This window comes from Coleofasciculus sp. (assembly GCF_046565525.1).
Taxonomy (GTDB): domain Bacteria; phylum Cyanobacteriota; class Cyanobacteriia; order Cyanobacteriales; family Coleofasciculaceae; genus Coleofasciculus.
In genome coordinates this window covers 1-57,671 of the sequence record NZ_JBKHUP010000019.1, presented here as the reverse complement: position 1 = coordinate 57,671, position 57,671 = coordinate 1, and the positions used below count along the sequence as shown (strand labels likewise).

Below are 57,671 nucleotides of genomic sequence, written 5' to 3'. Positions count from 1 at the left end.
TTACCCAAAGCATAGTCCTGGGATTCTCAAAAATTTTCTCTCTTCCCTAAAATTTTACTTTTGATTGCGATAAAGCAACCACAGGAAATAGGGAGCGCCAATTAACGCCGTAACCAGTCCCGAAGGCATCTCTCTAGGTGCAAGGATAATCCTCCCTAGACTATCTGCTCTGAAGGGGTGACAGACATCAACTAGCTTTGGCGTGACACAGCTAAAAATTCGGAGTCTGTGGTAGCACGTCAGCGTACTGGAGGCGAAGATTGCCCGATTCAATCTCAACTATTACTATCAAATAGCTGGACGACGAATTCGGGTTTGTGCTTCATCCGCAACCACCAGGCAACCCGCCAAAGTCGTGAGTGGATATTCCCGCACAACCCGAGCCAAAACATCAAGCACCGCCTGACGACTTCCACGACGAGAACGCAACAGTAAAATTCCTGGATGAGTTCCTGGTGGAAAACGTCGGACGTCCGAAAAATCTAAGTCTAGAGTAATAAAAAAGCGTCCTTCAGCACAAGCTTGTTGCCATACAACCTCGTCATCTTCACCGGACAATCCTTCATCAGTAACTCGATCGCAATCGTAACCTTGATCTCGCAGAAACCTTGCATGGGTAATACTAAGATTTTCGTCTAATTTTACTAACATTATCCTTGTCGCAAAGGTAACAGCTCTTCTTCTCTCACCAATGCGGCAGCATAAGCGATCGCAGAGCGCACGTTTTCTACCGTCAACGGTGGATAGTCTTCAACAATCTCTGCCAATGTCAATCCTTCTGCCAGATTATCCAGGATGACTGAAACCATAATGCGGGTTCCTTTAATACAAGGTTTACCATGACAGACATTAGGGTTGATTTCAATTTGTTCTTGCCAATTATTCATTTTTCCTAAAAAAATATCTATTTCTGTACTGTAAATCTTCTTTAAGAGTTTACCTAGAAACAGACTGACTGGCAAATTTTTGGAGAATGCGTTGGCTAGGATGAGCAGAAAGGCTGACTAGCTTATTGACCAGTGCTACTGGGAAGAGAGCCGAATCATACATATCGCAACGTAAGGCTTCTACATTCTTAAGTATAACCTGCAAGTTAGGTAAATCAGCTTCAGTAGGATTCTTTTTTAGTTCACGCGCTGGAACTGAAACAACGTACATTTGTCCCTCTTTAGTCTTGAAAATAACCTTGTGTCCATAATTGCTAGTAGAAGCATAAGGTCGATTAGGATCTCCAGAACCAGGCAGGATGTAACGATAGATATAGTCATCAGTCAAAATTAGTGCTTGTCCGGGTTCCAGTTTTTTCTGAATCGCTTGAGCATGGTCAACAAAAGCTCCACTCTTTTCTAAACCTGCCAACAAGATATTATATTTGTCTAAAAGCCAATTCACTAGGTCTTTCATTGGGTCGTGAAGTAATGCCGTTTGTCCGAAGAATCCAGTTGAGCCATCTTTAATGAAGAAAACTTGCTTTAGTTTATCTGGTTGCACATTGATCAACTGTCGTATGATATGGATTATGATTAGATGCTCGACGGTATTAACTAAATATCCTAGTATTCCTGCTGCACCTGTTTCTTCATCAATGACTTCGTGAAGACGGAAGATATCAGTTAAATAAATCCTGCCTCCGGTTTCTGGACAAGGAAATGTGTAGTTACTATCCATATCTTGCTCTCGAAGAACAACATTCTTTCCTTCTAAAGTGAGGGGATTAGTCGCTAAATTCCAATGCTTTTGCTCTTCCGTCTTCTTATTCAACTTGTAACGTCTAAAAATGAACCAAGCTAGAGTATCTATGAGGCTTTGATTTTCATCTAGGGTGTTTTTACTAAAAAACTCAAAGATAGCTTTTAAAACACTTTCCTTTAACGTACTTGCATCCTTAAAACATACATTTCTAGTAGGTAGAGCAAGTTTTAACCTTTGAATCCTTTTCAGCTTAGACATATCCTCTGGTGCAATGAAAGCACTAGCATCTACTTCAGCAAGGTCTTCTAAGCTAAAACATAGTGCGCCAAATTGCAAAAAGTGTATAGTGCGTGAAGGAAAATCTTGATTAATTATAGCTTCTGTATATCCACCATCTACCGCAATAATTGCTTCTACTGGATTATAGGGATCGGAGTCAACATCTACACTCACATTTTCTATTGGAACATCTTCTGGACTTGGCGGTTCATGTATCCGCTTCATTAGAGCTTTTACCTCTGAATCGTTAATTATGTAACGATGTGAAGCTTTACTAGCAGATTCAAACGGACGACGATTATTTCGGCTTTGATATCCCATAACTAAAAGCTACTCCGGCAAACATTAATCTTCAGGAGGAAATCTATCTATTTGAACTGGAATTACAAAGGCATTACTATATGCTTTCATCCGGACAAAACCTTTATCTGTATCTTGGCTAAATCGAATTAAACCTTCTGTAAAGTCGCTAAAGTCGTAATATTTCCTTAGTTCTTTGATTTCGTCTTCATTATTTAAATGTGAAATAAACCAGTTTTGAGTTGCTTTAAGTATGTTACTACTAACAGAGCTTACTTCTTGAGTTGCATATACTAATCCTAAGTGTAATTTTGCTCCTTCTTTAGCTAGGCGATTATATATTTGTGACAAATCTTTGTCATCTTTCTTGGGAAAAAGGTTATGTGCTTCTTCAAAATAAAATTGAACAAAATTATTTGGTTTAGTGCTAGTAAAACGGTTTACTGCATCAGCAAAAATTCGCCTACAGATTCTTTCGCTGAACATAGCTTGAATTTTAGGATCGCCCAAAGATAAGTCCACAATGACAATCTTGCCTTGTCTGAGTCTCTCTAGGATGTCTTGATCATAAGGCAACTGAGAGGTGCTAGTATGTTGATCTATAACAGGCTTAAGCACTCTATAACCATTGTGCATGGCTCCTTTTGGAGTGCTTCTTCTGGTCAACATTGCTAGAAGAGACTTAAGATCGTCATCAGCCCATTCACGTCCATTGTTTTGCCTATAATTTTGGAAAACAGGATTCTCGTCATATATATGCCAAAGGTTTTCCCACCAATTTGCAGCATCTTCGAGAGTCATTCCTCTGCTTGGATCAACATTGGGTTGAACAGCACTACGAACATCACGATTAGCCGTAAACCTGACTCGAAAATCCTGTGAAGCTTTAAACCCTGCTTTGTGTAAACAACAAAGATAAACTGCCACCCGTCGATCATGCCGTGTAGATGCCGATCGGTTAGTTTGATAATCTTCAGGTTGACTTAAATCCACTGATTTAAAATTTGTTACAAATCGAGTATTGTCATCTTGGATCGTTGGATAAGATTTAATTAACTCAAAGCCACTCTCAATTTCCAAGAAAAAATTAACTTTCATTTCCAAGAAACCAGGCTTAGCAACGGTTGAGTATCGAACCGTTATTGCTTGATACAAGTCAAAAATTGCAGTCCCTCTATCTTGGAGGTTGGGATTAGCATACTCTCCATTGATATCAAATATTATTTGTCCAATAGGATATTTGGGATTGTTGTTGTCAGTCAAAGGTTTGAGAACTTCTTCTGAAGACTCGCGATCTTCATCAAGTTTCAGCGGAGCATTACTGCTCATTTCAGTACAAGCTTGAATGATTTTTTTAAGAGTATTAGATTTACCTGTCCGAGTCATTCCGAAAAGAGCAGTTCGCTTTCCAGCAAAATCAGGGGCTTGCACAAAAACTGAAACATCATCTTCTTCTTGCTGAAAGCGTCGGCTAGAACTGTAACGAACTTTGCCAATCTTGATGTCTCCAGTACCTCCAGGTGTACTGTTCTCTCGGTAATTGACAATGGCTTTTAAAATATCGGCAGAAGGTTTAATTACGGAATAGTTGTGTGCGCTGTAGAAGTTTTCTAAATCTGCACCAAAACGAGTCTGGCCATCTCTGTCAACATAAAAAGAACCTAGCACAGAACACTCTAACCCACTAAAAGAGAATTCGTATCGAGTATAGCTATCTAGCTGAGAACTTTTTATCTCTCCTGTCCGTGTGTCGATATCATCTTTGTAATACTCAACCATACTACTAATTACTTCTTGGTCGGTCGGTAATTTAGTCGGTTGAAGAACACGAAGTAGAATAGCTTCAGAATTAGCTGAAGCATCAAATTTATTGTCGTAGTAAGCAAGCAAAAAGCAACCTTGAGGAATACCTTTAGCTCTTTGCTTCCACGCATCCGCTACCAAGATTTCCGCCTTTGCATAGCTTAATCTGAATGGACGACCGACAAAGTGTCCAGTTTCCCATTCTTGACTCCTCTTATTTCTTTTGAATAAGTTTATCTGTGTTAGTTGTGTGCTAATACCCATAGTTTTATATTGTCTGTTTTAGAGCAGGGTCTTTAAAACGAATTCTCGATTGTTCTACATATTTTTCTTCTGCGTCTATTGCCAACCATCGACGATTAAGCCTTGCAGCAGCGTATCCAGTTGTATTACTTCCGGCGAATGGATCTAAAACTAAATCACTGGGTTCAGTAAGAAATTCAATAAAAAAAGCGGCTAGACCCATAGGCATCCGAGCCGGATGAGGGGTAATTCCTTTTTTCTTACAAGTTCGAGAGAAAAAATCATTAGAATTGCTATTTGAAAAAGAGAAAGCATTATAAATATTAGGTAAACGAACTTTTCGTTGAGCATCCATATCCTCAAGCTCAAATAAATTGTGAGCAATAGAACCACCACAGTCTTTAAGAAAGCTGGTTTCACCGATTTTATGCTCAGAGGGTCTTTTACCAGCATTATATCGTCCAGTAGATATTAAATACTTCATGCGATCGCTGTAGGGTCGCAGCACTTTAAAATTATCGGCTTTTGGCTCATCACTTTTAGCAATCCACCACAATCGCGTGTAGCTGTCTACAGCTCTGATACGTTTAACTGTAACCCATCTTGCTGGAGAGGGAAGACGAGATGGATTGTAACAAACGAACTCTTGGATAAGCCGAAGATTAGCTTCTTTATGAGATACGAAATTTAAAAGTGATTGCAGAGGTAGCAAAGATTGAACAGGGCGGGATGGCTCCCAACTATTACCTAGTTCGATCACAATCGAACCGTCATCTGCTAACATTTCAGCAAATAAGGGTGCTAAACAAGTAAACCACTCCAGATATTCATCTCCAAGCATATTGCCATAGCTTTTTTTGCTGTTAAGGGGAAAGGGAGGAGAAGTTAAAATTAAATTAACTTGTCCCCTTAGTTGTTGGAATGAAGGGTTGTTAAGTACCTTTTCCACTTTTCCAATATAGTATCGACCTGATTGAGTCCTTTGAGCTAATGGCACTACAGTTTTTTTACGGCTCTCCTAGATTGGTTATAGCAAATTAGGTAGTTTAAATGAGCTGCACGGCAAAGTCAATTGTAGCACGCTCTTTAAAACTTTGTATAGCAACCGCTAAAGCGGTTCGGACGTAGACTAACGGTATTATCGTCACCTGCTATCGTCTACTGTGCCATACCTAAACCCTACAGGCTAATCTGAGAGTTGGGTTACTCTACCCTTCGGGTTCTCCTACGGAGTACGAGAAGGCTTCGTCTACGTTCCAAGGGACTAACCTACAAAGGTGACATCCTCCCAGTCAAATCAGGGTCTCAAAAAAGGATAATTGTCAAACCCGCCCCTACACAATCAAAAAGCGCTAACCACGTTTTCAACCAGTACCTGGGCTGACAAAGGACTCCCAAATACCCAAGTATCTTCTCCTATGGGATACAGGCGATTCTCTTGCACAAACTGCAAGTTCTGCCAAACTGGATTTTTCTGTAACTGTTTAAAATGCGTATTTTTGGTTTCAGCAATATAGAGGAATTCGCTTTATCGACAGTCGGTAAAGCTTCCACCCATACTGTATTAAATCCAAAGCGATCAAATTCCCCAATCCAGGCATTTTGTAAACCAATTTGGCTTAAAATTTGCACCGCCATGGCATTATTCGTAAATAGGCGTAACTGGGGAACGCCGGGAACAAATTGCCCCAATATATAGCGGTACTAAGACAGGTTAGGACATTCTTTACTGTTCTCTGTTCCCTATTCCCTGTTCCCTCTTGGACTAACTGATGTCCTTTCCGTACCTCGTAGTGCTATATTGTGTCCACCTACTTACACCCAGCGACCCATTGGTACACACATCGGCGTCCCCGCTACCGGGTCAGGCACAATCCGACAGTCCAAACCAAACACTTCACGCACCATCGCCTCCGTCACAACTTGCATTGGCTCTCCTTGTGTATAAACTTGACCCTGCCGCACGGCAACCAGATGGTCGGCGTAGCGACACGCCTGATTCAGGTCATGCAGTACCATAACAATCGTCCGCCCTTCGCTCTGGTTCAACTCATACAGCAAATCCAATACCTCGACTTGATGCGCCAAGTCTAAGAACGTTGTTGGTTCATCCAATAGCAGAATCTCCGTATCCTGAGCGAGTGCCATAGCAATCCAAGCTCGTTGCCGTTGTCCACCAGAAAGCGTGTCCAGTACTCGGTCTGCTAGTGGGGTTATCCCTGTAATGAAAAGCGCCTTCTCCACCAGGATTTCATCGTCTTTTGACCATTGCTGCAACCAGTTTTGGTAAGGGTAACGACCCTGAGCGACCAAATCTCGAACCGTCAACCCCTCCGGAGCTACTGGACTTTGGGGGAGAATTCCCAGTCGCTTCGCTACAGCTTTTGTTGAACGCTGGAAAATATCAGTCCCGTCTAGGTAAACTGTACCTGCACTAGGCTTGAGCAACCTCGCCAGTCCCCGCAACAGTGTTGATTTGCCACAGCCGTTGGGTCCAACCAAAGCCGTAATCTTCCCGACAGGAATTGCCAGGTCGAGGTTCGTGATCACAGGTGTTCCATCATACGCCAGAGAAAGTCGGCGAGTTGACAATAAGCTCATTTTATGAATAGATAGGGTCATCGCTTGCGGTTGCGAACCAGCAGATAGAGAAAATAAGGGGCACCGACAGCGGCGGTAATCGCACCACAGGGCAACTCGATGGGCGCAAAGAGTACCCGTGCCAACCAATCAGCCAGCACAATAATTAGTCCACCCATCAGTGCTGCTGTTGGCATTAACCCTTCGTGGTTGGGTCCAACCAACTGACGCCCCAAGTGCGGTGCCATCAATCCCACAAAGCCAATCGTACCCGCCACAGCCACAGCCGCGCCCGCCATTGCCGCACTCATTAGCAATAGCAAACCCCGCTGCCATTCCACTCGCGCCCCCAGTCCTCTGGCAAGGTCATCTCCGAGGGAGAGGGTATTCAGTGGCATCGAAAGCGCCAACGACAGGGGTACAAACACCGCCAGCCAGGGGAATAATGCCCCGACATGCTGCCAACCCCGTCCGTAGACACTTCCCGCCAGCCAAACCAATGCCTGACTGGCACTATTAATTTCCCCCAATGTGACCATTAAATTCGTCAAAGCCCCTAGGATAGCGGCTATTCCGACACCGACGAGAATTAACCGGATGGGAGAACTGCCCTTATCCCAAGCCAGAAGGTAGATAAAGATGGCAACAACCAACGCCCCAGCAAAGGCAGACAAAGGTAGGGCAAACAGCGGCACATCTGGAAATAAAACGATTAAACTGACAGCAGCTAAACTCGCACCCGCATTCACCCCAATGATGCCGGGATCGGCTAAGGGATTGCGTGTCAGTCCTTGCAGAATCGTCCCAGAGATGGCTAATCCTACTCCCACCCCAAAGGCGACCAACGTTCTGGGCAACCGCAGCACATTTACAATAAAGGCATAGTCGGGGTTAGCCGTCGGCAACCCCACAATCGTTTTTAAAACAGCCAATGGTGGGATGGGATATTCCCCCTGTCCCACATTGATAACGATCGCCGCGAGAGTAACCAAAACCAATACGAGTAGTACGGTTGGCACTCGCCGTTCTATACGGAACGATATAGGCAATAGTCGGGGACGAATAATCAGCCAGCTTTTTCTCATCGTCTCACCTTGAACCGCGCTAGATAGATGAAGAACGGAGCGCCCACTAGAGCAGTCATGACACCCACGGGCAGTTCTTGAGGACTAATCAACACCCTGGCAGTGATATCGGCGACCAAGAGTAAGATGGCACCAAAAATGGCAGAATAAGGCAGAATCCAGCGATAATCAACGCCCACTAAGAAGCGGACGATGTGGGGAACAATCAGACCAATAAATCCAATCGGACCAGCCGCCGCGACAGCGCTCCCTGCCAGCAAAACCACACTCACGGCGGCGGTTAGTTTCACCCATGCGGTTTGTTGACCCAAGCTTTTAGCAACATCGTCACCAAGGGTTAGGGTGGTCATTTGTTTCCCTAAGGCAAACGCGATCGCTAATCCAATGCCGATGTAAGGCAGCACTTGTAAGAACAACGTGAAATCCCGACCCGCCACCGATCCAGCTAACCAGAAGCGGATTTCATCGAGGGTTTGTTGACTAAGGATGAGGATGGCAGTTGTGAGTGAGGACAGTAAGGCTGTCAATGCCGCACCCGCAATCGTCAGGTTGAGTGGAGTCAGTCCCCCTCGACCCAGAGATCCCAGAAAATAGACGGTGATTGCCGTAACACCTGCCCCCCCAAAGGCACACCAGGCATAGACACTCAGGGAAGACGAGCCGAAGAGGAAAACAGCAATGACAACTGCTATTGCCGCACCTGCATTAATGCCCAGGATTCCGGGGGACGCTAAAGGGTTGCGAGTTAATCCCTGCATCAGGGCACCTGCCACCGCAAGGGCTGCACCCACTAGCATGGCAATCAGCGATCGCGGCAATCTGACTGTGCGGATAATCAGGTGATCGGTAGAGCCATCAAAGTTGGTTAAAGCGGCATAAACAGTATCGAAGGAAATATCGGCGGCACCATAGGTAATGCTTGCCACCAAGCTGACTAGCAGAATCAACAGACTCAGTGACAAACCAACGGGGAGTAAAAGGCGCGATCGCACCCTACTTTTCCCTCTTACCGTAGCACTCTCACTTGCCAATCGCTTCTTCCTTCAATCAACAATTATTGCCATTTCAACTAGAAAGGGTTTAGATTTTAGGTTCTAAGTCTTAGAGAGTTTTAAGTTATGAATTATGAATTCATACCTTTCTATCACCTATTCCCCATTCCCCATTCCCTTAAAAAGAAAACTAATTTTGAATCTCCCCATTTTCCCACATTCCCTCCACACGGGTTCCGTCAGCAAAAATATAGACACCTTCCCCCTGCCTTTGTCCATTGCGGAATTCTCCTTCAAAGCTATCCCCACTGGCATAGTTACAGACAGCTTTGCCGTTTAACTGACCCTCACTGAACTGTCCTTCGCAGCGATCACCATTAGCAAACGTATAAATTCCAGTGCCGTTGAACTTACCGTTACTAAACTGTCCTTCGTAACGATTATCATTGGCGTCGGTGAAAACACCTTCGCCGTTAAATTGACCGTTACTGAATTGACCTTCGTAGCGGTTTCCATTAGCGAAAACGTACACCCCTTGACCCTCGGGTTTGCCGTTACTAAATTCCCCTTTGTAGCGATTGCCATTGGGATATTCCCGAACCCCTTTGCCATTGAACTGACCATTGCTAACAGTTCCTTCGTAGCGCCCCCCCTCAGAGAAGGTGTAAACTCCTTGACCATTCGCCTTACCATCACTCAGTTCACCTTCATAGCGATTGCCATTCGCATAGTCGCACACCCCCATCCCATTAAGACTACTGTCTTGAATTTCCCCTTCACAGCGATCGCCATTGGTTAAAATAAAGGCTCCCGTACCGCTGGGATTACCATCCGTAAACTGTCCCTCATAGCGACCGCCATCGGCGCTAATGTAGGTTCCCGTACCGTTAGGCTGACCATCCTTAAACTCCCCTTCGTAGCGATCGCCATTTTCGTACACCCGGACACCTTTGCCATTGGGTTGGTCGTTGCTAAACTCACCTTCATAACGACCGCCATCAGCAAAGGTGTAGATGCCTTGACCTTTCTTGTTACCATCTACAAAGTTTCCTTCATAGCGATCGCCATTCGCGTATTCACAGACGACTTCACCGTTGAGGTTACCGTTGCTCATTGCCCCTTCGCAGCGACCCCCATCGGGTAAGGTCACGACACCTGCTACTGCGATCGCGGGATTGATAACATGGCTGGCAATATCTACGCTTGAGGCAATGAGTAACGTTATTCCGAATCGCCCGATAGTACGAAGCATTAGACAAAGACCTCCTTTATTAAAATAGATTGGGCTAACTGTTGAGTTATTTTTAGGAATTGCCTCTGGCATTGGGTTACATTCTTACTCTTTAGGTTCGGGAGGAGGTACTTCTTCCATCTGTTCCTGGAGTTCCGGTTCGAGTTGCTCTTGAGGCTCTGGTTGTTGAGGTTCCTCTTCTAGCTGTTCTCTTTCTCGACGTTCCTCTTCTAGCTGTTCTCTTTCTCGACGTTCCTCTTCTAGCTGTTCTCGTTCTCGACGTTCCTCTTCTAGCTGTTCTCTTTCTCGACGTTCCTCTTCTAGCTGTTCTCGTTCTCGACGTTCCTCTTCTAGCTTTTCGGCGCGTTGATGGGCTTCCCGTTGAAAGTCAGTTCCCGGCTGAGCAAAACTAATTCCCATTCGTACTCGACGGCGGTTGCCTCGTGCTGGACAACTCACACTTGTTACAGTTTCAAGGGCAGCTTGATTAATAGCAGGATAAGAACTGGGTTCTACAAGCTTCGACTCGATTACCTTGCCCTTTTCATCGACGATTAATTCGACAACGGGTCTCGCTTCGATGCCTTGATTGGCTAGTGATGATGGAAATTCCGGCTTCCTTGTAGCCGTGCAACCTTCTGCTGAGGAAACAGGGAGTGACTCAGAGTTGCCTGGGGGTCGTGGGGGAGCTGAGGAATTCGTTGCCACTTCTCCTGGTACTCCAGGATTAGCTATTGAGTCGCCCTCACTTGATGAAGCTCGTTCGCCAGAACTGCCACCGCCCAAGCTTTCTCTGAATGGTTGGGAACCCGAAGAAGAACCTGAAAGCGGTTGGGAACTACTGCTTGGTCGTGTGGGGGCTGAGGGATTGGTCGCCACTGCTCCTGGTGAGCCAGGGTTAGCAATATCACTTAAAGAATCTGTCGATGGGGAAAAACTATCGCCCAAGCGCTCTCTAATGTTTTCGGTAATCTTTGACGCATCAGAAAGTATTCCAGAAACTCCTCTGGGTCGTGGGGGAGCTGAGGGATTGGTTGCCACTGCACCTGGGGATGTGGGGTTGGCTTCAGAGGCGTCATCATTGGGGGGCGCTGTTGATTCTGTCGTCGTTGGTTCGCTTAAGCGTTCTCTAAGTTTTTCTACGTCTGAGTCAGTCTGAAGCGGTTGAGAATTGTTCTCTGGGCGTGGCGGTGCTGAATTATTGATGGCTACGGGTTCAGGTGGTGATAGAGCCGGGTCTGAGGGTTCACGAATCGGTTCTGAGGGAGGTGTGACAACGGGTCTGCGTTCCCTTATGGGTTCAGTGGGTGGCTCTACTGAGGTGGGTGCAGATGGCGTTACGGCTCTTTGATGTGTTGCTGGTATAGCGGGTACGGGTTGCTTGACGGGTTTTTGAGGCAAAGCTTCCGCCCGTTGCTGCGGTTTAATTGGCTCTGGTATCTGCGTTTTTGTCGGTTGCGGTGGAGTTGGGGTTTCAACTGCCTTTGGTTTTGGCTTTGGCTTTGGAGTCTCTTTTAGAGGTTGTTCTTCTGCCTTAGGTACTTCGGGTTCCTCCACAAGTATGATTTCAATGGGGTCTTCGGCAAGTTCTGGTCTTGTTTCCCAAGCCAAGCTTATGCCAAGGGCTAGCACTATATGCAGTACCGCGCTCCCGGCGAAGCTATAGACGAGAAACTTTTTGAGAGTCTCTTGTTCCTTTTTGTGCTGCTCTATACAGAAGCTTGATATGCTCATACGCTACGCACCTTCCCTGATTACTCAAGCGCCTATCGTCTCAACCACTCCAGATTATTGCATATAAGTTGCATTAACGGTGAAACAATAAATGAACTTGGCAAGTATAACATGGCAAGCCTAGTCACGAATATCCACAAAAAATTTTTGAAAGTTATTTTCAACAAATTTGCTTAAATATAACAATTTACTCCCCCTGTCAAGTGGAAAGATTTCCGGTAATCGTAGAAGTTTGCTTTCCCCAAGAGTCGCGAAAAGCCCTATTCTCCGTGGTTTAGTCTGGGGAAGCGATCGCTAAACATCCTGGCGACTCTTGAGTAACGAAAAATATTTTGCTCAACTACTTGACAAGGAAACCGATTTAGCAATACATCTATTGAAAATAATTATCAGCTTGTACTCCCACGGTACGCCGGAAAGCTGGCTGAGCTTGTTGAATCATAATTGCAAGAGAGGCTATGCCCATTATTCCATTTTTCCAGGCAGGCGGAATCGTCGCTTGGCCCCTACTCCTATTTTCCCTGGCGGCAGTCGCCCTGATTGTAGAGCGATTGTTTTTTTGGTTTCGAGTCACTCGTCGGCAACGCCGAGTTGTGAAAGACGTTCTGAAGCTTTACCGAGAAAAGCCAGACGCGGCTATCAACTATCTACAGCAGAATGCTGATTTGCCGATTGCCAAGATTTTTCTCGAAGCGTTAGAACTCGATAACCCGAACCCAGAGGAATTCCGTCTGGCTTTAGAGAGTGCAGCTCAGGCAGAATTGCCAACGTTGAAGCGATTTAATACCGTGTTTGATACGATTGTTGGTATTTCTCCTCTCCTCGGTCTTTTGGGAACGATTTTGGGCTTGATAACAGCGTTTTCTTCCCTGAATATTGGTGATGTTGGGGGAACCCGCACGACGGGAGTCACGGGTGGAATTTCCGAAGCTTTGGTTTCAACCGTCATGGGGCTGGTTGTGGCAATTTTTACCCTCTTTTTCGCCAATATGTTCCGAGGACTTTATCAGCGACAACTGGCGTTGATTCAGGAATATGGCGGTCAGTTAGAACTGCTTTATCGTCGTCAATATGAGCAAAGGAGAGATGTTTATGCGGCTTCCAGATGAGTCAGAGAAGCCAGGGGAAATCAACATCGTGCCGATGATCGATGTGATTTTCTCGATTTTGGCATTTTTCATTATCTCGACGCTATACTTGACCCGTTCAGAAGGGTTGTCAGTGAATTTACCGAATGCTACAACTGCCCAAAATCAGCCGAGTACTGAAATTACGGTTACGATTCAGCCCGATGGAAAAATTGCACTGAATCGCCAGTCGATTGAATTAGAGGCGCTTGAAGAAGCCGTTCGCGCTTTAGTTGTGCCGAATAGTGAATCCCTTGTCATTGTCAATGCTGATGAAAAAGTCGATCATGGTCGGGTGGTGAGCGTGATGGATCGGTTGCGTCAAATTGAGGGAACCAAATTAGCGATCGCAGCTCAGAGACAGTAGAGGCGATCGCACGCTTTGTCAATGACAATTCTCGGCAAGAATTGGCAACAGCAACCTCTCGGCTGAATGCAAAAAGAAGTGATCTCCAGGCAACATACGCAATGAGAATGCAGCCCTGGTATGAATCCGCCACCCTTCCAAATCATTCCAGGTCGCTTCTGGATCATCTGAACCCCCAAAGGCGGAAATCGGACAATTCAGGGGTGACTTAGGGGTGTAAACATAGGTTTCAAGTACCGCAAAATCCGATCGCAGGATAGGCAGCACAAACTGCATCAGTTCGGCATTCTCTAGCACCGCTTGGGGTGTACCATTGAGACGGCGTAACTCTTCGAGGAATTCTGAATCAGGTATTGCCTTTTTACTCAATTGTATTGTCCTAACATCAATGCGTAGTGCTATATCACCGAGGAAAATTTTATGAATTGCCGAAACGTTGCCGAAAGTTCCGAATTGATTCTTCTGGCAGCGTATAGTCCCCACAATGCAAGTCAGCAGCCTGAAACCCTAACCTACTGAGAAATTCGTAGTGATCAACAGATGTTCTCCAATCCAATACTCCTACAGTTGGCTTAAGATCGAAGCAAGAAGAAAGTAGACTGGAAAAAACACAGCCCATTATGTTGAAGGGATTACCTTTAAAAAAATCCTCCATTTCGGCTGGACTCATAATTTTTTCCAGATATCGTGGTAAATACCTCAAACGAGTGATGGGATGTGGCGAGCGCAATACGCCTCCTTCGGTAAAGAGAATATCTTCCTGTGCCTGAAATCGCTCAATAGCAAGTTTTGATACAAAACAGTGGGGAGCTGAATCATCAACAATCAGAGTTCCAGGTTTAACCCGTGTGATATCTAGGACATCAGGTACGTTGGTCGCGCCAATTATTAAAGTTGCCTCGTAAAATTCATCTGGAACTTGTGTCTGTGATGCTACTATACGCACAACTCCTTTAAAACCTAAATCGCTGACGATTTCTTGCCGATTTTTTTCGAGGAAGCCGAGCTTTGTATAGACATCGCAAAGCGTTATTTCTTCTGGATGCGGCAAACAGTTCAACATGAGACGAAGAGAGCTAATCCCAACAGAACCTAAACCTATGAATCCAACTCGTTCTTGAGCAATGTTACGCCCACTTGCAGCGCAAATTTTCTTTACTGCTAGGACAACAGCAGAACTGGTTGTAGCATGACCCGTCGAAATCATCGGTAAATTCTGCCAATCCACAATTGCTTTGGTAATTGCACAACCATAATCGGTTGCTGAGGGGATAAGACCAGTTAAAGAAACAGTCCGAGCACCGAGTCGTCCAGCAATTTCCAAGGCTTCGACAATCAGATTGATTATATCCTCTCGGTTACTGTAAAGTTCAAAACTAAACCGAGGCAGCATTAAACTAGCAATGCGCCCCCAAGGGGTTTCAATGATACTAGTTATGACAGGAAGGTTGTCAAGACAGTTGTAAATAAGATCATCATGACTCAGACCTTTTTCTTCAAAGTAAGAGGCGTTGATGTTTAAATAACTTAGGGCAACTGCATCGACAGGGGCAATCTTCCCGGTGGCAAATAAGGAAAGCAAAGAGCGGCGTTCTACTTGGAAGAAAGGGGAAGCTTGTTGTAGGGGAAGATTTTCAAAAGATGCAGTCTGGACTGAATCAGAGACAGATTTTGAAGACCCTGGCTTGGGACATTCCTGCTTCTGGAGAAGATTCTCAAGTTCATCCGCTAGCTCAGCAATGGTAGGGTGCGAGAATAGAAGCTTAACAGACAAATTCAAGTGCATTGCTACTGATATCTTTGATACCAATTGTATGGTCTGCAAGGAATGTCCGCCCAATTCAAAAAAGTTGTCGTGGACACCGACCTGTTTAAGTCCCAAGACTTCCGCCCAAATCGCTGCCAGAACTTCTTCTGTGGAAGTACGGGGTGCGACAAAGCCCTTATCTAGTTCAGGGTGTGCCTGATATGGTGCAGGTAAGGCACGACGGTCTACCTTGCCGTTAGGGGTTATGGGGAGGGCTTTGAGTATCACAAAGGTAGAGGGAATCATATAATTGGGCAGCTTTTTCTTCAAGAAGCGGCGCAGTTTCTGAGTAGAGGAGGCTTGCTTCCCTTTAGGGACAAAATAGGCTACTAGACGCTGATTGCTGGGGTAGTCTTCTTGAACGATGACCACGGTCTGAAGTACCTCAGGGTGCCGACTCAGTACCCTTTCAATTTCTCCGAGTTCGATGCGAAAACCTCGGATTTTTACTTGATAGTCTACCCGTCCGAGAAATTCAATCGTACCATCGGGTAAGTAGCGTGCTTTATCCCCTGTTTTATACAGCCTTGGGGAGTGGATATTTTGTCCGCCTAGATTTTCTAGTGTAATAAATTTCTGTGCCGTTAGTTCGGGACGATTGAGATAACCCCTGGCTACCCCAGCACCGCCAATGTACAATTCGCCCGGTACGCCGATGGGTACAGGTTGCAATTGTTCGTCCAGGAGGTAAACTTGGGTATTAGCGATCGCACGACCGATGGGAACGGTTTTGGCGTGATAACGATTACCCTTGTTCTGAACCGGATAGGTGAGGACACCAACCGTCGTTTCTGTGGGACCATAGTGATTGATAATGCGACAGTTCGGTGCAGCTTCCTGGATTTTGCCAACTAATTCCCAGGTGGCTACTTCACCCCCCAGAACTAAACATTGACGCGGTAGGATGGACGCAGATGCAGAGGAGGCTAAGAGGGTAGCCAGGTGAGAGGGAACGATTTTGAGGCAGTCAATGGGATGATGTTGGACGTACTCGGCGAGTGCTTCCGGGTCAGAGGCTCGCTCTTGGGATAGGATATGTAAGCATCCTCCTGTACACAAGGCGGGGAAAATTGCCGTGTTGCCTAAATCAGCGGCAAAGGTGGAAACGGTAGCGAAGCTGACACCTGCTGGTACATCCAATTTTTCGGAAATAGCATACAAGTAATTCAGGATTTGCCGATGTTCAATAGCAACGCCTTTAGGTTCACCTGTAGAACCAGACGTGTAGAGGACATAGGCTAGGGTTTCCGGTGTCACTTCGCTGGTGGGATTGGTATCAGACTCTTGGGCGATTGTTTGCCAATCTGCATCCAGGTACACCACGGTAGGAACTTGAGTATCCTGGCGTTTGAGAAGTCTCTTTTGGGTTAAGAGGACGGGTACTTTAGCATCTTGCAACCGGAAGGCTAAAGGTTCTGACGGTAATGCTGAATCAAGAGGAAGGTAAGCTCCACCAGCTTTGAGAATACCCAGTATAGCAATGATACTATGGATTGACCGCTCGGCATAAATTCCCACTAATACTTCAGCACCAACACCCTGGCGTTGCAAATAATGGGCTAATTGATTGGTACGTTTGTTGAGTTCGGCATAGGTGAGTTGTTGGTTTTCAAAGACAAGGGCAATGTTGTCTGGTGTGCGTTCTACCTGCTGCTCAAATAGATGATGAATGCAGTGAGTTTGAGGATAGTGGGTTTGAGTATCGTTGAGTTGGACGAGTAGGTGATGGCGAGTGCGATCGCTGATATAATTTAACTCACTCACTACCATCTCTGGATTGGTGACAGCCTGTTCAACTCCTGTTTGAAATTGTTCGGCAAAGCATTGAATCACTTCTTGGTCAAATCGTTGCCTATCGTAGTGAAATTCAGCAATGATAGACTCTTGTTTGCGAACACAGCGAAGCTTTAATTTAAATCGCTCAAAGCAAACAGACTTCTGATCAATAGAAAACGAAACATCACCCCCATAATACTGATCAGACCAGTCATCGAACTCAAAACTAATCGGCAAGTTGGTGTTTTTATCAGCATCTGTACTCTCTTGTCCGGTAAAATAGTCCTGCCACTGGTCAATTTCACCCAACTTTTCACCCAAGTTTGACAAGAATTCGCTAAATTTTAAGTTGTTTTTTAACGAACAGTGGACAGGTAGCCATTTGGCAAGCAGTCCCATCACTTCATGCAATTCTTCATAACTTCTGCCACTGTAAACTGTATTGACCGTAATCTCTGATTGTTCTGTTAATTGCCAAAGTAAGGCATACCAACAGGCGAATAAGACTTCAGCAGGAGTAACCTTAGTTCTGTAAGCTAAGGCTTCAATGTTTGCCGCAACCCCTGGATTAATGTTTACCCGATAAACGTCAGGTTCAAAGGGTACAGCACTTAGAGATTCAGCCTCAAAAGGAAGTGTTATCGTTTGAACGTCTTGCTCACGCCAGTAAGCCTCTCCTGTGGCGGCATCCTCGTCCTCTAGAATTTCATTTTGCCATTCAGAAAATTGCAGGTATTGTACGGGTTCTGCTTCAGATACGTCTTCACCCTGCAAACAAGCCTTATAGGTTTGGCTAATTTCTTTAACCAAGTTTTTTAGCGTCCAACTATCTGCCCATAAAGCGGGTAATATTACCAACAGAATATGGTGATTCTCTGACAGTGTTAGCAGCGATGCAGATACTATAGATTCCAGTTGAGAGAGAAAATTCAAGTCTATTTTTTCTTGAAGTCGTTGCTGAATATGGGCGGATTGGTCTTGCAGACTTAATTCGTTGAGATTGACGTGAGTCCAGGATAGGGTTCCACTTGTTTCTATCACCTGAATTGGCAGTTTAATTCCGGGTTGTCGGTGAAAGCGGGTGCGGAAAATGTCATGTCGATTAACAATTCGTTCTAAGGCTTCTTTTAAATGATCAACATTCAGATTTCCTTGAATCTGGATCGCGCAAGAAGCCTGATAGACTCTACTACCTTGTTGTAATAACCAAAGCTGCTTTTGTTGAGGTGACAGCCGAAATCCTTCAATCGTTTGAGTTTGCATTTGTTACTCCTAAGTTTATGTCAGTGTGCTGAAGGAATGTCAAGCAGTTTAAAACCTTTTAAAATCAGGTTTTTAGCGGCACAAAATGAAGCATTATTGACATTATTATTGACAAATAAAGCCCACCTAATGAGATATATTCTAGCGTTGCGTTGTGCAGGGGGTATGGGGGAGGCACTCGTCCTATCCCCCTCCCGTCCCCCTTGTGAAGGGGGAAGCCAGATGTTGCTTCGCTTTTTTTCCACGGGGGGTCTGGGGGGCTAGTCCCCCAGAAAAAACTGCTATCTTTGACCCTATCTGTGACAAGAATAAAAGCAAGATAGCTCATGCTAGGGTAATCAAATCTGCCATGGCGACAACGATTTTGCGAGAACCGACATAAGGATTGCGACTGTGAGCCGTTAGCATATTATCTAACATCAACATATCTCCTTTCTGCCATGTAAAACTAATTTTACTGGCTTGATAAATTGCTTCAATTTCTTCCATAACTGACTCCTCAATCGGCGTTCCATCGCCGTAGTAAACATGACGCGGTAACTTATCTTCTCCAAATAGAGACAATAAAGATTGGCGAACGCCTGAGTCTAAGCAAGATATATGGTGCAACTGAAGCTGATTGAAAAATACCAACTCTCCAGTTTTAGGATGCTTGGCGACAGCGGGGCGGATTTTGCGCGTTTTCAAACCATTATTCTCTAGCCATTCAAACTCCATATCGGCTTGACGACAGTAGTGTTCCACCTCTGCTTTATTCGTGGTATGGAAGAAATCTTGCCAGCTTACATCTAATCCTTCCGTGTAGTTACGAACATACATTAATTGCTTTTGCTCAAATTTTTCTCGCAATTTAGGATTGAGTCGCTGATAAACTTGCCGACAGTCAAGAATGGGGGTTTCTCCACCCTGTTGGGCGGGTTGAATGCAGAAAAACCAAATTTTTAGCGGCAAACGATGCAAGTGAGAACTTTCATTATGAAATAGGATAGTTTTATCGGATGGATAAGGGGTGGAACCGTAAACTTTGCCGCTGACGCCTTCGCGGGGTAAATCCCCATAGTTTCCAAATAAATGCGGGTGTATGGCATTGGCAACCTTTTCAAAATCGGCAGCAGAATTAAGATTAAATCCCCGGAATAAAATGGCTCCGTGTTTGAGTAAGTTGGTTTCAAGGAATTCTCGGTGGCTAGTTGACCAGTCGGCTAGGTCTATTTCATCGCTATCGGGTTCGATGACTAACGGTAAGGATTGTCCAGGTTGAAGAGTACGGGTCTTAATTAATTGCCGTTGGGGTAAACTGACGGCTTTGGGTTTGATAGATTTAAATTTGCTAAATTTGACTTGTTTCCGCTGGGTTTGTTCTGTCATTTGTTTTTGTTTTTCAGCTTCACTAAGCAGTTCTAACGTATCAATTCTGGTGTCAGGGTTTTTGAGAATGCGACTGATCAGCGTTTCAAACTGATGGCAAAATTGGGTAATCCCCTTGGCTTCAAATCGATCAGTATTATATTTAAAAGTTCCAATAATTCCGGTATCAGTTTGTTCCATAAACAGAGCTAAATCGAATCGAGCAATTTCGGTATTTATTTCTACAGGTTTGACCGTTAATCCTGAAAGATCTAAGTCAGGTAAAGGAGCATTTTGCAGCACAAACAAGACTTGAAATAGGGGGGTATGACTCGAATTGCGATCAGGACGCAAAACTTCTACTAACTTGGCAAAGGGCAAATCTTGATGTTCGTAAGCGGCTAATGCTACGTCTCGTACTTGCTCAAGCAACTCCCGAAAGCTAGGATTACCGGATAAGTCAGTCCGCAGCACTAAGAGGTTGACAAAAAAGCCAATCAGTGGCTCAATATCCTGGCGATTACGATTGGCAACATCGGTGCCAACAACGATGTCTTTTTGATGACTGTAGCGATACAACAGGGTTTGAAATGCTGCCAGTAACGTCATGAACAGAGTGACTCCCTCTTGGCGACTGAGGGTTTGGAGTTGTTCGCTGGTGGCACTAGAGAGGTGGAATGACTGGTTAGCGCTGCCGAATGTAGGAATAGCGGGGGGCTGGCGTTGTATGGGTAAGCTTAAGGTTGCCGGGATACCCGCTAATTGTCGTTGCCAGTAAGACAGTTGGGCGTCTAATACCTCTCCCTGAAGCCACTGACGCTGCCAATTGGCAAAGTCGGCGTATTGGATTGGCAATTCTGGCAGAGGTGATGGTTTTCCGTTAACAAAGGCTTCGTATAACTGGGTGAATTCCCGAATCAATACCCCAAGTGACCAAGCATCACAGACAATGTGATGAATCGTAAACAGAAGAATGTGTTCCGATGCATTTAATTTTAGTAGCTTGATTCGTAATAGCGCTCCTTTGGCTAAATCAAAGGGAAACAGGGCTTCTCCTTTCGCCTGTCGCCGCACTTGAGCCTCTCGCTCAGTTTCCGACAACCCTTGCAAATCGACAACTGAAATAGTTAGGGTCAAAGTGGGAGCAATAACTTGAACGGGTTGTCCATCCACAACTGTAAAGTTGGTGCGTAAGACATGGTGACGCCGGACAATTTCGTTGAAACTATCCTCCAATGCTTGAATATCCAGCACACCTGTAAGACGCACGGCAGCATGCATATTATAGGTAGCAGTCGTTGGCTCTAACTGGTGGAGAAACCACAGCCGTTCTTGGGCAAAGGATAAAGGTAGGGGTTGCTCCGGTGAAACTGGATGTAGTGGGGGAAGGTGTAAATGGGAGTCCTGTATGGTTTGGATAGAATCTGCCAAACTAGCTACCGTGGGACTCTCAAAAAGAGTGCGTAGGGGCAGTTCTACTGGGAAAACATTTCGCACCCTAGAAATAACCTGGGTTGCTGAGAGAGAATGTCCTCCCAAGTCAAAGAAGTTATCCTCAACCCCCACTTGCTGAACACCAAGCACCTGAGTCCATATCCCGGCAATCACCTCTTCAATGGGTGTGCGAGGTGCAATGTAAGTCTGCTCTGGGTTGCGTTGTGACCAATCTGGTGCAGGTAAGGCGCGACGGTTAATTTTACCATTGGGCGTCAGGGGCAGTTTATCGAGTACCATCAATGCCGAGGGAATCATATAAGATGGCAGCTTCTGTGCTAAAAAGCGACGCACCTGAGAACTGGTGAGAGTCTGCTCTGGCTGCAAGACGACATAGGCGACTAAGCTAGGATTTTCCCGTTCATCCTGACGAAGTGCGATCGCAGTTTCTGCCACAGCCGGATGTTGGGTTAAAATCGTTTCGATTTCTCCGAGTTCGATGCGGAACCCCCGAACCTTAACCTGCTCGTCAATCCTGCCCAAATACTCTAGTATTCCATCGGCGCGGTAACGTACTAAGTCTCCTGTCTTGTATACCCTTGGGGGGAGAGCATCCTGTTTAGCCAAATGGTCTAGGGTGAAAAACTTCTCTGTCGTCAGTTCTGCCCGATGCCAATACCCACGGGCTAAACCGACACCGCCAATATACAATTCACCGGGAACGCCTATAGGAACGGGCTGCTGATGGGAGTCTAGAACGTAAAATTCAGTATTCGCAATGGGGCGACCGATGGCAACAATACCCTTATCCTCTTGAGGCTCAACTTTATAGACGGCTGACCAGACGGTCGTTTCTGTCGGACCATATAAGTTCCAGACTTCCGTACTCCGTTCTAGCAATTGATTGGCGAGTTCACGGGATAACGCCTCACCCCCGCAAAGAATTTTCAGGGGAGAAGACTGCTGCCATCCTGCCGCTAATAACAGCCGCCAGGTTGCAGGTGTGGCTTGCATAACAGTGGCTTGTGTCTGGGCTAATTGCTGGGATAACTGGATGCCGTTAGCAGCAATATCACGACGGAGAATGATGACGTTTGCCCCTAGGATTAAAGGGAGATAAAGTTCCAGCGCAGCAATATCAAAGGATAGTGTCGTTACCGATAAGAGACTATCGTTCTGACTCAACCCCAGCGTCTGACCCATGGCGGTGAGAAAATTAACTAAGGCACGGTGGGTAATTTCTACGCCTTTGGGTTTGCCCGTCGAGCCGGAGGTGTAGATGATATAGGCGAGGTTGTCAGGGGTTGCTCGGTTTGGGCAAGGCTGATCACTGCATTGACGAATGCCCTCCCAGTCGGCATCTAGACAGACAACCTGCGCGTGATGTTTCGGCAACGTGGCGATCAAGTTTTCCTGAGTGAGCCACACACAAATGTGGGAGTCTTCAAGCATGAAAGCTAGACGCTCTGGGGGATAGGCGGGATCGAAAGGAACATACGCTCCACCGGCTTTGAGGATGCCCAATAATCCAACAACCATCTCGATTGAGCGCTCAACACAAATCCCCACCAAGACTTCGGGTTTGACACCCAATGTTTTCAGGTAATGTGCCAGTTGATTGGCTTTTTGGTTGAGTTGTCGGTAAGTCAGTTGCTTGTCTGCAAAGACGACTGCCACAGCATCGGGGGTTTTTGAGGCTTGAGCTTCAAACAGTTGATGAAGACAGTGATTTTGGGGATAGTCCCGCTGCGTCTGATTCCACTCAACCCATAGCTTTGTCAGTTCGGCGTCTGTTAACAGGGGTAAGTCTTTGAGTGGGTGATAGGGATGGGCAACCATACCTTGAAGCAGGGTTTGTAGATGCCCCAGCATTCGGCTAATGGTATGCTGGTCAAAGCGATGGCGATTGTAAGAGAGGATGAATTCTAATTCAACACCGGGTATAGCGATCGCGGTTAAGGGATAGTTAGTTGCTTCAATACTCCTAACGTTGTGAATTTCTAAATCAATATTCCATTTCTCTCTCCCTCGCTCCACGGGGTAGTTCTCAAACACCACCAAACTCTCAAATAACGGCACACCTCGTGGTATTTCACTCCACCCTTGAACCTTGACCAGGGGGCTATATTCGTACTGGCGCATCTCCACCAGTTGAGTCTGAAGCTGTTGCAGCCAGGGGACTAAAGCCTGTTCGCTATCGATGGTAACCCGCACGGGCAAGGTATTAATAAACAGTCCCACCATCGCCTCGGCTCCCACCAAATCTACGGGACGACCCGATACCGTGTTACCGTAAATCACATCGCTTTCCCCACTGTAGCGACTGAGCAGTAACGCCCAAGCTCCCTGAACCAGGGTGTTCAGCGTGAGTTGATGCTGCCTTGCCAGGGATTGCAAGGCTGTTGTGGTTTCTGCCGATAGCTTGATGTGCTGTTCCTCGTAGTCTGGTTTTTGGTCAGGGGAGATATCACCCGTCAGACTGATTAGAGGGGTGGGGGCTTGTATTCCACCTAGCGCTTGCCGCCAGAACCTCTCGGCTTTGGCTAAATCTTGTTGCTGTAACCAGGCGATGTAATCTCCATAGGCTCCGCTCGCTGCTAAGGGCAAATCTTGACCTTGACAAAGGGCTTGGTACTGTTGAACAAAGTCTTTGAATACCAATGCGGTTGACCAGCCATCCAGAATCAGATGGTGTTTACTCCAGATAAATTGATAAGCATCCTCAGCAATGCGGATTAGCGTCAGGCGGATTAACGGAGCTTGAGCAAAACTGAAGCCGGAGGCGCGATCGCGTTTCAAAAATGTGTCTAACTGCTCTTGCTGCTCCTTTGCCGCCATTTCTCGCCAATCCTGTTGCTCGAACGGCAGTTTTACCTGCCGATTCACAACTTGTAGCGGTTTGTCAAGGTTTTCCCAATAAAAGCTAGTCCGCAAGACTGTGTGCCGCGCTACCACCCGTTGCCAAGCGTCCTCAAACGCTTCAGGATTGAGATAACCCCGCAAAGTACAGCACAGTTGGACGAAATACACCCCTGACTCTGGAGAGTACAAACTGTGGAAGAGAATACCCTGTTGGGCGGGGGAAAGTTCGTAGATATCTTGGATGTTGTCTGCTTTCATGAGTTTTCGTTCATCGCTGTTGTGCCAAGTATTGCGTCCCTACCGAATTTGTCCCAGCAAGCGATTCAGGTCTTTTTGGCTCACGTTTGCTTTCTGGAAGTCAGAGGGGGTATAGCCTCCAGCTTCGGCAGATTGGCAATGGGCAATCAGTGCTTGTAACGCCTCAACAAACCCTTGCGCTAACTGTTCAATCGTGGTTCGTTGATGGATTTGTTGGCTATAAGTCCACTCCAGTTGCAGTTGACCCCCAAGCACGAACCCGTTGACATCTATCAGATAGCGACGATTACCTTGGGGACTGCGACTTATACCAGGAGTTGGGTAAACCAGCTCAAATAACCGGGATTCGGATAGAATTTGGTCAAACTGACCCAAGTAGTTAAATCTCACCTCGGCTTGAGGAAGGCTTGACAATTTTTGGATGACTTCTGCATCCTCGCTCAGATAGCGCAGCACGCCATAGCCAATTCCTCGATTGGGAATACCGCGAAGCTGCTCTTTAATGGCTTTGAGCGCCTCCCCGGGCTGCGAAATCCCGGCTAACGTCAGCAGCACTGGGAAAATCGTGGTAAACCAGCCCACCGTCCGTGATACATCGATATCCTTGTCAATTGCTTCTCGTCCGTGTCCTTCTAAATCCAGCAGTAGGAAAGGCTCCTGTGTCCACTCGGCAAAGGTTTGTACCAACGCCGTGAGCAAAACATCGTTGATTTGAGTTTGATAGGCTAATGGCACCTCTTGCAATAAAGCACGAGTTTCTTCAACGTTGAGAGCAACGGATACAGTTTCAGCCAACCCCACTGTGTTCGCACCCTTGGGATAATCTATTGGTAAACCGGAGTAATCCGATGTTCTGAGCCAGTAGTTGCGTTCTTGCTGAAGCTGCTGTGAACGGGCATAATCCTGCAAAGACTCAGACCACTGCTGGAAAGAATAAGTTTTCGCAGGTCGTTGAACTGCTTCTCCCTGGCTGAGTTGCTGGTAAATCTGCTCCAAGTCTTCCAGTAAAATTCGCCAAGAAATGCCATCCACCGCCAAGTGATGAATCACGATGAGTAAGCGGTTCGACTGATTGTCCCCGAGGTGAAACAACGCCACCCGCAGGATTAACCCTTCTGCCAAGTTGAGGCTAGCTTGTAACTCAGAAGCGGTGGTTTCCAGGATGCTTTCCTGTTCGGCTGCTGGAATACCGGATAAATCAATCTCGGACAAAGGTACGGATTCAATCCCATCCAATCCAGCATTCACTTGTTGCCAACCCGATGCTGTGGAAGTAAACCGTAAGCGTAGGGCATCATGATGTTCCATCAAGTGCTGCACCGTTTGCTGGAGGAGTTCAGGACGAATGGATTGTCGTACCTCTAACAGTAATGCCTGGTTCCAGTGGTGCATATCATCAAGCTTCTGCTCAAAGAACCAATGCTGAATCGGCGTTAGGGGAATTTCACCCGTCACGGGTTCTTGTTGAGCTTGAATGGTTGCGGTTGTTCCCGCGACTGCGGCTAATCCGGCTATCGTCGGAGACTCAAAGAGTTGGGGGGGAGTGAGTTGTAAACCTGCTTGATTAGCTCTGGAGACAATCTGAATGCTCAGGATTGAATCGCCCCCCAACTCAAAGAAGTTATCATAAATGCTGATGCGATCGCGCCCTAGAACTTGCGCCCAAATCTCGGCGATGGTTTTCTCTACGGGGGTACGGGGGGGGACAAATCGCCCTTCTATCTCTGGTTTAACGCTATCGGGGTTGGGTAGCCCTTGACGGTTGACTTTACCGTTGGGGGTAAGAGGTAGGGCTTTCAAGGGTACGAATGCTGAGGGTATCATATAGTCCGGCAATTTCTGCTTCAGGACATCCCGAAGTTCACTAATCAGTACTGACTCCTGACTGGGAACAATATAAGCCACCAAGCGTTTGTGACTCAGTTCGTCTTCCTGTGCCAAGACAACGGCTTCCCGGATAGCAGGATGTTGGTTCAGCACTGACTCAATCTCTCCCAGTTCGATGCGGAAACCGTGAATCTTGACTTGGTGGTCGATACGTCCTAAAAACTCAATATTGCCATCAGGGAGATAACGAGCTAAATCTCCCGTTTTGTAAACTCTTTTGGGGGGGACATCCTCGCCGCCCAAATGTTCGATAGTAATAAACCTCTCAGCCGTCAGTTGCGGTTGGTTGACATAGCCTCGCGCCACATTATCCCCACCAATATATAGCTCTCCAGGCACTCCGATTGGTACGGGTTGCAAATAATGGTCGAGAATATAAATTTGAGTATTAGCGATCGCACGACCGATGGGTACTGTCTTAGATTTATCACTAATTCGCTGATGGACAGGATAAGTTAAGACGCCGACAGTCGTTTCCGTTGGTCCATAGTGGTTAAGGATTTGACAAGTGGGTGCGTACTGCTGGATTTTCTCAACCAACTGCAAACTCAGGACTTCACCGCCCAAAATCAGGTACTTTCGGGGCAAAATCTTCTCTGGGTGAGACGCTGTTAATAGAGCGTTTAAGTGAGACGGAACAATTTTTAGATAATCAATCGGATGGCTGTCACAATATTCTATGAATGCCTCTGGACTGGTTGCGCGTTCCTGGGAGATGATATGCAAACATCCACCCGTACACAAGGCTGAGAAAATCGCCGTGTTCCCCAAATCTGCCGCTAAAGTGGACACGGTGGCAAAGCTAGCCCCCTGGGGCACGTCCAATCTTGCCAAAATACCATGCAAATAGTTGACGAGTTGGCGATGCTCAACCGCGACGCCTTTAGGTTTGCCCGTTGAACCTGATGTGTAAATCACATAGACTAAATTCTCAGGCATTGCTGGACAAGGGGGAGTCTCTTCTGGCTGTTGGGCAATAGTCTGCCAGTCAGCATCGAGACATAGAAGCGTTGCGGTTTCTGCACAAAAATGTTCAACTAAATGCTGTTGGGTTAAGATGACTGATGCTTGGGCATCGTGTACCATGAACGTGATGCGATCGCGCGGAACAATCGGATCAATGGGAAGGTAAGCTCCACCTGCTTTGAGAATACCCAACACCCCAACGATCATATCCAGGGAACGCTCCACGCACAGAGCTACAACAGTTTCAGCACTAACCCCTAGTGATTGCAGGTGATGGGCGAGTTGATTAGCACGGGTATTGAGTTGGGCGTAAGTTAGTTGTTGATTTTCAATAGAAACGGCAATCCTATCAGGCGTTTCTCCTGCCTGTTGCTCGATGAATTGATGGATGCAAAGCTGTTTGGAATAATCAGTTTGGGTGTTATTGAACTCAACGAGCAGTTGATAGCGATCACTCGGACTTAAAAGTTCTAACTCACCAATAGTAACATCAGGCTTGGCGATGACACTGGTTAACAAGCTTTGAAAGTATCTTGCCAAGCGTTCAATATCTTCTCTGTGAAACACGTTTGCATCATAGTGGAATTCTGTAACTAAAGTGTCATTGCGCTTCCGGCAAGAAAGTTTTACTTTAAATGGCTCAATACAGGCATACTGTTGGTCAATGGAAAATGATACATCAGCCCCAATATATTGACCAAACTGTTCTCTAAATTCAAAACTATAGGAAAAAAAACAGGAACCCAACTTTTGTTCAGTCACACCTGCAACCTGTTCCCAATTAAACGCCTCTTGCCATTTCCAGGCATTATGTGTAGATTCATCAATTTGATTTAATACATCACTTAATAGGGTTGTATCGTCTAAATGACTATCAATCGGTAAATATTTAGCTAACAGTCCTAACGTTGGTTCTAGTTCTTCATAGTTTCGCCCATCAAAATAGGTGCCAATAATTACATTTGACCGTCCAGTCAGACGCCAGAGCAGAATAGCCCAACACGCCTGAAGCATTACAGAAATTGAGGTGTTGTAGTTTTGCGCGATCGTGTCTAGATTTGGTACGTTTTCCGAAATTAAACCAACAGAAATAAATTTAGGTTCAAATCCCCGTTTTTGTGCAGGCGTATTTTCCTGAGGAAGCTGCCAATTCGCCAAACCTGATAAGTCTTTTGTCTGCCAATACTTTTTACCGACTTCTACTTCTTCCCCAGCAAATAATTCATTTTGCCATTCGGCAATATCAACATACTGTAATGGCTGATCAACCCATTCCTGATTTTGCAGCTCTGCGGCATAAAAACAGCTAGTTTCACGGACAAAGTTCTCGATACTTACCGCATCCGAGTTCAGCGCTGGTAAGTTAACTAGCAATATCTGCTTATTAGGTGCAAGAATGACTAGAGAACTATCTAAAACATCCCCTTTATCGAAGTCAAAACATAGCTGATTTTTCTCATTAAACAGTGCCTCGATTTGAGAATGTTGTGTTTCCGTATCTAGATCAGTAAAGTCATGGTAGTGAAGAATTGGTAAGCGATTAGCAGTGATGACTTGCAGGGGAACATTCATCCCCGGTAACGCCTGAAAATTAGTCCGGAGAATCTCGTACTTCTCAACTGTTCTTTGTATGGATAACTCTAACTTTTCAGGATTGATAGTTCCATGAATTAGTACAGCGCATTGAATCCGATAAACTAGACGGTTTACGCCTTTTTGCAGAAACCATAAACGCTTTTGTTGAGGTGAAAGTCTAAATCCTTCTATCGATGTAGATTGCATAATTTTAACCCTCTTTTATTAAGACTATATTACTCATTTTTTTAACCGGATGGCTTACGACAGACAAAAACACCTTCACCTAATAAATCAGGTAATTCTAGATATCGGCATAAATCGTAAAATTTAATATCAGTAAAACCTATTTGCTTTAAGCCCGATTCAATATCTACATTGGAATAAATTTTTGACAATAACTGATAATCTAATCGTTGCCATTTTTCTTCTTTTAGTTCCATAACCGTAATATCTCTCCTGCCTATTTTCTCATCGAAATCATAGATTTGTTGCCAAATCCAAATATAGTCATCGTTGACACCACACCTTTGAATATTATTCCATTGACTTGACTGATACCGTTCTTCCATAGACAGGTTAAAGGCAAATAATCCATTGTCTAGGAGTGCTACAAACACGTTATTAAAGACGCTTTTCAGCTCGTCAAAATTCATAACATGATTTAGGCTATTTCCTGCCGAAATCACTCCATGAAAAGTCGGCGAAAATTCAAAGGAGCGAGCGTCACCAAGAATTAATCTACTCTCCGGTGCTTTTTCGCGAGCATAGTGTAGCATTGCCTCAGATCCATCAAGTCCAGTAACTTGATATCCCTTAAGCAACAAAGGTGGTATCAAGTTCCCATTCCCACAACATAGATCCAGAATCTGTGCTTGATTCGGGAGATGTTGTAAAAACAAGTTTTCTAAAATTTGTATAACTTGATCATCGTAGATCTGATTCCACCTTTCTTGATAAATCCGAGCTAATACATCATAGTCTGAATAAGGTTTTATTGAATCCATGAACGACACCTCAACTACTAGTGTAAACTTCCTTTATACTGTATCGACTATAGGTTATTAGCCTCAAAAGGATTAGCCATTCCGACCAAAACCTTTCGCGAACCAACAAATGGTAATCGTCCATGTGCAGCTAGCATATTGTCCAACATTAAAATGTCTCCGTTTTGCCAACTAAAGGTAATCGTTTCTTGCTGATAAGCTTGACGGATTTCATCCAACACAGAAATTTCTATCGGAGAACCATCCCCATAATAAGCATTTCGGGGTAAATCTTCTTCTTTAATCGCCCCAAGGAGCGATTGACGGATTTCTGGGTCTAGGTTTGATACATGAAAGAGATGAGCTTGATTGAACCAAACCTTTTCCCCTGTTGTAGGATGGGTGGCAATCCCTTGACAAACTTGACGAGTTCTTAATTGATTGCCGTCTTTCCACTCAAACTCAATTCCAGCTTTACGGCAATACTGTTCTACGTCTGCTTTGTTCTTTGTCTGAAATACATTCTCCCACGAAAGGTCAAATTTGTCACTATAATTTCGGACATACATCACCTTTTTTCGGCTAAATTTTTCTTTGATGTCTGGAGCAATGCGCTGAAAGACTTTACGACTGTCGGCAATCGGTGTTTCTCCACCTTGCTCAGCAGACTGTACACAGAAGAACCAAATCTTCAGGGGCCAGTTCAAGGAATACGCCATCTCATTGTGTAACGGAATCGATTGAGTGGCAGGATATTCAGTTGAAGTATAAATTTTGCCGCTTACCTGACGGCGGGGTGTTGAACGGTAGGAATAGTCAAGTAATGTGCCGGAAATACCCTGGATAAACTGCTCAAACTCAGTAGTATGCTTGACATTAAAGTTCCGAAACAGAATTCCACCATGCGGCAAAAGGTGGGTGTCAATCCACTCTTGATGACTTGCTGCCCACGTAATTAAATTGAGTTCCTCCATCGCAGGTTTAACCACTAAAGGCAGGAGCGTTTCAGGCTGAAGTAACTCAGGTTTAATCAGGTGAGTTTGGGATAAGCGAATAGGTTTGCGTTGGATAGATCCGAGTTTATTCATGAGGCAATTTCGAGTTTAATGTCTTGGGTGAGAGAGTTTTGATTCTCTAATGCTTATGAATCGCCCTGCGCTTAATCGTCCCTAACTTATGACTACGAGCCTGTTTGAATTCTTGTTCTTTGAGATGCTGTTGTTGCTTTTTGACTTCAGCTATTTTCTGGTTGAGGGTATTAAGCGTTACCTCAGGCTGTTCAACAATGGTGTGCAAGAGAACTTCAAATTGTTGTGCCATATCAGCAATCGTCGTTGCCTCAAACAAGTCGGTTTTGTACTCAAAGAATCCACTCAGACCTGTGGGCGTCTCGGAGAGATTAAGATTAAGATCGTGTCGCGCTGTACCCGGTGCGATCGCCAAGGGTTTCAACGTCAAGTCGGCTAACTCCAAAGCCGGGATTGGCACATTTTGCAGAACAAACCACACTTGGAACAATGAGTTATGGCTCAGACTCCGCTCAATTTGCAGCTCATTGACGAGTTGTTCAAAGGGGATATCTTGATGGGCATAAGCTGCCAACGCCACTTCGCGCACTCGTTGTAATAATTCCCGAAAACTGGGATTACCGCCCAAATCGGTACGCAGCACTAAGGGGTTGACAAAAAAGCCGATTAACCCTTCAATTTCCGGTCGGTTGCGGTTAGCAATAGGCGAACCCACCAGGATGTCCTGTTGTTGGCTGTAGTCATGGAGCAACGTCTTGAACGCTGCCAGCAATGTCATAAATAAGGTCACACCTTCCTGACGACTCAGCCCTTTGAGCGCTTGCGTGAGAGGTTTGGGGATGTCCAGACTGTGCCGCGCTCCCCGGAAGGTTTGGATAGCGGGGCGGGGATAGTCTGTGGGTAACTGTAATCGAGATGGAGCGCCCTTAAGCTGCTGTTTCCAGTAAGCTAGCTGAGTCTCTAGCACCTCGGTTTGTAACCACTGTCGCTGCCACAGGGCAAAGTCGGCATACTGAATGGGCAATTCCGGTAGGGAAACAGGATTCCCCTGATTAAATGCAGCGTAGAGCGTGGCAAGTTCTTGCAGGAGTACCCCCATTGACCACCCGTCCGAGATGATATGATGCAGGGTAAATAGCAGCAGATGGTTGGTTGAGTCGAGCTTTAAGACTGTGCCGCGCAGTAACGGACTGGTTGTCAAGTCGAAGGGGCGTTGAGCTTCCTCCGTCGCCAGACGCATCACCTCTGTTTCCTGTTCATCGAGGGGAACGTCTTGCAAGTTGACCACGGGCAGCGTCAATGTCAGCTTTGGAGCAATGATTTGTCTCGGTTGTCCCTCGACTTCAATAAACGTTGTTCGCAAGATTTCATGACGCCTGACAATTTCGTTGAGACTTTGCTCTAGGGCTGTGACGTTGAGTGAACCCTGCAAGTGAGCTGCCACGGTGATATTATAAGCACAATTGCCCGGTTGTAGGCGATCAAGGAACCACAAGCGCTGTTGAGCAAACGATAACGGTAACGCGGCATTTCGGGAAACAGGCTCAATTGGTGAGACCTCCAGTTGGCGTCCAGTCTGGATCATCGCCTCCAGGCGATCGCTCAGTCCAGCGACTGTCGGTGCATCAAATAAGCCGCGTAGGGGTAACTCGACTCGGAACGCTTGGTGTACCTGAGATATCACCTGAGTTGCCAGCAGCGAATGTCCACCTAGCTCAAAGAAATTATCGTGGATACCCACCTGCTCAACATTCAGCACCTTTGCCCAAATTCCAGCTAGCACCTCTTCAACCGGAGTCCGGGGTGCCGTAAACGCTTCGTTCAGTTCAGGTCGTGCCGAGTCAGGTGCAGGCAATGCCCGACGGTCTACTTTGCCATTGGGCATCAACGGCAGTGCTTCTAGGAGTACGAACGCTGAGGGTATCATATACTCCGGCAATCGCTTCTTCAGGTACTCCCGTAATTGGGGGATTAAATCGGACGCCAATTGGGTTTGCAATGGATTATTGGCGTAAGCGTTCCAAGGCTTAAGACGAACTGTTTCCGGGAAAAAATAGGAAGCTGGCGATCGCGGGGTTGTCTGCCGCCGAAATACTACGTCAAAATACCCATCGATACCCGAACTTGACCCGTTAATCTCCACAAAGTAAGGGAGCGTTTGGCTCAAGTCCCATAAATCTTCCGGCTCTATCCCTGTCTCTAGAGGACTTGCTGACAAGGCTTTGTGTAAGTCGCTGACGGTTTCAATGGCTTGATCACGAGCGAGTCGGTCTAGGGTCTTGACTTCTGCAACCAGACGTGCATTAGGAACACGAGTGATGCCGATAACTTCGGGTTGAGTTTCTGCTAACAACTGACCGATGGATGTCACAGTTAAACCCTGCTCTTGCCAGTCCAGCCACGGGAACTCAGGGATAGGAGTCACTTCAACGCCCAGATGAAGAATTACATCGTAGCGAAACTTGGTCAATTCGTTATGGTAACGACCCCGTTTAGGCAGAATTTCAACATGACGAATCCTGGGGAACTGTTGCTTGAGTGCGATGAAGAAAGCTGGGTCAATCACCAGTTCCCGTTCTTGGGCGATCCGCTGTTGAATCCGCTGCTGTAATTGAGCGATTGATAGCGAGGGGGGTGCTTTGTAGAGTTGAACTGAGGTGTGAAACGCTTCTAAAAGTGGCAGACTGCGTACATCTCCCACAAAGATAAACCCGCCGCTCTCAACTGTTTTCACCGCACCGTCTAAGACACGCACCAAATAGTCAATGCTGGGAAAGTGCTGCGTAACCGAGTTAATAATCACAGCATCGAAGTCATGGGTCTCTATACCCTCAAAGTCATCCGCCATTTTCTGACCCAGCGTCACCTGTGGCAGGTTGTATTCTGGTAGATCTAAAACCTTCTGAGTGTAATCCAACGCCCCAGCCGAGAAATCCGTGCCGTAGTATTTGCGGCAGTGGGGAGCAATGCGGAAAAGTAGTAAACCCGTACCGCAACCAATTTCTAACACGCGGCTTGGCTGCAACGATAAAATGCGATGGGTAGTATGGTTGACCCATTGTTGCATTTCGGCTTCCGGAATAAGCTCCCCGGTATAGCTGCTATACCACCCACTGATATTGAAGGTATTGAGTGAATCAGTCGGGTTAAAAATCCCTTCTTCATAAACGTTCTGCCACAGAGAAACCTGTTCGGCTTCTGATGATGGGTCGGCTAAACTGTTTGGCTGGAGAGTTTGCACCACATACGCCGTCAATCGCTTCTGTCTGGGTATATCGTCTCTGGCTAGCACCACCGTCTCTTTGACCGCAGGATGCTGATTTAGGATGGCTTCAATTTCTCCGAGTTCAACCCGGAATCCGCGAATTTTTACCTGATGGTCGATCCGTCCCAGAAATTCAATTGTACCGTCCGGTAAGTAGCGGGCTTTATCCCCTGTTTTATAGAGTAAGGGGTTGTTTTTGGCATCCTGGCTGCTGAAGGGGTTGGGAATAAATTTCTCGGCAGTCAACTCCGGAGCATTGAGATAACCCCTTGCCAACCCCACACCCCCAATGTGCAGTTCTCCGGGTATGCCAATGGGTACGGGTTGTAGATTTCGATCCAAGATGTAAATCTGGACGTTGGGAATCGGGCGTCCAACTGGCACCTGCTGCGATGTAGCATCGAATGGGGTTAACTCCGATAGGTCACACATCGCCGCAACGATGGTTGCCTCTGTCGGACCATAGGTATTCATTAGCTGCACCCGCCGACTGACGTGCTTGTGCCACGTTGCTAGTCTGGCGGGGAGGACTTTTTCTCCGCCAATAATGACTAAACGCACAGAGGGGGGTAAGGTTAATGCATCCGCTTCCAGGCAGGCGGTGAGTTCGTGCCAGTAGGCTGTTGGTAGATTCAGGACGGTTAGGTTTCTATCCTGACACGTCTGTAGAAACGCAGCTATCGAGTCCAGCATTGATGGTGTACGCAGCACCAGTGTCGCCCCCCGCACCAAACAGGGATATATCTCTTCAGCACTGGTATCAAAACTAATGGAGGCAAACTGTAAGATGCGATCGCGTGGGTTGATGGAATAAGCGACGGTGGCTGTCTCGGTATAGCTGAGTAACGATGAGTGCTGAATCAATACGCCTTTGGGTTTACCGATTGAACCCGAGGTGTAGATAACATAGGCAAGGGTTTCCGGTGTCGCCACGTTAATGGGATTTTCTGGGCTTTCCTGGGCGATTACGTCCCAATCTGCATCTAGATACACAACGTTGACATCCGGCGCTGGAGGTTCTGCCATTACCCCTTGTTGGGTCAACAGCACTGGCACTCGCGCATCTGCCATCATCAACGCCAAACGTTCTGGCGGATAAGCGGGATCGAGGGGTAAATAGGCTCCACCTGCTTTCAGGATGCCCAGAAGTCCCACCACCATCTCTAGAGAACGCTTGACACAAATTCCGACAAGGACTTCTGGTTTTACGCCTTGCGATCGCAGGTAGTGGGCGAGTTGATTCGCTTGCTGATTTAGCTGTTGATAAGTTAACTGCTGTTCTGCAAAGACAACGGCAACAGCATCGGGTGTCAGCCTCACTTGAGCTTCAAATAATTCATGAATGCACTGAGCTTGCGAGTCATTCCTCTGAGTGTTGTTCCACTCCACTAGCAACTGCTGTCGTTCTGCCTCTGTCAAGATCGGCAAGTCTGATAGGCGCTGGTTGGGATTAGCGACGATGCCTTCGAGCAAAGTCTGAAAATGCCCTAACATCCGGGTTATTGTCGCATCCTCGAACAGATCGGTTTTGTACTCCAAGCTTGCGCTCAGTCCTTGCTCTGTCTGTCTCACGTACAGCGTCAAATCTAGCTTCGCTGCTGTGCTATCGATCATCTGGAAACTTACGGTTAAGTCTGGCAGCTTTGGGACTAGCATCGGAACATTCACGAAAACGAACCCGACTTGAAATAAGCTGGTTTGGCTTAGGTTGCGCTCTGACTGAAATTTCTCTAACAGCTTTTCAATAGGAAAGTCTTGGTGACTATATGCCGCTTGAGTCACTTCACGCACTCGATGCAAAAGCTCGCAAAACGTTGGATTGCCCGACAAATCGGTGCGGATTGCCAACGTATTGATGAAAACTCCGATTAGTTGCTCTATTTCGGCTCGGTTGCGGTTAGCGATCGGTGAACCGATGAGGATATCCTCTTGCCCTGTGTAGCGGTAGAGTAAGGTTTTGAATGCCGCCAGCAGTGTCATGAATAAAGTAGCTCCACCTTGGCGGCTAATCGCCTTCAGCGCCTGAGTCAGAGCCTCTGACAGTATAAAAGATTGAGTTTTTCCAGCGAAGGTCTCCACTGGAGGTCGCGGTCGGTCAGTAGGTAGCTGGAGTACAGCGGGAACTCCGTCGAGTTGCTGTTTCCAGTAGGACATCTCTTTTTCCAGCACTTCTCCCTGCAAATATTGCCGTTGCCAGACAGCAAAATCTGCATATTGGATAGGGAGATCGGGAAGCAATGCTAGCGCAGCCTGTCGTTCTTTACCACTAGAGAAGGCTTCATAAAGTACGCTTAACTCCCGGAAAATCACCCTAAAAGACCAAGCATCTGAGACAATATGGTGGAACACTATCTGCATTAAATACTCTGTATCTTCCAATTGCAGAAGGGTTACCTGAAATAACGGCTCTTGGGTTAAGTCAAAGGGGAACTTAGCTGCTTCAGTAATCAAACGCTCCACTTCAGCTTCCCGCGCTGATGGAGAAAGCGATTCTCCTCCAGAGACGCTTGGCGATCGCAAGTCTACCACTGGTAGTCTGAAGTTCGAGGTTGGTGAGATCACCTGAATGGGTTTCCCATCTACGTTCTTAAAGGTAGTCCGCAAGGGAGCGTGGCGCTGAAATATTTCCCTGAAGCTTTGCTCTAAGGCTGCTATTTGAAGCAAACCACTAATTTTCAACACCACAGATTCATTGTAAGTGGCACTATTTCCCTCTATTTGATTGAGTAACCACATTCTTTGTTGAGCAAAAGACAGAGGTAAGTCTGTATACCGTGGGGCAGGTCGAATTGGCTCAATACCAGAATTTGAGGTAAGTAAGGGTTGTTGCAGAAGCTTAATTATATCGGCTTTGTACTCTCGCAGCTCTTGCAGCAGGTCTGGTGTGAGTGTTCCTTGGGGGGCACTATAACGCAACTTGTCACCATCGACCCAGAGCTTCACATCTAGATTGTGAAAGTAAGATAAAAACTCATCAATGCTTTTCATAGTTCTCCCTCTTCGCGGTTAATTAACGCAGTACTGGTATGAATTTGTAATTTTTGAATAATCGAATAATTATTCTCGATGTACTCCGATATAGCAGCCACAGTAGGTGTTTCAAGCAGGCTGCTGATGGGCAAGTCTATTTGGAATGTTTTGTATAGGTGAGAGATAATTTGTGTCGCTAGCAGGGAGTCTCCGTTTAATTCAAAAAAGTTATCGTAAATCCCTATCTTATCGACCCCAAGAAACTCTTGCCAAATAGCGGTAAGCTGTTTCTCAATTTCATTTCTGGGAGCAATATAGGCATTTTGGAGATTCGAGATTGAGTAATGTAAGAGCGCACGGCGGTCTACTTTGCCATTTGCTGAAAGGGGTAAAGCCTTCAAGACAGCAAAGCCTGACGGCACCATATAGTTGGGTAGCTTCTTTTTAAGAAACTCGCTAATTTCCTCAAGGGTGGGAGTCTGTTTCTCATCAGGAACAATGTATGCGACCAATCGCTCTTTATTGGGTTCTTCACCGACTGCGGTGATTACTGCCGATCGCACGGCTGGATGCTGGGTCAAAGCTGTCTCAATTTCTCCGGCTTCAATGCGGTGTCCCCGAATCTTAATTTGAAAGTCTACTCGTCCTAAAAATTCAATGTTGCCATCAGGACAATAGCGACCTAAATCCCCTGTACGATAAATACGCTCTCCAGTGCGAGGATGGGTGATGAAATTAGCCCGGTTTTTTTCTTTATCCCGCCAGTAACCTTTTGCCAACTGCACTCCCGCACAGTACATTTGACCGGGAACCAAAACGGGACAATCTTCTAAAGATTCATTCAAGATATAGTATTTTGAATTAGCCATCGGCTGACCATAAGGAATACTCTGCCAATTGGGTTCAACCTTTTCTATCAAATAGCCGATATTCCAAATCGTGGTTTCCGTAGGTCCACCAATACTTAAAACTTGGACATCTGGAACTAAAGCTTTCAGCCGATTGGGAAGAGAAACGGGGAGCCAATCTCCTCCCAAAATTGCCAAACGCCAGCTCTCTGGGAGGGCTACCGATTGCCCTTGGGCATAGTCCACTAACATTTCCATCATCGCGGGGACTGAGTTCCACAGCGTCACCTGTTCTCGTACTATTAATTCAGCCCAGTGACTGGGATCTTTCGTGCCGCAAGCATCAGGCATGACAATCGTGCCACCAGCACTCAAAAGACCAAAAATGTCATAAACAGATAGATCATGATTGAGAGCAGTGAGGGCTAAAATTCGATCCTGGGAACTAATGTTAAAGCGCTGATTTGTGTGAACAACCACATTCACCACGTTGCGATGAGTAATCATCACCCCTTTGGGCAACCCTGTGGAACCGGATGTATAGATAACGTAGGCTAAATCGTCGGGAGTTTGGATAGGCTGGAGTGGTTCCTTACTTTCTTCTGCAAAGTCTCCTTTATCTATACACAGCCGATGAATACCTTCAGCCCATGGTAATTTTTCATTGAGCCAAGATTGGGTAAGCACAATGTCAGCTTCACTATTTTCGAGCAGGTATGAAAAGCGCTCTTGAGGTAGGTTGGGATCGATAGGAACGTAAGCAGCACCAGCCGCTAAAATGCCCATAACAACAACAATTTGCTCCCATCCCTTTTCCATGACAACAGCTACCAGTTGGTTAGGAGTTGCGCCCAATGAGCGCAGCTTCTGACCCACCTGATTGGACTTTTCATATAAGTCCTGATAAGTCAGGGTACGCTGGGGCGAGATAATGGCAGTTTCATGCGCCCGTGTGGGTACTTGGGCGGCAAATAATTCATGCAGCAGTTTGTCAGGAAGGGGTGCATCAGTGGAATTAATCGCATTTCGCTGCATCAGTTGAGAGGAAGGCAAAAGTTGTCGCCTCGTCTCAATCCAAGCTGACTCAGAGGTGGCTAGCTGTTTGAGGAAACGACAATATGCCTCAAACATATCGTTAATTAAACCTTCGGGGAAAAGTTCTTCCACCACATCCCAGTTAAAGGTTAATTCTCCTTTTTCCTCCCAGACTTGAATATCCATCCACGCTTGAGACGCTTGGCTGATACCGTAAACTAACTCACCGAAATGACTAAAGGTTAGGGTTTCTTGTCCCAGGGAACGGAAACCCAAGGTGCTGGTGAAAATCACAGGCATGGCGCTGGGGGTAGCCCCTTTCCGGCGAGATAGTTCCCGCACCACCCGCACTCCACTAAAATAACGGTGTTCTAAATCCTGCCACAGTTGTTTTTGCAGACGAACGGCGCGATCGCGAAATGACTCGGAGGCTGAGTTGTCTACGGCTAAAAGGGTTACGGAGGTAAAGTCTCCTAAAATATCATTGACTTGGGGATGCAAGGGGAGGCGATTAAATAGGGCAAGATTCAGCGTAAATTGGGGATTCTTGCTCCAACGGGTTAAGATTTCGGCAAAGGCAGCCAGTAGAACGCCAGAGGGGGTTAAACCGACACTTGTCCCTTTTTGTTGCAAATTCTGCCAGTCAGTGCGGTTGAGGTATCCCTCATACCGTTTATTCCTAGGTTGGGTGAGTTCTTTCGGAGTCTTGGCTAAGGGCAACTCTGGGGCTGGGGGTAAACTGTCTAGGCGGCTAAACCAATACTCTTGCGATCGCTGGTACAATTGTGTCTCTTGCAACCCTTGCTCTGCCAAGACATAATCCCGGAAGGAAATCTCTAACGGGGGCAAAGCCATCTCAGGATGCTGATAGAGTTTAAACCACTCATCAAATAGACGAAATAGACTCCACGCATCAAAGACTTGCAAATCGTAACTAACGTGCAACCGGACGCGCCCTTCATCTAAACAGGTGACTCGAAATTCAAATAGGGGCCACTGGTCAGCAGGTAGCACCTGATGAGACATGCGATCGCGAATGGCTTGTATTTTTTCCGTAACAATTTCTGCATCCTTTCCCCTCAAATCCAAGACTTCAATTTGATAGGCAGGGACTGTTTGCAGAATCTGCTGCTGACCATCGGGTAAAACAATGGCTCGTAGCATATCGTGACGCTCAATTAATTGTTGCAGCGTCTGGTTTAATCGGTCTAAATTTAAGTCTTTTCCTTCGATTTCATAGTAACCATGATTAGCGACATTACCGAGTTCTAATACACCACTACGACCCACCCAGAAGGCATGTTGCATATCAGTTAGGGGAAAGGGTTCGTAACGCTGATCGGGTGCTGGCACAATTTTGGGTAGCCATGGCACGTTTTGCCCTGGCGCGTCCTTCGTGTTTTGATGCAGCAATAAAAGGATCTCCGCTTTATGTTCAGCTAATGCCTGACGCAGGTTGGGAGTTATTACCCCTTTGGGGGCATCAACATCTAGGGAATTTCCATTCGCCGCCAGTTTGACGCCTTGATTGGAGAGATGGGTTAACAGTGAATGTAAGTCCATGATTGTAAGTTTTAAAGTTTGTGTAGGGGCGGATTAGTTATTTCTTTAAAGACTTAATTTTTCTCTGTCTTCTGCTTCACTAACATCAGTAACAGAGCCTAAACCTGACGCCATTAAGTTTGCCAAAGCGAATTGGTTAAGCAGGTGTTTCGCCAGTTGAGTTATCGTACTTTCCCCAAAGAATTGCTCGATTGAGACTCGCACCTGTAAATCGGTTTCGATGCGGCTTTTGAGCATCAGAACGATCAACGAGTCTAGGAATGATGTGAGGGATTGCTCAGGCGTGAGATTGGATGAGGGATGTTGAAGTAAGCTGGCTAAAACGTTCAGAAGATAGGTTTCTAGTATCTCCTGTTGTTCTTTGGGTTGAGCCGCGAGGAGTTGTTCTCTGGATAGCGTTTCTTTTGGAGTAGCCTTTCCTGCGGGTACATGAATTTTTTCTTGTGCTGGAGTAACACTGATTGGAGGTGCTGGAACTGAACCCAATGCGACATCACCCCAGCGCATTACCGTTGCGGCGGCGGTGGCGGCGGCGCCGTTGGTGTAGGCGAGAACTAAATCGTTTTCGCGCAGTTTACCGGATTGTGCCGCGTGGTACAAAGCAGCGAGGGGAAAGACGGGTCCAATATTGGCATATCGAGGGTAGAGATTCAGGGTACGTTCTGGATCAATACCCAATGCTTGAGTACAGACACTGGCATACCAAGCTGTTGGAGTATTAAAGGCAAAAAAGTCAATTTGGTCAAGGGTAACACCAGCCGATGCGATCGCGCCTTTGCAGCAGATACGGACAAATTCCACGGCGGTTTCGGCAAGTACACTGGGGTTCTCCCCGGTGCGAGTACGCATCCGAGGTTTCCCTTGGCGGTCTAGTTCCAGTTCGTGGCTGTAAGCCTCGCAGGTTGCTGCTGTATGTACGATCTTACTACCGAGGATGCCTTGATTAGGGTGGAGGGAATCGACGAGAAATGCTCCCGCTGCATCACCCATAGACCAGGATAGAGAATCTTCCTTGTCTACAGCATTAGAACCCAGATGAGACACCACAACCAATACATTCTGGTATTCTCCAGTTTGCACCAATGCAGAGGCATTTTGCAGGGCGATTAAGGCACTTGAACAAGTCGATTCCAGATTCCAAGCCGGACAGTGCAAGTTCAGTTTACGGGCAATGTAGGCAGCATTGCCGAATCCGATCCCCTCAGGGAAAATGGAGGCGACGATTACCAGTTCAATGTCTTCTGCCTTCAAATTGGCTGCACTGAGTACATCTTGCGCCGCTTGACATTCCAGCATCAGTGAAGACTCATCCGCACTAAGTACCCGCCGTTCAACAGAACCTCGGAAGGGATCAGGTAAATAGGGGGTTACCGCTTGTGACCAAATCGTTAGTCCAGAGTTATCGTTTGTATAGTCATGTGTCGATCTAGAGTTCCTATTTCGTTTGAGTTTACCCTGATTCTGATATGTTGTTTGCCAATAATCATTAGTACGAATTAGGCGGGGAAAGCGAATTGCTAGTGAGCGAATACCAACGGGGCTTTTAATCATAGGTCATTTCATTCGTTATTCATTATTAGTCATGGTTATCGATTACCTAGTCATACCATTGTCCCTAAGAGCAATAGCACTGAAATAAGCCTTTTAGGACACCGAAATCCTTGATATACCGTAGGGTGGGCATTGCCCACCAGAATACGAGGAGCGTGACATTACCCCTAAGAGCAAGTACACTGGCAGCAACATAAGATGAGGTATGACTGATACTCAGTAGCCATTTATTAATACCGAATTCCGCTGCTATTTTTTGACATTTACCATATAAAACAAGGGCAGGTTGACCCGTTGGCAACCGTTGCACTTCCATATCCAGCCAGGAAATATCTGGACGTACAGATATACCCAGAATTTTTAACACAGCTTGCTTGACAGCAAAACGACCGGCAAGGTATTGGATACGGCTAGAACCCAACTCAGGAGTCCTACGTTCTGTTGCTGTAAAATGTTCCATTTCCCAATCTTCCCCGGAGCGCTCAATGTATTCTTTGATATGATTTGTTTCCAGAATTTCCAGTCCATGACCGATAATTATTTGGCTCATGGCTTAAGTGCTAGACTTCAAAACCAAATTCGTCAACATGGTGTTCATTTTGTTAACCGACTCCATGTATTCGTTTTCCGGAATCGATTCAGCAATGATACCCGCTCCAGCATTTAGAGAAATACAATTGCCATATTGATAAACCGAACGAATCGCAATCGCTAAATCTGCCATTCCCTCACTATTAACCCAGCCGATACCCCCGGCATAAATTCCCCTAGGTTCATCTTCTAGGCGGTCAATCCATTCTAAAGCTTTGGCTTTATCAATTCCAGACACGGTAATTCCGGGAAATAAAATCTTCAACGCATCCCACAGCGTATTTTCCGGTTTGAGTTGACCACCCACCCGTGATGATAGATGTTGCACACAGCGATATTTTTTGACTTCCATAAACTTAAAAACCTGAACCGTTTCTGGTAAACAAAGTGAGGATATTTCAGTTTGCGCTAACCAAATCGAAAGCGCGTGCTCTTTTACTTCTTTGGCATCTGTGAAAAGCTCACCATTGAATCGAGTATCCTCTGCCAAGCTTTCACCACGAGGTCGAGTTCCTGCCAATGGATTTGTGGTGACAAAGCCATCTTTACTCACCTCCATTAAAATTTCTGGACTAAACCCCACCGCCTGAACATCACCGATATTTAAGCAATAAGAACGGGCTGAATTATTGGCTTTAGCCCCAACGACATAAGTTCCTAGTACATCTAACTCGCCAGTAATTTTCAGGGAGCGAGCCAGAATAGCTTTATGTAGCTCTGAGTTTTGGATTGCCCCAATTAGAGTAGTAATCTGGTTTTGGTAGCGTTCGCGATCGCCAAAATCAACAACTAGGGATTTTGGCACATAATTGGCAATTTCACTCTCTATACATAATAAACTACAAACTTGCTCCACTGACCGATTAGTTTTAACATAAACTCCCTTGTCAGTAAAACGCAGTTCAATCTCTGGAATGAAAAAGCATAAAAGGTCTTGCTGGATTGCTTTAGAATATGAGTAATAAAAACCAGCGATATCAAATGCCACATACCCGTAAGCTGTCCACCCTTCAATCGGCAAAGCGTTGAGTAATTCTGCCACTTGTTGAAAAGGATCAGTAACGGGTACTGAGGAAGACATTCCCATCCCTTTTAATGAGACAGCATCCTGGCTGACTGACACCTTAACTAACTCATTGCCTGCAATACGAACTTCATTTTTACCTTCGTACATTACATAAGTCTCAAAAATACCAGCTTGTAAGAGATTCTGTAAGACAACAACAGCATCTTTCTTACCCGGTATAAAAGTTTCATAATAAGTGATGGCTGGTCTTAACTCGGTTAGCATCTATCAGCTCCTTAATTTTGGGTCATTGGTCATTGGAAAAATACTCACTTATCAATGGATAATTAATAATTGATAATTGATAATTGATTAATTGGGTCTAAGACCTCTTCGTTTACGAAGAAATTAAAAAAAAATTTAATTTCAATCCTCTTCTTTTAAGGAGAAGTCATTATTCATTGTTCCTTATACATTGTCAATTTGTGAATTATTTCATCCAATCATCGCCTTATCCAATAGTTTTTTTCGATGAATTTTACCTGTAGAAGTACGCGGTAAATTTTTAACAAATTGAATAATTTTCGGGGCTTTAAAATGAGGCAAGTGCTGTTTAGCAAATCTACGAATACTATCCTCTAACTCCAGCGAGGGTTCCTGTTCTGGCTTGAGACCGACATAGGCGACAATCTGATTTAACTGTTCACCCTGACCCGATTCTGGTACGACTGCCACTTCCAGAACTTGGGGATGTTGATGTAATATATCTTCAATTTCCAACGGTGATATCCACTGACCATTCACCTTAAACAGGTCATCATTTCGTCCCATAAACCAGAAATAACCATCAGAATCACATCGGTACTTATCCCCAGTTCGCATCATATTGCCACAAATAACATTTCGCGTCTGTTTCAGTCGATTCCAGTACCCCAACATCAAGCTTTCACCACTGACCTGAAGATTGCCAATTTCATCAGGAGAACAGGAAAAACCCTGCTCATTAACCACTTGGACACTGTAGCCAGGAACAGGATATCCAGAACTCCCAGGTTTACACTGTCCAACTCGATTCGAGAGAAAAATATGCAAAAATTCAGTTGTACCAATGCCTTCGCAAATTTCCTGGTTATAGGTTTTCAGCCACTGATGCCAAATACTTTTGGGCAACTGTTCGGCAGCTGATACACATAAGCGTAAGCAAGTGGCATCTAGGGGAGCAATATCATGTACAGCAAGAATATTTGCATAAACGCTAGGAATGCCAAACAAAACGGTCGGTTTATAGCGCTGAATATCGGCAATAATATCAAAAATATTATTGGCATCCGATAAGACACTAGCTGCACCAACTGCCATTGGCATATATAGGGTATTCCCTAAGCCGTAGGCAAAGGGCATTTTAGCAACTGAATAGGTAATATCATCGCGCTGTAAACCCAGGGTAGCTTTACCATAATTTTCTGCACAAACGACCATATTTTGATGGAGATGAATGGCTCCTTTCGGTCGTCCTGTACTACCAGAAGTATAAAGCCAAAAGGCGGGTTCATCGCGACAGGTTTCGGCACAAGATAGTTGGTCGTCTTGTTGAGAAAGCAAGGATAAAAAAGGGTTTTCTCCATCCGTTAGTAGACTATGGCGCAAAAACTGAGACTGAATTGGAGTCAGTTTTTCTTGCCATGCTTGAGTGGTTAATAAAATCTTGGCGCGAGAATCATGCAGAATATATTGAATATCATCAAGAGTACAAGCTGTGTTAATGGGAACTGGTACAGCACCCAGCCAAATTGCTCCCCAAAAGGCAAAGACAAACTCTGGAGTATCGGGTAGGAGAATAGCTATCCGGTTTTCTCGTTCTAACCCTAACTCAGAGAGTAATCGAGCGGTGCGTCGAACGAAACGGCTTAACTGAGAGTAGGTGTAGGTTTGATCCTGATAGTAAAATACCGCTCTATCACTCCGTTCTGGGAGAAAATGACTGTCTAAGAAGTAAGCCGCAACATTCAAATTATCGGGTAATTTTTCAGTAATACTATCCATGTTTAGAGTTGAGGTTGGAGATAGTTTATTTGAGTCTTGAGTTACAGAGCTAGGACATGCACCAGTACGTGATTATCCCAGGAAAACCAAGTCCCTAGCCAGTTTGTTACTCCCTGTTGTTTTGCCAGAATCATTGCTTGTCCATTGAGCTGAATCCTTAACTTGTTGTGATTATTAATATTCGCTTCAATCTCTGTCCATTCAATGTCAGATATCCCAGTTCCTAACGCTTTTGCCACCGCTTCTTTTGTGGCAAAGCACACAGCATAAGCTTGGTGAGGATTACTGGTGAATTGACAACTGTCAATCTCGTTGGCGGTAAACAGTAAAGCTAAGGTTTGATTGTCATATCGCTCAATCAATCGGCTAATCCTATCGATAGGCGTGATATCAATCCCAATTCCTTTAACTCCTGTCGATTCAGGAGGCATTTTGAGAACTCGTCAGTCTCGCCGCCTCAACCAGATTGCAAAGTTGAGCTAGGGTTAAATCTTGCCGTCCTCCCAGCTTGACACTAACTCCCAACTGCCGTTTTAATCCGAGGGCAATTTCAACGGTTTCCGTCGAGTCAAGCTGTAAGTCTTGACGCAGTAATGTATTTTGATTCAGTGATTCTTTCGGAATACCCAACTCGGTCAGTATTCCTTGGAGAGTATCCATTACATTTCGAGTATCCATGAGATTAAGTATCAATGCACCACGTTTGAGAAAGTACGGCTGGTTTGAATTGAGCCACGCCACAAAAACATCACAACTTTTCCATTTCCCTTTCCCTAAAAAAAGGCATTATCCTCTGTCATTCCCCCTGGTAGGGGGAAGGAAGGTCAGGTCATACCGATCTTGACCCAACGCAATTAGTTGCAACTACTTTTCAATAACCATTGATAACTCTAGTATAGGTTTTTGCTCTTGGCAAGCCCTGTTATTGAAATTTTTTTTAAGTTATTGAGATTCATCTAGACCGAGCAAAGGTGACACTCAGCAAGCAGCGACAGAAAGCGATAAGCCGAAATAGCCTCTATACAAGCTTTTCAAGCGTTATATATTTAATAATTCTGGACACACCAGTTAGGCAAGTGGTCGCTATTGCCAAAATCTCCAGAGACTCACGCGCTCTATCAGTTGAAATAGATTATCAATAAAATTTAGAGAATGCCCCTTGACAGGCACAAATAAATCGGTTTATCCTCTCTAAGCTTATAAAAATTATTCGCAATAGTCATCACTCGAATTGCAGCTCAGCGATTCGAGCAGTTCAACGTGGGTTAAGAGGAAACCAGATTGAAATTACAACAATTACTTTCTAGCGTACTACTCACAGGCTCAGTACCTGTGTTGATGGCGACTCCAGCCATTGCTGATGTTGTACAAGTTACAGGTGTGCGTCTCGAAGAAACACCTCAGGGACTCGAAGTCATCGTAGAGACGGCTGAGGGTACAGCTCCCCAAGTCTTTACCACTAGCTACGGTGAAACATTTATTGCAGATTTAATCAACACCCAACTGCGTTTACCGGATGATCAACCCTTTCGCCAAGAGAATCCGGCTGAGGGCATTGCCTCAGTTACGGTGACGCAGCGTAATCCTAACAGTATTCGGGTAACGGTAACCGGTACAACAGGGTTACCAAGGGTCGAGGTAATGCCGAGTGCAACCGGACTATTATTTAGTCTGACGGCAGAAACCCCCACCGCTCAAACGCCACCTGAAACACCAGACGTGCCGCCAGACATGGAAATGGAACCAGAGGAGGAACCCGATACCCCCCCTCAAATGCCGGAACCGACCGATGAGATTGAATTGGTTGTCACGGCTGAACCGGACACAGGGTATCGAGTCCCCGACGCCACCACCGCCACTAGAACTGACACTCCCCTGCGTGATATTCCCCAGTCAATTCAGGTGGTTCCTGAAGAGGTGATTGAAGATCAACAAGTCATTCGTCTGAATGAAGCATTACGCAACGTCAGTGGTGTCACCCTGGGCAATACTCGTGCCAACGACACCGAGACATTTACCGTTCGAGGATTTGAGGATGCTACTATCCTGCGAGATGGCATTCGCCAGTTTAGCTTTGGTGGTACTCAAGAAACAGCTAACCTGGAACGAGTCGAGGTTCTCAAGGGACCTGCTTCCATTGTCTATGGGTCAGCAGAACCAGGAGGACTGATTAATGTAGTCACAAAAAAACCCTTACCCCAACCTTTCTACGAGATTGAAGCATCGGTCGGCAGCTATGGTTTCATCGAACCCAGCATTGACATATCCGGTCCGTTAACCTCAGATAGAAGCCTACTTTACCGACTCAATACCCTCTACCGTCGGTCGGATGGCTTTCGAGACTTTGACCAAGAGTTTGAACGATTCTTCATTGCTCCCGTCGTGACCTGGTTGATTAGCGATCGCACGGAACTCACGGTTGAATTGGAATACTTAGATAATATACAACCCTACGACCGAGGCTTAGTTGCCATTGGTGACGAAGTAGCTGATATTCCCTTCGACCGCATTTTCCATGAACCCGATGATTTTGTTGAAACTGAAGAGTTTAAGACAGGATATCGGTTAGAACATGGTTTAAATAATAACTGGACGCTGCGGAACATCTTGTGGTATTCCAATACCGATCTGTTTCTCCGAACCGCTGAACTGGGCAGTGTGAATGAAGCACGGGGTGTGGTATCCCGCAGCACACGCGAGTTTGATATCTATGAAGAAGCCTACGATATCCAAACCAACTTAGTGGGTGAATTTGCCACCGGATCAGTTGAACATGAACTCTTGGTTGGGTTTGATTTCCGCCGTAGCTTTCAGGATCTCGATCTCCAACAAGCATTTGCTCCTCCCCTAGCCCCACCCCCCATTCGTATTTTCGACCCAGTTTACGGATTTTCTTTACCGGATAGCGAAGATATCCCCCAACTGTTCGATGGTCGAAGTCAGCTACAACAGTGGGGTTTTTACCTACAAGATCTGATTTCCCTGACAGACAATTTCAAAGTCCTACTGAGTGGACGCTATGACATCGCTGACCAAAAAGCAACGATCCGACAGACTGATTTTTTCGATGGTTCATCCCCCACTCAAAGTGATGATGCCTTCAGTCCCCGTGTGGGCATTGTATATCAACCCATAGAACAGCTTTCTCTCTACGCCAACTTCAGTCGCTCATTCCAACCCAACGATATTACATTCGGGGGTGATCTTCCCGAACCCGAACGGGGGACTCAATACGAAATCGGGGCTAAAGCAGAATTCCTAGATGGTAGACTCTCAGCCACCTTAGCGCTGTATGATTTAACCAAGACGAATGTTTCGGTGTCTGATCCGGATAATCCTGGCTTCTCTATCGCCCTCGGCGAACAGCAAAATCAGGGAATTGAACTGGATATCGTCGGTAAAATTCTGCCGGGATGGAATATTATCGCCTCCTATTCCCACATTGATGCGGAAGTAACTGAAGGATTTTTTGGTATTCCCGAAGGGGGCAAACCACCGAACGTTGCCGAAAATACCGCGAGTTTGTGGACAACATATCAAATCCAACAGGGTAACTTGCAGGGACTCGGATTCGGATTTGGCTTGTTTTTCGTGGGAGAGCGATTTGGCGACTTCCAGAACACCTTTAAATTTAACGATTATCTTCGCACAGATGCAGCGATTTTTTATCGACGCGACAATTGGAGTGCTTCTGTTAACTTCAAAAACCTTTTCGACATAGACTATATCGAATCGGGTATCGGCAGATCTCAGATTAAACCGGGTGAACCGTTTACTATCATTGCTTCAGTGTCCGTGCAGTTTTAGGCAACACAGAGTTTCAACAACCCTAACCTAGCTATCGCTGCTCTGTTAGGGATTGCCAGGGACAGGACTGGCAACGTAAGCGTTGAATAGACCATTGAGCCACCAACTGATAAACACTTCCGGTGTGCTTCCCCAGCCCGGATTCACTGTAAGCCTACTTGTTTGGGCGCTAAACCTAAGACAATACCTGGGTCTACCCAAAGCCAAAAACAAGGCAGAGTCCTCACCCGCCGCCCATGCCGTTGACGGTATCTGCCTCGTCGCCTCCCGGTTTATGCGCTATCGCCAAATCAAAGGGAGAAGTGGTACATGGTTAGGTGGAATAGCGGTAACACCCTGCCAATTTGCGGTAATCAGCCGCCCCCCAATTTGCCGTCGTCAGCTACACCTAATGATTAAGAGCAAGGGAGGGAAGCGGCGCGGCTATGGTGGGACAGTTACCCGCCACGGGTTTAGGAAGGGTGATTATGTCAAGGCTGAAAAGGCAGGTATCACCTACCACGGTTATGTTTCCGGTGATACCAAGACACAGGTTTCGGTTAGTGATGCTAACTGGAAACGGCTGGGACAGTTCACCGCCAAAAAAGTCCAATTGTTGCAGCGAAATACCGGACTGGTCTCAACAGTTGGATTGTCAAACCTCACCGCACTCAGCGAAGTCGAAGTGAACGGTTCGGTTTGACCTCTATCCCTCCCCAACCTGCTTCGCTGAGGTTGGGGTCTCACGAGGTAAAGCGATGATGAATCGGTTTTGGGTCTTGCTCCGACCTATATTTTCCATCCCCGACGCTTGGTGTTTGAGTCGTATCCTGAAACTCTTTAGTCTCGGACTTGGTGCGGCTTTGCTGGTGGTTGCTTGTAGTACACCCAACAGCCAAATCAGCGATCGCGCTACGGCTAACCTCAATGGTACAAATTGCCGCATGGTTGAGCATGATCTGGGTGAAACTCAGGTTTGCGGTCAACCGAAACAAATAGTGGCGTTAGGTCCCCATATCTTGGACTTACTCCTCTCATTAGATATGCAGCCAGCCGGATATGCGGAAGTTTTTCCCTTCCATGGAGGCGACTCTTTCAATAATCCCAGTGAACAAATTCCCTACTTGGGAAACCGAGTCACCACCCAACCCCTGAATTTGGGGGACAGGAGCAATCCCTCGATAGAAACCCTAACTCGGCTGCAACCTGATCTGATTCTGGGTGAAGCGGGTGGACTACGACAGAACTATGACCTGTTCTCAAAAATTGCGCCCACGTTACTATGGGAACAACGAACTGCTAAAGGAAAGTGGCAGGAAAATCTTCGACAACTTGCACAAGCGCTGGGACTCGAAGAACGAGCAGAAGCCGCGATCGCGGCGTATAATCAGCAGATTGCGGCGGCTCGTGCTGAGTTTGCCCCTGTAGTGGCTAAATATCCCCAAGTCTTGGTGTTGGGAGCGAATCAACTCGTCGATATCATGGTGGTGAATGATAGCAGTTATCTAGGCGAGGTACTAGAAGGGGTGGGGTTTGAATTGGTATCTCCCCCTGCTCAAAATAAGCCTGAGCTAACCACCTCCATTTCTCTGGAAACATTACCCCAACTTGACGATGCCGACCTAATTTTCATCTTAGGGTATGACATGAGTGTGCGTAAGCAACAGCAAAAGGCGACCAATACTGTTCTGAATCGCGTAATTGACCAGCAAACAGCAACAATTCAACCGGAATGGCAAAACAATGCGATCGCCCAATCTCTAAAAGCTAGTCAGGAAGATCGCGTGTTCTTTGTTACCTACTATCTCTGGAATGGATTAAACGGATCAATTGGCGCACAACTTATCCTGGATGAACTGCGTCAGCTACTACTTTCTCCAGGCTAGGTGCTGGGGTAGAGACGTTGCATGCAACGTCTGGGAGCTGGGGGAGCTGGGGTAGAAGATAAGTTACTGTTAATACAGCTAAAAGCCTTGCTATATAAGAGTTTTGGACTGTGCAGCAAACCCTACTGGAGAAATCTCGCATACGTGCTTTTGAAGCGTCTCTACACTAATCACCAATCTCGAAAATGCATACGTTTATTATCATTTGGCTGGGTCAATTTGTCTCAACTATCGGCAGCCAGATGACCTTCTTTGCAATTACGATCTGGGCTTGGGAAAAAACTGGCTCAGCGACAGCCTTAGCGTTGGTGAGTTTCTTTTTCTTCGCACCCAGTATTTTAACCAGCCTCTTAGCTGGCACAATCGTTGATCGGGTTAACCGTAAAGTCTTAATGATATTGAGCGATACGGTTACCGCTTTGGCTACGTTGGCAATTCTACTGATTTACCTGAGCAACACTCTCCAAATCTGGCATCTCTATATAATAGCCGCCGTTATTAGTCCGTTTAATCAAATTCAGCAGCTATCCTATCAAGTCTCAATCACAACCCTTGTCCCCAAGCACCACTACACTCGTGCCAGCAGCATGGGTTCTATTCTCAGTTATGGTTCCAGCATTATCGCCCCAGCGTTGGCAGGAAGTCTGTATCCGATGATTGGTTTAGTGGGTATTGTACTCATCGACCTAGTGACCTTTGCGATCGCGATCGCTACCCTAGCCGTTGTCCCCATTCCCCAACCCAAAACACCAAGGGTCAGTCCTAATTCTGAGTCATGGCGACAAAAACTTGCCTTTGGCTTCCACTACATCGGAACTCGCCAAAGCTTACTTGCTCTGTTAGCCGTAACTTCTTTGTTTTGGCTGTTCCATGACGTGGGAAATGCGGTGTACAATCCGATGATTTTGGCACGCACCGATGGCAATGCTGTCATTTTAGGTCAGGTTGCCTCAGCCGGTGGCATTGGCGGCGTAACGGGAGCTGTCCTCGTGAGCGTTTGGGGAGGACTGCGCCGCCGGATTCACGGTATCTTACTGGGAATGGTCGGTGCTGGAGCGAGCAAAATACTATTTGGTTTGGGTCAGATGCCGTCAATTTGGATTCCGGCACAATTTTGTTCATCCTTAAATTTTCCCTTATTAGGGAGTTCTAATCAAGCGATCTGGTTTGCCAAGGTTGAGCCTGAAGTGCAGGGTCGTGTTTTTGCCGTTAGTTTTTTCCTGCGGCAGATTGTTTCAGCCACTGGAGCCTTGTTTGCCGGACCCCTTGCCGATCGCGTGCTGGAACCTGCGATGAAACCCGGGGGAATACTTGCCCCTCTGTTGGGTAGAATATTTGGAACTGAATCTGGTGCAGGAATAGCCCTACTTTACGTCACTTGTGCGCTGTGTATGATGCTGATTGGTCTGAGTGGCTATGCTTTTCGCCGATTACGGCATGTAGAGGATATTTTACCTGATTGCGATGCATCTACCTGATTTTTTATTTTTGACCTGATCCGAAGGATTACCTGCGTAGCTTACTTCCCCGAAGGGGTGGGAAGGGAGAGAATTCAAAGCCTTCTCAAGAGCAGGAGAGAGGTTTGGAGAGAGGTTTTCCAGATCCCGACCAAAAAGGTATTCTGACAGACTCTTATTGATATTGGGTAAAAATCAAGGGTTGTTTCCGAGGATTGGTTGGATTAGGCTGATTGGGAACAGAGATAGGGGATTGAGGCGGAAGCGGAGTCTCTGGAACTGTAGAAGCAAGCATCTGCGGTGTTGGTCGAGGAGTCCTTCTTGGAACAGTTCTGGATGGCTTAGGTGCAGATGGAAGTGGTAGCAACTCCAACCACGCCTCCATGGATTGAGGGCGATCTTTCGCTTCTAATGCCATTCCCGATAAAATAGCCTGGTTCGTGGCATCACTTAAACCAGAAATAAGCTGTTGCGGAGGTATTAATTCGGCATCATCTAATTTCCGAGTAAAGGAATCCATCGGACGTTGACCTGTCACCACATAATATAAGGACGCCGCTAAGGTATACACATCAACCGTAATCTTACGACTTCCCCGCACCATCTGTTCATAGGGAGCAAATGCACTGATGATGGACTTTGTAGGTGATTCCGAATCCGCCCTCTCCCAGGACATCATCCACCACAAAGGGGCGACTTTTCAATTGGTGTCCCGGCGTCCATGCCATGGGTCCTTTATTCCTCTCCTAATACCATTGCCAATTATCGCGTCAATTTTCCCTGGGAAATATCTCAAATTATAACCGTTTGGTCGTAGGGTTTTGGTTTCCAAACCCCTACTCGTCATTTGATGCTAGTTTATCTGCAATCATAGGCATGGGGTCAACATTTAAATTCATAAAAATTCCTCCGTTGCGGGAAACCCCGTGTATGCGAGACCGGGGAGGAACGCACGGTAGTGGCTTTAGCCGCCTATTGTCCTTAGGTATGGTGTGGGTCGTTGATGTATCTTTGAATGGTTGCTGCACTAACGTTACCTGCGGTTGAGAAAAAGTAGCTGTTTGTCCACAAAGAAGGGAGTTTCTTGAGTTCGGGAAACTCCTTTCTAAGATAGTTGGCACTCCGTCCTTTAAAAGCTCTCGCTACCTGATATATTGCATCTGTCGGATGGATCTCAACAAACAGATGAATATGGTCTGGCGCAACTTCGAGCGCTCTGATGTGCCAACCTTTTTCTGTAGCCAACTCGCTGAATATCTCAAAAATCCTATCACGAATCCTGCCTATCAGCACTTTTTTGCGTCGTTTGGGCAGCCAGACTAAGTGGACTACACACAAGCCGATAGCATGATTGTAATGTCTGTACTCGTATGATTTTTTTCTCATTTGTGTGTCTCCGGATTGACAGTTGATCCGACTGTAGATTAAAATATAGCAAACAACACGAATCACTCGTCAAGGTAATGGCTAAAAGCAAAAAGCCTAGGGGAGTACAGCAAATGCTACTACATCCCGACAAAGAAACGGAAGCAATTCTAGAGTACCTGTGCGAACAGTCAGGAAAACTCTACAACATGGGTGTGTACTTTGCTCGTCAAATATTCTTTAAGACTGATAAACTCCTGACCGGAAAATTTGACTTGATTTACGAGCAAAGTATAGGAAAGAGTCAAATTGCTCAATCCTTGCCTTCAACACCAGCACAGCAAACATTATTGAGTGTTACTGAGGTGTTTAAATCCTATAAAGGGTTGCGTCAGGCTTGGTTCAAAGGACAATTGCCAAATAAGCCCAAACCACCTGGTTATTTAAAAGGCTCAAAGCTGTTCAAAGTCGCTTATCCCAACTCAGGAGGGCAAAAACCTAAGCTAGTTAATGGTCAACTTCAATTCTCATTAGGATTAGCGGTTAGACGTTGGTTTGGAATTGATAGCTTCAGGCTACCCGCCCCAAGCAATCTTAATATTACTAAAGTCAAAGAATGGACTATTCTACCCAAAAACGGCGTATTCTATTTAGAGGCTTCTTACGAAGTACCTAAGCAGGAAACATTCGTAGGGATTGACGACCAGGCGTTAGCTATTGATCTAGGCACAGCAGACAATCTAGCAGCTTGTGTTGACACCTTGGGCAACTCCTTCCTGATTGATGCCCGTACCATGAAAGCCTTTAATCAGTATTGGAATAAGCAGGTATCAACCAGAAAGGAAGGAAAGCCGCAAGGATACTGGGATGCCTTTCTTGACCGAGTAACCCGCAAGCGCAATCACCGCATGAGAGATGGTATTAACAAAGCCGCAAGGCTAATTATCAACCATTGTCTCAAATACGGCATAAGCACGATTGTTCTGGGGTGGAACGAAGGGTTTAAGGACAACGCCAATATGGGTAGGTTGAACAATCAGAAATTCGTTCAAATACCCTTGGGTAAGTTTAAAGACCGATTGCAGCAATTGTGTGAAATTTACGGTATCCACTTAGAAATCACAGAAGAAGCCTACACAAGTAGATCCAGCTACCTAGATGGAGACTCCCTGCCTAAATTTGGTGAAAAGCCAGACGGCTGGAAAGCATCAGGAAGACGGATAAAGCGTGGCTTGTATCGTAGTAGCGATGGTTCGATTGTAAATGCCGATTTAAACGGCAGTGCCAATATCTTGAGAAAAGTAGCCAGAAAGTTAGGCATTGACCTAAACCGACTGGGTAGACGGTGTTTGACGACCGTAGCGAGAGTCAGATTGTGGACATTGCCGCAGCCTACTCTGTCAGCAGAATCCCCGTGTATGCGAGACCGGGGAGTGTCAACATGACCAGTTACCAATTTCCAGAGGCGTTCTGGTGGGGAAGCGCCACGGCTTCCTATCAAATCGAAGGTGCAGTAAACGAAGGTGGGCGTAAACCGAGTGTCTGGGATACGTTTAGCGCTACCCCCGGACGTACCTTTAATGGTGATACGGGTGCTATTGCTTGTGACCATTATCATCGATATGAACACGATATAGACTTAATGGCACAACTGGGTATTAAGCACTATCGGTTTAGTATCGCCTGGTCACGAATTATTCCCGATGGTCGTGGTACGGTTAATGAACAAGGGATTGATTTTTATAAGCGTTTGGTGGATTGCTTGCGGGATAAGGGGATTACTCCCCACGCTACCTTGTTTCACTGGGACTCCCCCCAGGCGTTAGAAGATGCCTATGGTTCCTGGCAAAGTCGGCAAATGGCAATCGATTATGCTGACTATGTTACCGCCGTTGTCAGTCGATTAGGCGATCGCATTACTCATTGGATGACGCTGAATGAAATACCCTGCTTTACTCACTCAAGTTATGGCGTTGATTCTGATCCGCCTAATGCACCGGGCACTCGGGTGAGTTCTCTCAAACAAGTGTGGCAAACCTCGCATCATGCCCTTTTAGCCCATGGTTTAGGATGTCAAGCCATTCGCGCCGCATCACCTGTTCCCTGTTCGGTTAGTTTAGTGGATAATTTTGCGGTAACAGTACCAATTAACGAATCTCCTGATCATATAGAGGCGACAAAAAAGGCATTTCATACTGTTGGAAAAAATGGCGGGATTATTTTTCCTGCGTTGACGGGACAGTATAGTCCGGCGTTGTTGGAAAAGTTAGGAGAGAATGCACCCGATATTCAGAATGGAGACTTAGAAACTATTCATCAACCCTTAGATTTTCTGGGATTTAACATCTACTCCGGTGATTATGTTCGCGCTGTTGATAATACGTTAGGATACGAAGTCATCGATTTTCCCGAACGTTATCCGAAACTGAATATGCCCTGGCTCAATATTTCACCGGATTGTATTTATTGGGGCATTCGCCATATTAGTGAAACTGTGGGGCGTCCAGATTTACCCATTGTAATTACCGAAAACGGTTGTGCTGTTGCGGATGATTTAAATAGCCAGGGGGAAGTTATCGATATTGATCGCATTCTTTACCTGCGCCAACATCTGCGATCGGCTCATCGCGCTATTGCTGAAGGGTATCCCCTAAACGGATATTTTCTCTGGAGTTTGATGGATAACTTTGAATGGTCTTATGGCTATGATCGTCGATTTGGATTGATTTATATCGATTATCCCACTCAGAACCGGATTCCTAAAGCCAGCTTTGATTGGTATCAAGAATGTATTAGAACGAATCGAGTGGTGTAGATTTCTAGTCTCCATTAGACATTTTATCGCCCCTTGTGGGTCTGGAAAGCCTCTGTGATCCCAAGTCAGCTTGTTAATCTCCCTTTATCTCTTGATAGTTGAATGGAGATTTTGAGTTGTGTGGTTTCTTATGCCAGACTATAATATCCACAATGCCACTAAAGACTATCATGAAAAATATAGCTATACTAGCCACCACAATCCTCGCTGCCACATCTGGCACAGTTATCGGGACTATGCAATCTGCCTTGGCTTTAACTTGGAACTGGAATTATTCGGGTAATGGGATAACAGCAAGCGGAACTTTCCTCACGAATAACACCCCGGACGAGTTAGGTTTTTACCGGATTTCTGAAATTACGGGTACGCGAAATGGAGAAACAATTACAGGCTTGCAACCTGCTGGAACGGCAATACCAGGAAACGAACCCTTCCACGTTGACAATTTAATTCGTTTAAATACTCCTCAGTTAACAGGTGATGGTTTTGGGTATGTTACATCAGAGGGAAACTATGTTAGTCCATTTTTTGCTAGTTTTTTACCTACACCAAGTTATTTAGAAGTTTTTTCGGCACCACCACTCACACCAGGGTTTGAAAATTTAGGGGCGGAAGATAGTGAGTTACCTATTAGTTTTTCTGCAACCCCAATTGCCGTCCCCGAACCAACCTCTATTCTTGGCTTACTCGCTCTCGGTACTCTCGGTACTAGTTCTCTATTAATTGACACTCCCCCGGTTAAAACGCGGGGGATTCTTTCTTCGCAGGGAGGCAGAGTTTAACGTCTTCTAGGACAGAACCTTTACCCTCAGAAAGCTTACCCACCGTGTGTCCCACGGCTGTCCTACCTCTAATTTCGACTACTTGA

The 57,671-nt window shown here is 46.0% G+C and carries 36 protein-coding genes and 1 pseudogene; 9 read left to right on the top strand and 28 right to left on the bottom strand.

Annotated features, from left to right (window positions below; translation table 11 throughout):
* Positions 1-54 precede the first annotated feature (54 nt).
* From ACLGGO_RS09365 to ACLGGO_RS09310, 12 genes are all read right to left on the bottom strand, one after another.
* Entirely contained in the window at positions 55-273 is a 219-nt protein-coding gene (locus ACLGGO_RS09365; RefSeq protein ID WP_446419095.1) for an iron chelate uptake ABC transporter family permease subunit, read from the bottom strand.
* Positions 274-288: 15 nt separating this feature from the next.
* Entirely contained in the window at positions 289-651 is a 363-nt protein-coding gene (locus tag ACLGGO_RS09360) for a DUF5615 family PIN-like protein (protein WP_446419094.1), read from the bottom strand.
* Positions 651-887 (bottom strand): DUF433 domain-containing protein, encoded by a 237-nt coding sequence (locus ACLGGO_RS09355; protein WP_446419093.1) that lies wholly within the window; start codon positions 885-887, stop codon positions 651-653. Before ACLGGO_RS09355 ends, ACLGGO_RS09360 begins: the two co-directional genes overlap by 1 nt.
* Positions 888-936: 49 nt before the next feature.
* Positions 937-2,292: a NurA domain-containing protein gene (locus ACLGGO_RS09350; RefSeq protein WP_446419092.1), complete on the bottom strand. Its 1,356-nt coding sequence runs from the start codon at positions 2,290-2,292 to the stop codon at positions 937-939.
* A 24-nt stretch (positions 2,293-2,316) separates the two neighbouring features.
* Positions 2,317-4,338, bottom strand: a complete 2,022-nt coding sequence (locus tag ACLGGO_RS09345) for an ATP-binding protein (RefSeq protein ID WP_446419091.1) — start codon at positions 4,336-4,338, stop codon at positions 2,317-2,319.
* Positions 4,339-4,342: 4 nt separating this feature from the next.
* Positions 4,343-5,314 carry a DNA-methyltransferase gene (locus tag ACLGGO_RS09340; protein ID WP_446419090.1) on the bottom strand — a complete coding sequence of 324 codons (972 nt, stop codon included), beginning with the start codon at positions 5,312-5,314 and terminating at the stop codon, positions 4,343-4,345.
* A gap of 419 nt (positions 5,315-5,733) precedes the next feature.
* Positions 5,734-6,009, bottom strand: a complete 276-nt coding sequence (locus ACLGGO_RS09335) for a hypothetical protein (protein WP_446419089.1) — start codon at positions 6,007-6,009, stop codon at positions 5,734-5,736.
* A gap of 123 nt (positions 6,010-6,132) precedes the next feature.
* Entirely contained in the window at positions 6,133-6,918 is a 786-nt protein-coding gene (locus ACLGGO_RS09330; RefSeq protein WP_446419088.1) for an ABC transporter ATP-binding protein, read from the bottom strand.
* Positions 6,919-6,935: 17 nt separating this feature from the next.
* Positions 6,936-7,982 carry a FecCD family ABC transporter permease gene (locus ACLGGO_RS09325; RefSeq protein ID WP_446419087.1) on the bottom strand — a complete coding sequence of 349 codons (1,047 nt, stop codon included), beginning with the start codon at positions 7,980-7,982 and terminating at the stop codon, positions 6,936-6,938.
* A complete protein-coding gene (locus tag ACLGGO_RS09320) occupies positions 7,979-8,974 on the bottom strand; it encodes a FecCD family ABC transporter permease (protein ID WP_446419106.1) in 996 nt (331 codons plus the stop codon). Before ACLGGO_RS09320 ends, ACLGGO_RS09325 begins: the two co-directional genes overlap by 4 nt.
* A gap of 190 nt (positions 8,975-9,164) precedes the next feature.
* Positions 9,165-10,226, bottom strand: coding sequence for an MORN repeat-containing protein (locus tag ACLGGO_RS09315; RefSeq protein WP_446419086.1), 1,062 nt, complete (start codon positions 10,224-10,226; stop codon positions 9,165-9,167).
* Positions 10,227-10,310: 84 nt separating this feature from the next.
* Complete coding sequence (locus ACLGGO_RS09310) at positions 10,311-11,939, bottom strand: TonB family protein (protein ID WP_446419085.1); 1,629 nt, start codon at positions 11,937-11,939, stop codon at positions 10,311-10,313.
* A 458-nt stretch (positions 11,940-12,397) separates the two neighbouring features.
* On the opposite strand from ACLGGO_RS09310, the gene ACLGGO_RS09305 reads away from it, so the two are divergent.
* The gene (locus ACLGGO_RS09305) at positions 12,398-13,048 is read left to right on the top strand and encodes a MotA/TolQ/ExbB proton channel family protein (RefSeq protein ID WP_446337375.1); all 651 of its coding nucleotides are present in this window, start codon (positions 12,398-12,400) and stop codon (positions 13,046-13,048) included.
* Positions 13,032-13,433 carry an ExbD/TolR family protein gene (locus ACLGGO_RS09300; protein ID WP_446337376.1) on the top strand — a complete coding sequence of 134 codons (402 nt, stop codon included), beginning with the start codon at positions 13,032-13,034 and terminating at the stop codon, positions 13,431-13,433. Before ACLGGO_RS09305 ends, ACLGGO_RS09300 begins: the two co-directional genes overlap by 17 nt.
* Positions 13,434-13,451: 18 nt before the next feature.
* Here ACLGGO_RS09300 and ACLGGO_RS09295 read toward each other — a convergent pair whose 3' ends face one another.
* The 14 genes from ACLGGO_RS09295 to ACLGGO_RS09230 form a co-directional block, all read right to left on the bottom strand.
* A complete protein-coding gene (locus tag ACLGGO_RS09295) occupies positions 13,452-13,802 on the bottom strand; it encodes a thioesterase II family protein (protein ID WP_446337377.1) in 351 nt (116 codons plus the stop codon).
* Positions 13,803-13,851: 49 nt separating this feature from the next.
* Complete coding sequence (locus tag ACLGGO_RS09290) at positions 13,852-18,279, bottom strand: non-ribosomal peptide synthetase (protein ID WP_446419084.1); 4,428 nt, start codon at positions 18,277-18,279, stop codon at positions 13,852-13,854.
* 324 nt (positions 18,280-18,603) lie between these two features.
* Positions 18,604-24,180 carry an amino acid adenylation domain-containing protein gene (locus ACLGGO_RS09285; protein WP_446419083.1) on the bottom strand — a complete coding sequence of 1,859 codons (5,577 nt, stop codon included), beginning with the start codon at positions 24,178-24,180 and terminating at the stop codon, positions 18,604-18,606.
* Between the two features lie 39 nt (positions 24,181-24,219).
* Positions 24,220-28,815 (bottom strand): amino acid adenylation domain-containing protein, encoded by a 4,596-nt coding sequence (locus tag ACLGGO_RS09280; RefSeq protein ID WP_446419082.1) that lies wholly within the window; start codon positions 28,813-28,815, stop codon positions 24,220-24,222.
* Between the two features lie 41 nt (positions 28,816-28,856).
* The gene (locus ACLGGO_RS09275) at positions 28,857-29,615 is read right to left on the bottom strand and encodes a class I SAM-dependent DNA methyltransferase (protein WP_446419081.1); all 759 of its coding nucleotides are present in this window, start codon (positions 29,613-29,615) and stop codon (positions 28,857-28,859) included.
* 47 nt (positions 29,616-29,662) lie between these two features.
* Entirely contained in the window at positions 29,663-30,682 is a 1,020-nt protein-coding gene (locus ACLGGO_RS09270) for a TauD/TfdA family dioxygenase (protein WP_446419080.1), read from the bottom strand.
* Between the two features lie 46 nt (positions 30,683-30,728).
* Entirely contained in the window at positions 30,729-36,875 is a 6,147-nt protein-coding gene (locus tag ACLGGO_RS09265; RefSeq protein WP_446419079.1) for an amino acid adenylation domain-containing protein, read from the bottom strand.
* Positions 36,872-40,303: a non-ribosomal peptide synthetase gene (locus ACLGGO_RS09260; protein ID WP_446419078.1), complete on the bottom strand. Its 3,432-nt coding sequence runs from the start codon at positions 40,301-40,303 to the stop codon at positions 36,872-36,874. The genes ACLGGO_RS09265 and ACLGGO_RS09260 overlap by 4 nt, the downstream gene beginning before the upstream one ends.
* A gap of 45 nt (positions 40,304-40,348) precedes the next feature.
* Positions 40,349-41,854, bottom strand: a complete 1,506-nt coding sequence (locus tag ACLGGO_RS09255; RefSeq protein ID WP_446419077.1) for a 3-oxoacyl-[acyl-carrier-protein] synthase III C-terminal domain-containing protein — start codon at positions 41,852-41,854, stop codon at positions 40,349-40,351.
* Between the two features lie 64 nt (positions 41,855-41,918).
* Positions 41,919-42,404 carry a holo-ACP synthase gene (gene acpS / locus ACLGGO_RS09250; protein ID WP_446419076.1) on the bottom strand — a complete coding sequence of 162 codons (486 nt, stop codon included), beginning with the start codon at positions 42,402-42,404 and terminating at the stop codon, positions 41,919-41,921.
* A 3-nt stretch (positions 42,405-42,407) separates the two neighbouring features.
* On the bottom strand, positions 42,408-43,736 hold the full coding sequence (locus ACLGGO_RS09245; RefSeq protein ID WP_446419075.1) for an anthranilate synthase component I family protein: 1,329 nt from the start codon (positions 43,734-43,736) through the stop codon (positions 42,408-42,410).
* Between the two features lie 210 nt (positions 43,737-43,946).
* Positions 43,947-45,494 carry a benzoate-CoA ligase family protein gene (locus tag ACLGGO_RS09240; RefSeq protein WP_446419074.1) on the bottom strand — a complete coding sequence of 516 codons (1,548 nt, stop codon included), beginning with the start codon at positions 45,492-45,494 and terminating at the stop codon, positions 43,947-43,949.
* A 41-nt stretch (positions 45,495-45,535) separates the two neighbouring features.
* Complete coding sequence (gene acpS / locus ACLGGO_RS09235) at positions 45,536-45,925, bottom strand: holo-ACP synthase (protein ID WP_446336837.1); 390 nt, start codon at positions 45,923-45,925, stop codon at positions 45,536-45,538.
* On the bottom strand, positions 45,915-46,172 hold the full coding sequence (locus tag ACLGGO_RS09230) for an acyl carrier protein (protein ID WP_446419073.1): 258 nt from the start codon (positions 46,170-46,172) through the stop codon (positions 45,915-45,917). Before ACLGGO_RS09230 ends, acpS (ACLGGO_RS09235) begins: the two co-directional genes overlap by 11 nt.
* A gap of 603 nt (positions 46,173-46,775) precedes the next feature.
* On the opposite strand from ACLGGO_RS09230, the gene ACLGGO_RS09225 reads away from it, so the two are divergent.
* From ACLGGO_RS09225 to ACLGGO_RS09210, 4 genes and pseudogenes are all read left to right on the top strand, one after another.
* Positions 46,776-49,301, top strand: coding sequence for a TonB-dependent siderophore receptor (locus ACLGGO_RS09225; RefSeq protein ID WP_446419072.1), 2,526 nt, complete (start codon positions 46,776-46,778; stop codon positions 49,299-49,301).
* A gap of 127 nt (positions 49,302-49,428) precedes the next feature.
* A pseudogene (locus ACLGGO_RS09220) lies at positions 49,429-50,042 on the top strand (RRXRR domain-containing protein); the annotation flags it as partial.
* On the top strand, positions 50,039-51,166 hold the full coding sequence (locus tag ACLGGO_RS09215; RefSeq protein WP_446336833.1) for an ABC transporter substrate-binding protein: 1,128 nt from the start codon (positions 50,039-50,041) through the stop codon (positions 51,164-51,166). The pseudogene ACLGGO_RS09220 and the gene ACLGGO_RS09215, both read left to right, overlap by 4 nt.
* Before the next feature lie 185 nt (positions 51,167-51,351).
* A complete protein-coding gene (locus tag ACLGGO_RS09210; protein ID WP_446419071.1) occupies positions 51,352-52,644 on the top strand; it encodes an MFS transporter in 1,293 nt (430 codons plus the stop codon).
* A gap of 154 nt (positions 52,645-52,798) precedes the next feature.
* Here ACLGGO_RS09210 and ACLGGO_RS09205 read toward each other — a convergent pair whose 3' ends face one another.
* Positions 52,799-53,302, bottom strand: a complete 504-nt coding sequence (locus ACLGGO_RS09205) for a hypothetical protein (protein WP_446419070.1) — start codon at positions 53,300-53,302, stop codon at positions 52,799-52,801.
* Positions 53,303-53,604: 302 nt separating this feature from the next.
* Complete coding sequence (gene tnpA / locus ACLGGO_RS09200) at positions 53,605-54,009, bottom strand: IS200/IS605 family transposase (RefSeq protein WP_446336830.1); 405 nt, start codon at positions 54,007-54,009, stop codon at positions 53,605-53,607.
* 113 nt (positions 54,010-54,122) lie between these two features.
* Between tnpA and ACLGGO_RS09195 the strand changes: the two genes are divergently transcribed.
* The 3 genes from ACLGGO_RS09195 to ACLGGO_RS09185 all read left to right on the top strand — a co-directional run bounded on the left by ACLGGO_RS09195 (position 54,123) and on the right by ACLGGO_RS09185 (position 57,585).
* Positions 54,123-55,433, top strand: coding sequence for an RNA-guided endonuclease InsQ/TnpB family protein (locus ACLGGO_RS09195; RefSeq protein ID WP_446419069.1), 1,311 nt, complete (start codon positions 54,123-54,125; stop codon positions 55,431-55,433).
* A complete protein-coding gene (locus tag ACLGGO_RS09190; protein ID WP_446419068.1) occupies positions 55,430-56,803 on the top strand; it encodes a GH1 family beta-glucosidase in 1,374 nt (457 codons plus the stop codon). The genes ACLGGO_RS09195 and ACLGGO_RS09190 overlap by 4 nt, the downstream gene beginning before the upstream one ends.
* A gap of 170 nt (positions 56,804-56,973) precedes the next feature.
* Complete coding sequence (locus ACLGGO_RS09185; protein ID WP_446419067.1) at positions 56,974-57,585, top strand: PEP-CTERM sorting domain-containing protein; 612 nt, start codon at positions 56,974-56,976, stop codon at positions 57,583-57,585.
* The last annotated feature ends 86 nt before the right edge of the window (positions 57,586-57,671 follow it).

Excerpts from the sequence above, each read along its gene's own strand:
- ACLGGO_RS09195 (WP_446419069.1), top strand. The coding sequence starts at position 54,123 with ATGCTACTACATCCCGACAAAGAAACGGAAGCAATTCTAGAGTACCTG.
- ACLGGO_RS09325 (WP_446419087.1), bottom strand. The coding sequence starts at position 7,982 with ATGAGAAAAAGCTGGCTGATTATTCGTCCCCGACTATTGCCTATATCG.
- ACLGGO_RS09210 (WP_446419071.1), top strand. The coding sequence starts at position 51,352 with ATGCATACGTTTATTATCATTTGGCTGGGTCAATTTGTCTCAACTATC.
- ACLGGO_RS09345 (WP_446419091.1), bottom strand. The coding sequence starts at position 4,338 with ATGGGTATTAGCACACAACTAACACAGATAAACTTATTCAAAAGAAAT.
- ACLGGO_RS09215 (WP_446336833.1), top strand. The coding sequence starts at position 50,039 with ATGATGAATCGGTTTTGGGTCTTGCTCCGACCTATATTTTCCATCCCC.
- ACLGGO_RS09330 (WP_446419088.1), bottom strand. The coding sequence starts at position 6,918 with ATGAGCTTATTGTCAACTCGCCGACTTTCTCTGGCGTATGATGGAACA.
- ACLGGO_RS09310 (WP_446419085.1), bottom strand. The coding sequence starts at position 11,939 with ATGAGCATATCAAGCTTCTGTATAGAGCAGCACAAAAAGGAACAAGAG.
- ACLGGO_RS09350 (WP_446419092.1), bottom strand. The coding sequence starts at position 2,292 with ATGGGATATCAAAGCCGAAATAATCGTCGTCCGTTTGAATCTGCTAGT.
- ACLGGO_RS09285 (WP_446419083.1), bottom strand. The coding sequence starts at position 24,180 with ATGAAAGCAGACAACATCCAAGATATCTACGAACTTTCCCCCGCCCAA.
- ACLGGO_RS09305 (WP_446337375.1), top strand. The coding sequence starts at position 12,398 with ATGCCCATTATTCCATTTTTCCAGGCAGGCGGAATCGTCGCTTGGCCC.
- ACLGGO_RS09290 (WP_446419084.1), bottom strand. The coding sequence starts at position 18,279 with ATGCAAACTCAAACGATTGAAGGATTTCGGCTGTCACCTCAACAAAAG.
- ACLGGO_RS09300 (WP_446337376.1), top strand. The coding sequence starts at position 13,032 with ATGCGGCTTCCAGATGAGTCAGAGAAGCCAGGGGAAATCAACATCGTG.
- ACLGGO_RS09240 (WP_446419074.1), bottom strand. The coding sequence starts at position 45,494 with ATGGATAGTATTACTGAAAAATTACCCGATAATTTGAATGTTGCGGCT.
- ACLGGO_RS09280 (WP_446419082.1), bottom strand. The coding sequence starts at position 28,815 with ATGCAATCTACATCGATAGAAGGATTTAGACTTTCACCTCAACAAAAG.
- ACLGGO_RS09355 (WP_446419093.1), bottom strand. The coding sequence starts at position 887 with ATGAATAATTGGCAAGAACAAATTGAAATCAACCCTAATGTCTGTCAT.
- ACLGGO_RS09245 (WP_446419075.1), bottom strand. The coding sequence starts at position 43,736 with ATGCTAACCGAGTTAAGACCAGCCATCACTTATTATGAAACTTTTATA.
- ACLGGO_RS09360 (WP_446419094.1), bottom strand. The coding sequence starts at position 651 with ATGTTAGTAAAATTAGACGAAAATCTTAGTATTACCCATGCAAGGTTT.
- ACLGGO_RS09205 (WP_446419070.1), bottom strand. The coding sequence starts at position 53,302 with ATGATGTCCTGGGAGAGGGCGGATTCGGAATCACCTACAAAGTCCATC.
- ACLGGO_RS09275 (WP_446419081.1), bottom strand. The coding sequence starts at position 29,615 with ATGGATTCAATAAAACCTTATTCAGACTATGATGTATTAGCTCGGATT.
- ACLGGO_RS09230 (WP_446419073.1), bottom strand. The coding sequence starts at position 46,172 with ATGGATACTCGAAATGTAATGGATACTCTCCAAGGAATACTGACCGAG.
- ACLGGO_RS09255 (WP_446419077.1), bottom strand. The coding sequence starts at position 41,854 with ATGATTAAAAGCCCCGTTGGTATTCGCTCACTAGCAATTCGCTTTCCC.
- tnpA (WP_446336830.1), bottom strand. The coding sequence starts at position 54,009 with ATGAGAAAAAAATCATACGAGTACAGACATTACAATCATGCTATCGGC.
- ACLGGO_RS09260 (WP_446419078.1), bottom strand. The coding sequence starts at position 40,303 with ATGGACTTACATTCACTGTTAACCCATCTCTCCAATCAAGGCGTCAAA.
- acpS (WP_446336837.1), bottom strand. The coding sequence starts at position 45,925 with ATGCCTCCTGAATCGACAGGAGTTAAAGGAATTGGGATTGATATCACG.
- ACLGGO_RS09315 (WP_446419086.1), bottom strand. The coding sequence starts at position 10,226 with ATGCTTCGTACTATCGGGCGATTCGGAATAACGTTACTCATTGCCTCA.
- ACLGGO_RS09270 (WP_446419080.1), bottom strand. The coding sequence starts at position 30,682 with ATGAATAAACTCGGATCTATCCAACGCAAACCTATTCGCTTATCCCAA.
- ACLGGO_RS09190 (WP_446419068.1), top strand. The coding sequence starts at position 55,430 with ATGACCAGTTACCAATTTCCAGAGGCGTTCTGGTGGGGAAGCGCCACG.
- ACLGGO_RS09185 (WP_446419067.1), top strand. The coding sequence starts at position 56,974 with ATGAAAAATATAGCTATACTAGCCACCACAATCCTCGCTGCCACATCT.
- ACLGGO_RS09265 (WP_446419079.1), bottom strand. The coding sequence starts at position 36,875 with ATGAAAAGCATTGATGAGTTTTTATCTTACTTTCACAATCTAGATGTG.
- acpS (WP_446419076.1), bottom strand. The coding sequence starts at position 42,404 with ATGAGCCAAATAATTATCGGTCATGGACTGGAAATTCTGGAAACAAAT.